Origin of the sequence: Helicobacter macacae MIT 99-5501, assembly GCF_000507845.1 — a bacterium.
Classification (GTDB): Bacteria; Campylobacterota; Campylobacteria; order Campylobacterales; family Helicobacteraceae; genus Helicobacter_B; species Helicobacter_B macacae.
On sequence record NZ_KI669454.1, the window covers coordinates 1,276,417 to 1,334,087 of the forward strand.

56 protein-coding genes (2 of these 56 only partly in view) are annotated in these 57,671 nt (G+C 39.5%); 44 read left to right on the plus strand and 12 right to left on the minus strand.

The window, feature by feature from the left end:
- The 16 genes from HMPREF2086_RS05570 to HMPREF2086_RS05645 all read left to right on the plus strand — a co-directional run.
- A protein-coding gene (locus tag HMPREF2086_RS05570) for a hypothetical protein (RefSeq protein ID WP_023927788.1) crosses the window boundary here: on the plus strand, window positions 1-549 show its 3' portion. The gene continues 48 nt to the left of window position 1, outside the view; the window shows 549 of its 597 coding nt (coding positions 49-597); its start codon lies beyond the left edge, outside the window; it ends in the stop codon at window positions 547-549.
- Window positions 470-1,117, plus strand: a complete 648-nt coding sequence (locus tag HMPREF2086_RS05575; protein ID WP_148374477.1) for a hypothetical protein — start codon at window positions 470-472, stop codon at window positions 1,115-1,117. The genes HMPREF2086_RS05570 and HMPREF2086_RS05575 overlap by 80 nt, the downstream gene beginning before the upstream one ends.
- 46 nt (window positions 1,118-1,163) lie before the next feature.
- Complete coding sequence (locus HMPREF2086_RS05580; RefSeq protein ID WP_023927790.1) at window positions 1,164-1,895, plus strand: ion transporter; 732 nt, start codon at window positions 1,164-1,166, stop codon at window positions 1,893-1,895.
- 293 nt (window positions 1,896-2,188) lie between these two features.
- Window positions 2,189-4,255: a transketolase gene (gene tkt, locus HMPREF2086_RS05585; RefSeq protein ID WP_023927791.1), complete on the plus strand. Its 2,067-nt coding sequence runs from the start codon at window positions 2,189-2,191 to the stop codon at window positions 4,253-4,255.
- Window positions 4,256-4,435: 180 nt separating this feature from the next.
- Complete coding sequence (gene folK, locus HMPREF2086_RS10800; protein ID WP_084330363.1) at window positions 4,436-4,957, plus strand: 2-amino-4-hydroxy-6-hydroxymethyldihydropteridine diphosphokinase; 522 nt, start codon at window positions 4,436-4,438, stop codon at window positions 4,955-4,957.
- On the plus strand, window positions 4,954-6,738 hold the full coding sequence (gene flhF / locus HMPREF2086_RS05595; RefSeq protein ID WP_023927793.1) for a flagellar biosynthesis GTPase FlhF: 1,785 nt from the start codon (window positions 4,954-4,956) through the stop codon (window positions 6,736-6,738). Before folK ends, flhF begins: the two co-directional genes overlap by 4 nt.
- Window positions 6,735-7,589, plus strand: coding sequence for a P-loop NTPase (locus HMPREF2086_RS05600; protein WP_023927794.1), 855 nt, complete (start codon window positions 6,735-6,737; stop codon window positions 7,587-7,589). The genes flhF and HMPREF2086_RS05600 overlap by 4 nt, the downstream gene beginning before the upstream one ends.
- A gap of 189 nt (window positions 7,590-7,778) precedes the next feature.
- Entirely contained in the window at window positions 7,779-8,168 is a 390-nt protein-coding gene (locus tag HMPREF2086_RS05605; RefSeq protein ID WP_023927795.1) for a hypothetical protein, read from the plus strand.
- An 18-nt stretch (window positions 8,169-8,186) separates the two neighbouring features.
- Entirely contained in the window at window positions 8,187-8,882 is a 696-nt protein-coding gene (locus HMPREF2086_RS05610) for an RNA polymerase sigma factor FliA (RefSeq protein ID WP_023927796.1), read from the plus strand.
- Window positions 8,875-9,945: a flagellar motor switch protein FliM gene (fliM, locus tag HMPREF2086_RS05615; protein WP_023927797.1), complete on the plus strand. Its 1,071-nt coding sequence runs from the start codon at window positions 8,875-8,877 to the stop codon at window positions 9,943-9,945. Before HMPREF2086_RS05610 ends, fliM begins: the two co-directional genes overlap by 8 nt.
- Before the next feature lie 129 nt (window positions 9,946-10,074).
- Window positions 10,075-10,905, plus strand: coding sequence for a flagellar motor switch protein FliY (gene fliY / locus HMPREF2086_RS05620; RefSeq protein ID WP_023927799.1), 831 nt, complete (start codon window positions 10,075-10,077; stop codon window positions 10,903-10,905).
- 24 nt (window positions 10,906-10,929) lie between these two features.
- Window positions 10,930-11,376, plus strand: a complete 447-nt coding sequence (locus tag HMPREF2086_RS05625; RefSeq protein WP_023927800.1) for a rhodanese-like domain-containing protein — start codon at window positions 10,930-10,932, stop codon at window positions 11,374-11,376.
- A gap of 46 nt (window positions 11,377-11,422) precedes the next feature.
- On the plus strand, window positions 11,423-12,241 hold the full coding sequence (locus tag HMPREF2086_RS05630) for a pyrroline-5-carboxylate reductase (protein WP_023927801.1): 819 nt from the start codon (window positions 11,423-11,425) through the stop codon (window positions 12,239-12,241).
- Window positions 12,242-12,328: 87 nt separating this feature from the next.
- Window positions 12,329-13,519 (plus strand): tryptophan synthase subunit beta, encoded by a 1,191-nt coding sequence (gene trpB, locus HMPREF2086_RS05635; RefSeq protein WP_023927802.1) that lies wholly within the window; start codon window positions 12,329-12,331, stop codon window positions 13,517-13,519.
- Window positions 13,512-14,318 carry a tryptophan synthase subunit alpha gene (trpA, locus tag HMPREF2086_RS05640; RefSeq protein ID WP_023927803.1) on the plus strand — a complete coding sequence of 269 codons (807 nt, stop codon included), beginning with the start codon at window positions 13,512-13,514 and terminating at the stop codon, window positions 14,316-14,318. Before trpB ends, trpA begins: the two co-directional genes overlap by 8 nt.
- Before the next feature lie 421 nt (window positions 14,319-14,739).
- On the plus strand, window positions 14,740-15,573 hold the full coding sequence (locus HMPREF2086_RS05645) for a hypothetical protein (RefSeq protein ID WP_023927804.1): 834 nt from the start codon (window positions 14,740-14,742) through the stop codon (window positions 15,571-15,573).
- Between the two features lie 12 nt (window positions 15,574-15,585).
- On the opposite strand, the gene hisD is transcribed toward HMPREF2086_RS05645, so the two are convergent.
- Window positions 15,586-16,908 (minus strand): histidinol dehydrogenase, encoded by a 1,323-nt coding sequence (gene hisD / locus HMPREF2086_RS05650; RefSeq protein ID WP_023927805.1) that lies wholly within the window; start codon window positions 16,906-16,908, stop codon window positions 15,586-15,588.
- Between the two features lie 176 nt (window positions 16,909-17,084).
- Here hisD and HMPREF2086_RS05655 point away from each other — a divergent pair, with 176 nt between their 5' ends.
- The 3 genes from HMPREF2086_RS05655 (at window position 17,085) to HMPREF2086_RS05665 (ending at window position 20,417) form a co-directional block, all read left to right on the plus strand.
- Window positions 17,085-18,296, plus strand: coding sequence for a phosphoglycerate kinase (locus HMPREF2086_RS05655; RefSeq protein WP_023927806.1), 1,212 nt, complete (start codon window positions 17,085-17,087; stop codon window positions 18,294-18,296).
- A gap of 245 nt (window positions 18,297-18,541) precedes the next feature.
- Window positions 18,542-19,501 carry a magnesium/cobalt transporter CorA gene (gene corA / locus HMPREF2086_RS05660; protein ID WP_034560409.1) on the plus strand — a complete coding sequence of 320 codons (960 nt, stop codon included), beginning with the start codon at window positions 18,542-18,544 and terminating at the stop codon, window positions 19,499-19,501.
- Window positions 19,502-19,652: 151 nt separating this feature from the next.
- Complete coding sequence (locus tag HMPREF2086_RS05665; protein WP_023927808.1) at window positions 19,653-20,417, plus strand: TerC family protein; 765 nt, start codon at window positions 19,653-19,655, stop codon at window positions 20,415-20,417.
- 396 nt (window positions 20,418-20,813) lie between these two features.
- Here HMPREF2086_RS05665 and HMPREF2086_RS05670 read toward each other — a convergent pair whose 3' ends face one another.
- The 5 genes from HMPREF2086_RS05670 to HMPREF2086_RS05685 form a co-directional block, all read right to left on the minus strand.
- Complete coding sequence (locus HMPREF2086_RS05670; protein WP_023927809.1) at window positions 20,814-21,701, minus strand: tRNA 2-thiocytidine biosynthesis TtcA family protein; 888 nt, start codon at window positions 21,699-21,701, stop codon at window positions 20,814-20,816.
- Window positions 21,702-21,734: 33 nt separating this feature from the next.
- Complete coding sequence (locus HMPREF2086_RS12465) at window positions 21,735-21,806, minus strand: hypothetical protein (protein ID WP_325063602.1); 72 nt, start codon at window positions 21,804-21,806, stop codon at window positions 21,735-21,737.
- A 25-nt stretch (window positions 21,807-21,831) separates the two neighbouring features.
- A complete protein-coding gene (locus tag HMPREF2086_RS12470) occupies window positions 21,832-21,999 on the minus strand; it encodes a type II toxin-antitoxin system RelE/ParE family toxin (protein WP_023927810.1) in 168 nt (55 codons plus the stop codon).
- Window positions 21,996-22,250, minus strand: coding sequence for a hypothetical protein (locus tag HMPREF2086_RS05680; RefSeq protein WP_023927811.1), 255 nt, complete (start codon window positions 22,248-22,250; stop codon window positions 21,996-21,998). The genes HMPREF2086_RS12470 and HMPREF2086_RS05680 overlap by 4 nt, the downstream gene beginning before the upstream one ends.
- Window positions 22,251-22,324: 74 nt before the next feature.
- Window positions 22,325-23,692, minus strand: coding sequence for an MFS transporter (locus HMPREF2086_RS05685; RefSeq protein WP_023927812.1), 1,368 nt, complete (start codon window positions 23,690-23,692; stop codon window positions 22,325-22,327).
- Window positions 23,693-23,902: 210 nt separating this feature from the next.
- Here HMPREF2086_RS05685 and rdgB point away from each other — a divergent pair, with 210 nt between their 5' ends.
- Window positions 23,903-24,571, plus strand: a complete 669-nt coding sequence (rdgB, locus tag HMPREF2086_RS05690) for an RdgB/HAM1 family non-canonical purine NTP pyrophosphatase (protein WP_084330314.1) — start codon at window positions 23,903-23,905, stop codon at window positions 24,569-24,571.
- 401 nt (window positions 24,572-24,972) lie between these two features.
- Here rdgB and lpoB read toward each other — a convergent pair whose 3' ends face one another.
- Window positions 24,973-25,605 carry a penicillin-binding protein activator LpoB gene (gene lpoB / locus HMPREF2086_RS05695; RefSeq protein WP_023927814.1) on the minus strand — a complete coding sequence of 211 codons (633 nt, stop codon included), beginning with the start codon at window positions 25,603-25,605 and terminating at the stop codon, window positions 24,973-24,975.
- Window positions 25,606-25,666: 61 nt separating this feature from the next.
- A complete protein-coding gene (gene ppsA, locus HMPREF2086_RS05700) occupies window positions 25,667-28,093 on the minus strand; it encodes a pyruvate, water dikinase (protein WP_023927815.1) in 2,427 nt (808 codons plus the stop codon).
- 455 nt (window positions 28,094-28,548) lie between these two features.
- Between ppsA and HMPREF2086_RS05705 the strand changes: the two genes are divergently transcribed.
- The 9 genes from HMPREF2086_RS05705 (at window position 28,549) to HMPREF2086_RS05745 (ending at window position 37,736) form a co-directional block, all read left to right on the plus strand.
- Entirely contained in the window at window positions 28,549-29,001 is a 453-nt protein-coding gene (locus tag HMPREF2086_RS05705; RefSeq protein WP_023927816.1) for a hypothetical protein, read from the plus strand.
- 6 nt (window positions 29,002-29,007) lie between these two features.
- Entirely contained in the window at window positions 29,008-29,940 is a 933-nt protein-coding gene (locus tag HMPREF2086_RS05710) for a hypothetical protein (RefSeq protein WP_023927817.1), read from the plus strand.
- Between the two features lie 81 nt (window positions 29,941-30,021).
- Window positions 30,022-30,408: a hypothetical protein gene (locus HMPREF2086_RS05715; RefSeq protein ID WP_023927818.1), complete on the plus strand. Its 387-nt coding sequence runs from the start codon at window positions 30,022-30,024 to the stop codon at window positions 30,406-30,408.
- Between the two features lie 19 nt (window positions 30,409-30,427).
- The gene (locus tag HMPREF2086_RS05720; protein WP_023927819.1) at window positions 30,428-30,745 is read left to right on the plus strand and encodes a magnetosome protein MamC family protein; all 318 of its coding nucleotides are present in this window, start codon (window positions 30,428-30,430) and stop codon (window positions 30,743-30,745) included.
- A 10-nt stretch (window positions 30,746-30,755) separates the two neighbouring features.
- The gene (locus tag HMPREF2086_RS12105; RefSeq protein WP_023927820.1) at window positions 30,756-31,220 is read left to right on the plus strand and encodes a hypothetical protein; all 465 of its coding nucleotides are present in this window, start codon (window positions 30,756-30,758) and stop codon (window positions 31,218-31,220) included.
- A gap of 10 nt (window positions 31,221-31,230) precedes the next feature.
- A complete protein-coding gene (locus HMPREF2086_RS05730) occupies window positions 31,231-33,366 on the plus strand; it encodes a heavy metal translocating P-type ATPase (protein ID WP_023927821.1) in 2,136 nt (711 codons plus the stop codon).
- 119 nt (window positions 33,367-33,485) lie between these two features.
- Window positions 33,486-33,836: a hypothetical protein gene (locus HMPREF2086_RS12110; protein ID WP_023927823.1), complete on the plus strand. Its 351-nt coding sequence runs from the start codon at window positions 33,486-33,488 to the stop codon at window positions 33,834-33,836.
- Between the two features lie 386 nt (window positions 33,837-34,222).
- On the plus strand, window positions 34,223-35,533 hold the full coding sequence (locus HMPREF2086_RS05740; protein ID WP_023927824.1) for a radical SAM/SPASM domain-containing protein: 1,311 nt from the start codon (window positions 34,223-34,225) through the stop codon (window positions 35,531-35,533).
- Window positions 35,517-37,736 (plus strand): DEAD/DEAH box helicase, encoded by a 2,220-nt coding sequence (locus tag HMPREF2086_RS05745; protein ID WP_023927825.1) that lies wholly within the window; start codon window positions 35,517-35,519, stop codon window positions 37,734-37,736. Before HMPREF2086_RS05740 ends, HMPREF2086_RS05745 begins: the two co-directional genes overlap by 17 nt.
- A gap of 155 nt (window positions 37,737-37,891) precedes the next feature.
- Here the strand turns inward: HMPREF2086_RS05745 and mqnF are convergent, their stop codons facing one another.
- Complete coding sequence (gene mqnF / locus HMPREF2086_RS05750) at window positions 37,892-39,358, minus strand: aminofutalosine deaminase family hydrolase (protein ID WP_023927826.1); 1,467 nt, start codon at window positions 39,356-39,358, stop codon at window positions 37,892-37,894.
- 527 nt (window positions 39,359-39,885) lie between these two features.
- Here mqnF and HMPREF2086_RS05755 point away from each other — a divergent pair.
- The 4 genes from HMPREF2086_RS05755 (at window position 39,886) to HMPREF2086_RS05770 (ending at window position 41,913) form a co-directional block, all read left to right on the plus strand.
- Entirely contained in the window at window positions 39,886-40,461 is a 576-nt protein-coding gene (locus HMPREF2086_RS05755) for a hypothetical protein (protein ID WP_023927827.1), read from the plus strand.
- A gap of 9 nt (window positions 40,462-40,470) precedes the next feature.
- The gene (locus tag HMPREF2086_RS05760; protein WP_023927828.1) at window positions 40,471-41,067 is read left to right on the plus strand and encodes a hypothetical protein; all 597 of its coding nucleotides are present in this window, start codon (window positions 40,471-40,473) and stop codon (window positions 41,065-41,067) included.
- Between the two features lie 34 nt (window positions 41,068-41,101).
- Window positions 41,102-41,449 (plus strand): hypothetical protein, encoded by a 348-nt coding sequence (locus HMPREF2086_RS05765; protein WP_023927829.1) that lies wholly within the window; start codon window positions 41,102-41,104, stop codon window positions 41,447-41,449.
- A 92-nt stretch (window positions 41,450-41,541) separates the two neighbouring features.
- On the plus strand, window positions 41,542-41,913 hold the full coding sequence (locus HMPREF2086_RS05770; RefSeq protein WP_023927830.1) for a hypothetical protein: 372 nt from the start codon (window positions 41,542-41,544) through the stop codon (window positions 41,911-41,913).
- A 128-nt stretch (window positions 41,914-42,041) separates the two neighbouring features.
- Here the strand turns inward: HMPREF2086_RS05770 and HMPREF2086_RS05775 are convergent, their stop codons facing one another.
- Window positions 42,042-43,247 (minus strand): hypothetical protein, encoded by a 1,206-nt coding sequence (locus tag HMPREF2086_RS05775; RefSeq protein ID WP_023927831.1) that lies wholly within the window; start codon window positions 43,245-43,247, stop codon window positions 42,042-42,044.
- 241 nt (window positions 43,248-43,488) lie between these two features.
- On the opposite strand from HMPREF2086_RS05775, the gene HMPREF2086_RS05780 reads away from it, so the two are divergent.
- The 10 genes from HMPREF2086_RS05780 (at window position 43,489) to HMPREF2086_RS05825 (ending at window position 54,404) form a co-directional block, all read left to right on the plus strand.
- On the plus strand, window positions 43,489-44,292 hold the full coding sequence (locus HMPREF2086_RS05780; RefSeq protein WP_023927832.1) for a threonine/serine exporter family protein: 804 nt from the start codon (window positions 43,489-43,491) through the stop codon (window positions 44,290-44,292).
- A 101-nt stretch (window positions 44,293-44,393) separates the two neighbouring features.
- Window positions 44,394-44,996, plus strand: coding sequence for a threonine/serine exporter family protein (locus HMPREF2086_RS05785; protein WP_023927833.1), 603 nt, complete (start codon window positions 44,394-44,396; stop codon window positions 44,994-44,996).
- A gap of 165 nt (window positions 44,997-45,161) precedes the next feature.
- Window positions 45,162-45,434, plus strand: a complete 273-nt coding sequence (locus tag HMPREF2086_RS05790; RefSeq protein ID WP_023927834.1) for a type II toxin-antitoxin system RelB/DinJ family antitoxin — start codon at window positions 45,162-45,164, stop codon at window positions 45,432-45,434.
- Window positions 45,427-45,693 carry a Txe/YoeB family addiction module toxin gene (locus tag HMPREF2086_RS05795; protein WP_023927835.1) on the plus strand — a complete coding sequence of 89 codons (267 nt, stop codon included), beginning with the start codon at window positions 45,427-45,429 and terminating at the stop codon, window positions 45,691-45,693. Before HMPREF2086_RS05790 ends, HMPREF2086_RS05795 begins: the two co-directional genes overlap by 8 nt.
- A gap of 338 nt (window positions 45,694-46,031) precedes the next feature.
- Complete coding sequence (locus tag HMPREF2086_RS05800; RefSeq protein WP_023927836.1) at window positions 46,032-46,259, plus strand: hypothetical protein; 228 nt, start codon at window positions 46,032-46,034, stop codon at window positions 46,257-46,259.
- Window positions 46,260-46,271: 12 nt separating this feature from the next.
- Window positions 46,272-50,003 (plus strand): type IIG restriction enzyme/methyltransferase, encoded by a 3,732-nt coding sequence (locus tag HMPREF2086_RS05805; RefSeq protein WP_023927837.1) that lies wholly within the window; start codon window positions 46,272-46,274, stop codon window positions 50,001-50,003.
- Window positions 49,996-51,588 (plus strand): RNA-directed DNA polymerase, encoded by a 1,593-nt coding sequence (locus tag HMPREF2086_RS05810; protein WP_023927838.1) that lies wholly within the window; start codon window positions 49,996-49,998, stop codon window positions 51,586-51,588. Before HMPREF2086_RS05805 ends, HMPREF2086_RS05810 begins: the two co-directional genes overlap by 8 nt.
- Before the next feature lie 113 nt (window positions 51,589-51,701).
- Window positions 51,702-52,826 carry an ImmA/IrrE family metallo-endopeptidase gene (locus tag HMPREF2086_RS05815; protein ID WP_023927839.1) on the plus strand — a complete coding sequence of 375 codons (1,125 nt, stop codon included), beginning with the start codon at window positions 51,702-51,704 and terminating at the stop codon, window positions 52,824-52,826.
- Window positions 52,823-53,359, plus strand: a complete 537-nt coding sequence (locus HMPREF2086_RS05820; protein WP_023927840.1) for a DUF4411 family protein — start codon at window positions 52,823-52,825, stop codon at window positions 53,357-53,359. Before HMPREF2086_RS05815 ends, HMPREF2086_RS05820 begins: the two co-directional genes overlap by 4 nt.
- Window positions 53,360-53,672: 313 nt before the next feature.
- On the plus strand, window positions 53,673-54,404 hold the full coding sequence (locus HMPREF2086_RS05825) for a hypothetical protein (protein ID WP_023927841.1): 732 nt from the start codon (window positions 53,673-53,675) through the stop codon (window positions 54,402-54,404).
- Window positions 54,405-54,677: 273 nt separating this feature from the next.
- Here HMPREF2086_RS05825 and HMPREF2086_RS05830 read toward each other — a convergent pair whose 3' ends face one another.
- Both HMPREF2086_RS05830 and HMPREF2086_RS05835 read right to left on the minus strand, forming a co-directional pair.
- Window positions 54,678-56,105 carry an SLC13 family permease gene (locus HMPREF2086_RS05830; protein WP_023927842.1) on the minus strand — a complete coding sequence of 476 codons (1,428 nt, stop codon included), beginning with the start codon at window positions 56,103-56,105 and terminating at the stop codon, window positions 54,678-54,680.
- 12 nt (window positions 56,106-56,117) lie between these two features.
- Window positions 56,118-57,332: a Bcr/CflA family efflux MFS transporter gene (locus HMPREF2086_RS05835; RefSeq protein ID WP_023927843.1), complete on the minus strand. Its 1,215-nt coding sequence runs from the start codon at window positions 57,330-57,332 to the stop codon at window positions 56,118-56,120.
- A gap of 334 nt (window positions 57,333-57,666) precedes the next feature.
- Here HMPREF2086_RS05835 and HMPREF2086_RS05840 point away from each other — a divergent pair, with 334 nt between their 5' ends.
- On the plus strand, window positions 57,667-57,671 hold the start of the coding sequence (locus HMPREF2086_RS05840; RefSeq protein WP_023927844.1) for a DEAD/DEAH box helicase. Its footprint extends 1,441 nt past the window's final position; 5 of the gene's 1,446 nt are visible here — the first part of the coding sequence; its start codon is at window positions 57,667-57,669; its stop codon lies off the right edge, out of view.

Genomic DNA, 57,671 nt, shown 5'->3' on the forward strand with positions numbered 1-57,671 from the left:
TTTGGCACACTACAAGCACAGCAAGAATTTAGTGCTACTAATGGCGTGGTATATAAGCTAAATAATGACGGAAGCCTAAAGAGTATCAAGGCACGCGAGGAAGCAGATATGCTGATAGGCGATAGGCGAGATGAGCAATCGTGCATCAAAAAAGCCACACTAAAGGCAAAAGCAGAAATAGCTAAGTTTCTAAAAGAGGGGATAAAGGCAGAGGAGACGCTCTCCAACATAGAAAAAACCCTTAGCGATACAAAAGCTGGAGCTAGTCGCAAAATCGCTGAAACACTTTCACAAAATATATCCTCTCAAGCAGAGGCGTTGCTTCGTGGTGTGATTGTGCTAGAATCCAAAGTATTTCGTGCGGAAAAATACTGCGAAGTAACGCTAGGAATGAGCGAAAAAAGTATGAATGCAGCCCAAAGCACACAAAACGCGCTTGATAAGTCATTTAGTGGAGGAAAAATAGGCAATGAAGCAAAGCCGCGCACGCAAGAAGCACAAAGCGATGATTCCACACATAGACGCTCGCCACACTACAATGATTTCTAAAATTTCTAAGTGCGCTTTTTTGTGGGTTTTGCCACTTTGCTTCGCGTGTGTAGCAAATGCGTTTGACATAGATACATTTGCCACAAATGCGCTAAAAAATGGGCAGATAAACCAAAATGCGCAATCTCAAATCATAGAGCAAGAAAACTTTATCATCGCATTTGTATCCCTCACAAATCCACTGCAAGATAGAGAAGCAAAGCTAGCACACAAAGGCGAGCTGTATGCCAAACTAGCGATTTTTGAGCACTATCAAGCAAGGGATAAAAAGCTAAAAAGTCTGCAGATTTCTAATGCTCTGCACTCTTCTATCATAAAGCACAACAACAAAATCTATCTAGCCCTAGCGATAAATCACGCAAATATCACAAAATCTTATGATGAATCTAGTGAGCAAAACACACGCGAAATCTACGCACAAAAAGCCAAAATGCTAGAATCTAGCTTGAAGCAAGATGATGATATATCCACGCTAAAAGAACTTGCGCGTATATATGAGAGGCTAGGAGAGATTGAAAAGTATGATGAGATACAAGAGAGAATCTTGCAAAAAGAGTTTGAGTTTTAGCTAAATCATCAGCAAATAGCGACACTACGGATAGAAGCACAAACAAATGTCAAATGTATTGCATAAGCCAAGAAAGAATCTTAGAAATTTTTTTGAAACAAAAATATATGCCTTTGGGATTAGTCTTATCATCGTTATAAACGCTATCACGCTTGGGTTAGAGACTTCTGCGTATTTTAGGATAAATGCAGAGCTTATCTTAAATGTCATTGATGAGATTTGTCTAGGTATTTTTGCGCTTGAATTGTTTTTGAGAATCTTTGCTTTTGGATTTGGATTTTTTATAGACAAAAATCAAAAAGGGTGGAATCTTTTTGATTTTATCATCATAGCACTTAGTATTTTTGGGATAAGTGAAATGAGTATTTTACGCTCACTAAGGATTTTTCGGGTTTTGCGACTTGTGTCCGTGCTTCCACAGATGCGACTAATCACAGAAGCAATGCTTCACACCCTGCCAAGTCTAGTGAGTATTTTGGCTTTGATTTTGGTGTTTTTTTATATGTATGGTGTGCTATGTGTAAATCTTTTTGGTGGGGCATTTCCACAATTTTTTGGGACTTTGGGCGTGAGCTTTTATACGCTTTTTCAGATAATGACACTAGATAGCTGGAGTTCAAACATAGCTTTGCCCATAATCAAAGTATATCCTTACGCTTGGATAGTGTTTATAAGCTTTATTTTAATCATAAGCTATGTGGTGCTAAATCTTATCGTAGGTGTAGTCGTAGAGGCTATCGCAGAAATCAAAGAACGCACAAGAAAAGCAAAATCCTAGATAAAAGCGATATAAAAGCAAAAACAAAAGCGCAGTGGGGGGCAAAATCTTATAAAAATCATATTTTTATCCACACTCCAAATAGATGATTTATCACAAAAAGTGCCGAAACCTAACCAAAATCCCAAAATACACAACAAAAACGCACAAACACTTCCTAAAACTTCAAAAACTTCTGCCTAGCTAAGAGATTTTATAAGATTTTTTTGGCACAATTACATACAAATTTTATTTGAAGCGACATTTTGCGTGATTTCTTAGCGCGAAAATTTACAAATATAAGGTAGCACCAAATGCAAAAATCCCCCAAATCCCAAAACACACCCGATACACTCTCACAAAATCTAACCAAACTATCCAAGCAAAACGAACCACTACTAAAGCAAATGGCAAAAGAGCTACGCTTTTTGTGTGCTGATATTGTCGAGGGGGCAAATAGCGGACACCCCGGCACTCCTATGGGACTAGCTGAAGTCGCCACCACGCTTAGCTATCATATCGCGCTAAATCCCAAAAATCCCAAATGGCTAAACCGAGATAGACTTGTATTTAGTGGTGGGCACGCTAGTGCGCTGCTATACTCACTACTGCATTTGTGGGGGTTTGATATTAGCTTAGATGATTTACGCAATTTTCGCAAGCTAGGCTCAAAAACTCCCGGACACCCCGAATACCCACTAACTCAAGGTGTAGAAATCACCACAGGACCGCTAGGGCAAGGCATAGCAAACGCACTAGGATTTGCCCTAAGTGCAAAATATGCTAACTATCTTTTTGACAAAAACTCCCCACAAGACAAAGCGCAAAAAGACGAAATCCTAAACCACAAAGTCTATTGCATTTGTGGCGATGGGGATTTGCAAGAGGGAATCAGCTATGAAGCAGCCTCTCTAGCAGGACATCATAAGCTAAATAACCTAATCATCATCTATGATAGCAACAATATCACTATCGAGGGCGAAGTAGGAGTGGCTTTTAGCGAAAATGTCAAAGCGCGATTTGAAGCGCAAGGCTTTAGCGTGTATGAGTGCGATGGGCACGACTTTTTTAGCATAGACTGTGCTTTGGCACAAGCTAGGGCAAACACCACTTCCCCCACGCTCATCATCGCCCACACCACTATCGGCAAAGGAGCTAGCACGCTAGAGGGTAGCCACAAAACTCACGGCGCACCACTTGGTGCAGAGATTTTGGCTGAATCCAAAAAAAAAGCGGGACTAGATTCTACTAAATCATTTTATATAAGCGATGAAGTGCGATTTGGCTTTGCCACCACGCAAGAAGTCGGTGCAAGCTTGCAGGCGCAATGGGAGCAAGATTTAAGCAAAAATGACAAAGAGATTTTAGAAGCATTACTCCACCCTGATTTTAGCGCGATAAAATATCCTAGATTTGAAGTGGGAGCAAGTGTAGCTACACGCTCAAGCAATGGCAAAATCTTAAATGCGATTAGCAAAGAGATTTTGGGATTTTTGGGCGGTAGCGCAGACTTAGCACCGAGCAATAACACCGCGCTAGAAAACGAGGGGGATTTCCCAAATGGCAAAATAGCGCACTTTGGGATACGAGAGCACTCTATGGGTGCGATATGCAATGGTATAGCAAACTATGGGCTGTTTTTGCCTTTTTGTGCGACATTTTTTGTATTTAGCGACTATATGGCGGCAAGTGTGCGTGTGGCGAGTATTATGCGCTCTAAGGTTTTTTATATCTGGACACACGATTCTATCGGTGTGGGCGAAGATGGAGCTACTCATCAGCCTGTTGAGCAGCTAAGCCATTTCCGTGCTATGCCAAATCTGCTTGTTTTTCGTCCCGCAGATGCAAACGAAAATATTGCTTGCTGGCAAGTGGCTCTGCATTCTAGCACACCTTGCGCGTTTGTGCTATCTAGGCAAAATCTACCCGTGCTAGAATCTAGTAGTGTAGAGTGTGTCTCAAAAGGTGCTTATATCATTAAAGACATTGGGCAAAAATCTCAAAATACACCCGCCCAAAATACGCCACCTCAAATAACCACTCCTCAAATAACTCTACTTGCAAGCGGTAGCGAGGTGCACACCTGCCTAAGTGCAGCCCAAATCCTAGAATCTAGCGGTATTCCTACTCGTGTGGTTAGTATGCCTTGCTTTGATTTGGCATTGCAAAATAGAGAATATGTGGATTCTTTGCTTGGTGGCAAAGTGCTAGCTGTGGAAGCTCTAAGAGGGCTAGAGCTATATGCTTTTGCTGATAGTGTGCTAGGAATGGATAGTTTTGGGCACTCTGGCAAGGGCGATGAGCTGTTTAAGCATTTTGGGTTTAGTGCCCAAAACATCGCAAATCGTGCTAAAGAAATGCTAGAATCCAAAAATAAATAAATAAAAAGCGTAGCAAAAATGACAAAAGCAAATAAAGATAAAAGCACGATGAGTGGGATTCATCAAATCATTTGCACAAAAGGATTCCCAAGTGCCTGCGCTCCAAAAAATCATACTTCAAAAAACCCTGCTTCAAAAAGCCACATTTCAAAAACATTGTCCTCAAAAATATTAGTTTCAATGCCTTCAAAATCTCTAGCTTCAAAGGCTTCAAAATCTGTCGTTTTAGGCATAGGTGCAAATATCGGCACGCAAGATAAAATCTTGGCTAGATTTTGGCATTTGCTTTGCTTTTTTGCTTCACATTCTAGGATTTTTGGCATTTCTACAAGCCCGATTTATCGCAATCCCCCCTTTGGCTACGCCAATCAAGCGCATTTTTATAATGCGCTTGTAACTCTTAGCACCTCGCTTAGCCTTTTGCAAATCTACGCGCTTGTGTTTTATGCCGAGCGAAAATTTGGACGAGTGCGCAAAAGGGAATTTAAAAACGCACCAAGAATGATTGATATTGATATTATTTTTTATAGCGATTGTATCTTTAGGGCGAAATATCTCACGCTTCCGCACCCTAGCTATCACAACCGCGCAAGCGTGCTGATACCTATGCTTTGCTTACTATATCAGCAAGGCAAAATGCAAAGATACGCTTGCAAAATTACAAAATCCAAAGATTTAAGGCAAAATAAGGGGCAAAAATGAAAACTTTTACTTTTAGTGGAGAAACTCCTGCAGAAGCACTAAAAAAAGCTAGAGACGCGCTAGGCGATGACGCGATGATAATCCAAACCAAAGAAGTTCGCAAAAAATCGCTAAACCAAGCAGGACTATACGAACTCGTGGTGGGGGTAAGTGATGAAATGGCTTTAGGCAATGGTATGGATTCTCTCCAAAATGTGCAAGCCCAAGATACAGAAAACATAGAATCCCTGCCCAAAAACAGCATAAAGCGCAGGCTTAGCGAAATACAAGAGCGAGAGTTTGCCGAGAAAAAACGACAAAAAAATCTAAGCAAAATGCTAGATGATGATGTAACCATACAGCTTTCAGACGCAGTGCGAGAAATCCGCGAAGTAATGGGCACACCAAGCCCTGTAAACACAGCCAACAAAAGGCGTGGTAAAAAAAGCGAAAAACTCATCTTGCCCCAAACCTCACAAATCGAGCTACGCGAGGAAGAGGAGGAAGTGCAAGACACGCAAACATATAGCCAACTAGAAGAGCAAAATCTGGCAAATGTGGAAAGCACAGATGATGAGTATGGATTTGACTTTGGCGGCGATTATGAAGCAAATGACTTTGGCAAGGCAAATGCCTACGCACAAGCAAGGGCGTATAACACCCTAGAATCTATCCAAAATATCAGCCAAAATCTAAACAATGAAAAGCAGATTGCACCAAAAAAGATAAGCCCCAAAATCATATCAAAAGACAACAAAGAAGCCCTAAAAAGTGCGCTAAAAAAAATCAAAAATGCACGCACGCAAGGCGAGCAGCAAGCTGGACAAGCCCTGCTAGACACCATAGAATCAAAGCAAGCAAACTCTCAAGCAAGCCTAGAATCTGGCGCGTTTAAAGACATTTATAGCGAGCTAAAATCCCTAAATGACAAAATCAAACTTATCCAAAACACGCTTTGGGAGGAGAAGCGTCCAAGTATGGGCATAGAAGTGCCAAAAGAGTTTGCCGAAATCTATCGCATAGCCAAAGCAAGCGGTATGAATAAAGACCATATCGAAGAGATTATGCGCTTAAGTTTAGAATTTATGCCACTGAAGATGCGCTCACAAAGTGCGACTATCAAGCGATATTTCCGCGAAGTGATGAGGAAAATGATATATTGCCGCAAAGAAAGTGGTGTAGGCAAAAAAATAATGATGTTTGTAGGACCCACAGGAGTTGGCAAAACCACCACTATCGCAAAGCTAGCGGCTAGATTTTCACAGATTTTGCCACAAAAAAAGAAAGTAGGTATCATCACGCTAGATGATTACCGCATAGGTGCTATGGAGCAGCTTGCTTGGTATGCTCGCAAAATGCGGCTAAGTATCGACTCTGTAAGCGAGCCAAGCGATTTTTTGAACAAAATCGAAGCGATAAGGTATTGTGATTATATACTTATCGACACTGCTGGGCATTCTCAATACGATAAGCAAAAGATAAACGCGCTTAAAAAGTTTGTCAAAAATGACGAATATAAGATAGATGTAACGCTCGTGCTATCAGCTAGCACCAAGTATGAGGACTTAAAAGACGCTTACTCCTCGTTTGGCGAGCTAGAGATAGATACGCTTATCTTTAGCAAACTTGATGAAGCACGCGGGCTTGGCAATATATTTTCCCTCGTCTATGAGACAAAAAAGCCCATAAGCTACCTATGCGTAGGGCAGGAAGTGCCAAGCGATGTGATTGTAGCAGACAATAATTATCTCGCCGATTGTTTGATGGGCGGGTTTTTTTACCCTGATAAGGAAACAAAATGAATCAAGCACACAACTTAGAATCTATGATGAAATCCCCTAGAAAAACTACGGCGAAGTTTATCGCCGTTACTTCAGGCAAGGGAGGTGTGGGGAAGTCAAATATCTCGGCAAACCTTGCATATTGCCTACACAAAATGGGCTATCGCGTGGGGGTGTTTGACGCGGATATTGGGCTAGCGAACTTGGACTTAATCTTTGGTGTAAAGACAGAAAAAAATATTTTGCACGCACTAAAAGGCGAAGTGGATTTTAGAGAAGTCATCTATGAAATAGAGAACGGACTTTACCTCATACCGGGGGATAGCGGGGAGGAGATTTTGCGATATTCTTCTACAAATATGATTGAGGATTTTGCGGGGGATACGGATATTTGGAATCTATTTGATTATGTAGTGGTAGATACAGGTGCGGGGATAAGCAATATGACACAAGCATTTTTGCGCGCAAGTGATTATATCATCGTAATCACAACTCCAGAGCCCTCATCAAAAACCGATGCCTACGCTATGCTAAAGGTAAATTCTAAATTCACAAATGAATGTATGATGCTTGTAAATATGGCAAACACGCAAACACAGATTACCCAAGTGTTTGACACGATTTACAAAGTCGCTCAAAAAAATATCCCGGGTTTGCGCTTGCAGCTTTTGGGTGGATTTACCGTAAATAACGCCCTTAAGCAAGCGATTTTGCGCAGAAAAATAATGTGTAAAGTTGAGCCAAATAATATTTTTTCTACCGCTATGCAGACAATCGCAAAAAGGCTTGTCGATAAAATGGAACATAATATGCTTGAAAAACCAACAGAAACCGTTGGGAGTTTCTTTAAGCGGATTTTGGGCTATTTGTAGGATTTTATTAAGTGTTTTCTTAAGGGTTTCAAAGAGCGTGCTTCAAGCACTTCTATAATCCCAAAGATAAGATTCTAAGCAGGAGTTTTTAGAGTAGTTTTTTATGCTAGTGCTTGTTTCTAGCAATCTTGCGATAAAATCTTTTCCAAACAAGTGAGAAAATCCAGTAAATACCATTAAAGGGCAAAAATGCGTCTCTCAAACTTTATCAATCTCTCTGTTGTCGCGGGATTTTTCATCGGACTAACGATAGGGTTGGTAAAATTTGATGAGCCTGAACTTATTTTGTTTCTTCTTATTATCGTTACGATATGTATGTATCTCATCTCTCTCACTATGGCAGCAGTTTATACTTATATCCAAGACCCCAAACCTAGCTCTATGCTTACAAATAAAGACTACATTGAGCAACAGCTTGATTATTTTGACGGCGAGTTTGACCATACGGAGAAAGAAGCTAGAGCGATTGCGCGATTTATCGCTAGCTTTGAGCTAAGCGAGGAGCAAGAGACTATTGCACAAACAGCACAAAATGCCCCAGCCAACGCCACAAACACCCTTGAGCTAAATCCTGCCTAAAAGCGCAAAAGGATTCCCGTGATACCACAAGCCTACAAAAACGCCAGCCAAAATAGCCAAGATGAGCTAGCCGTAGCCTACTTGCCCGCTGTCAAAGCTATGGCATATCGCATAAAAGAGCGACTACCTGCGCATCTCGAAGTGAGTGAGCTTATCTCTATCGGCACGGAGGAGCTACTAAAGCTAGCAAGGCGATATGATGAAAATCTAAATGATTCTTTTTGGGGCTATGCAAAATCTCGTGTGTATGGGGCTATGCTTGACTATCTGCGTGCGCTTGATGTCGTCTCGCGTTCTTCGCGCAAGCTTATCAAAGCCATTGATGCAGAAGTCAGCAAATATTTTAACGAACACGAGGAAGAGCCAAGTGATGAATACCTTGCAAAAGTGCTAAATGAAAGCGTAGACAAAATCAAAGAAGCAAAAATCGCTTCTGATATTTATGTGCTTGTGCCAATCGATGAACAATACAACATTATGGAGCCTACAAATATCATTGATAAACTCGAAAAAGAAGAGCTCGTAGCCAAAATCCAATCCGTGCTAAAAACTTTCCCACAACGAGAACAGCTCATAATCCAGCTTTATTTTTTAGAGGAGCTAAGCCTAAGTGAAATCAAAGATATTTTGCATATAACAGAATCTAGGATTTCACAAATTGCAAAAGAAGTGATAAAAAAGATTCGATTTTCATTAGGAGAACAAAATGGCTGATATACTAAGTCAAGAAGAGATAGACGCCCTCCTAGAAGCAGTCGATGATGGCAAAGATGATGATACGCTTAGTCGTAGCGACATACTTCCGCAGCGACAAGTAACGCTATATGACTTCAAGCGACCAAACCGCGTAAGCAAAGAGCAGCTTCGCGCTTTTCGCTCTATCCACGACAAAATGGCGCGTGCACTCTCTAGCCAGATTTCAGCGGTTATGCGCTCTATCGTGGAGATTCAGCTCCATAGCGTAGACCAGATGACTTATGGCGAGTTTTTGATGAGCTTGCCAAGCCCTACGAGTTTTAATGTTTTCTCGATGAAGCCACTTGATGGCACGGGCGTGCTAGAGATAAATCCTAGCATTGTGTTTCCTATGATTGATAGACTTTTGGGAGGCAAGGGCGACCCTTATGACAATTCACGCGAGTTTAGCGACATTGAGATAAACCTGCTTGATACGATTTTGCGACAAGTGATGCAGACACTAAAAGAAGCGTGGAGCTCTATAACAGATATGTATCCAAGCATTGATGCAAAAGAATCAAGCCCAAATGTCGTGCAGATTGTCGCGCAAAACGAAATCGTAATAATGGTGGTAATGGAGCTTATCATAGGGCATTCTAGCGGTATGATAAACTTTTGTTATCCCGTCATCTCACTAGAATCAATTTTGCCTAGACTTGGTAGCCGAGATGTAAATCTAGGCGAGACAAACTCCAAAAAATCACGCAACAAAGAGCTACAAGCCCTAATCGGTGGTGCAGATGTGGGCGTAGAAGCATTTATCGGTGGGACAAATCTCACGCTAAAAGAAGTGCTAGACTTGCAAGTAGGCGATGTGATACGACTAAACGAACCTGCGAGCGATGATGTCATCGTAAGCATTGATGGGCGTGAAAAATATCGCGCAAATATTGGCTTGCAAAGATTCCGCAAATCTATCAAAATCCAAGAAGAAATCCTAACCGAAAAAGACAAAGTCAAAGAGCTTCTTGAAATGCTTGAAACACAGCGCAAAAACAAAATCGAAGATGCCGAAAATGAGGAAGAAGAAGAGGATTAAAAAAGGAAAACCAAAATGAATCCAAAAAAGATTTTGATAAAATCAAAAAGCCATAACCGCACGCATAATCACAAGCATAGCACCACCCAAAAAGCCAAAATCAAAAAAGCCAAAAAGGAGGAAGCATAAATGGATAGCCCATTTTTTAAGCTACTCATACAAGAGACTATTTCTACGATTGAGGGCTTGACAGGCAATGCACCAAGCGTAGAATTCAAAAGAGGTGGCAGTGTCAATGATATTGTAAGCACATTTCCTTGTGCATTTACCACGATAAATGTCAGTGGCGATGTGAGCGCAAAAGCAGGGATTATAACGCCTATTGAGCTTGTAACAGCACTAAGTGATTTGATGCTAGGTGGCGAGGGGAATAGCCAAAGCGAGGCTACAAACGATGATTTGGACGCCACAAAAGAGATAAATTCTAATGTCTTTGGCGCGATAGCTACTTCACTAAAATCTCAAGGCGATTTGCCAAATCTAGATTTTGAAATAGTAGGAATTGAAGTGATAGATGACGCTTCAAAGCTAGCGGATTTTAGCAACGCCTATGAGCTATCTTTCTCGCTAAATAGAGCAAACTCTAGCTATGTGGGGCTTATCTCAAAAGAGCTAGTGCCTTACTTTGAGGGAGGGAGTGCTAGCCCTGCAGCTAGCGCAGGAGGGGCTCACCCTGCCCTAAGCCCAGAAGAAATCCGCAATATCGGTATGCTACTTGATGTAAACCTAACCGTCAAAGTCCGCATAGGGCAAAAGAAAATGCTACTAAAAGATGTCATCTCTATGGATATAGGCAGTGTCGTAGAGCTAAATCAGCTTGCAAATGACCCGCTAGAAGTGCTTATCGACAACAAAGTCATAGCCAAAGGCGAAGTAGTCATAGTCGATGGAAACTTCGGCATACAAATCACAGATATTGGCACAAAGCGCGAACGACTAGAACAGCTAAGGGGCGTGTGATAAGCAGCACAAAGGCAAACATATATGAGAAAAATACCAGCGCATTTTTCGCTAGCTATGGCTGTTTTTAGCGATGATTTAAGTGGAGATTTATCAAGTGATTTAGCCAAAATCCAAAAGTTTTATGAGGATTCTAGCCCAAATCCTAATCAAAATTTTAACAAAAACAGCTCGTTAGATTGCCCTACCACACAAGCCCAAATCATAGACATTCGCCAGCCACAAGACTACAAGCAAAAGCACATAAAAGGTGCAAAAAATATCAGTGATTTTGAAAGCCTATCACGCGAGATTTTATCTAATCCAAATATAAAGTTTCTGCTTCACTGCTACTCGGGCTACACTGTGGCAATGATAGGAAGCGAGATTGTAGAAATGGGTGCAAAAAATGTATTTTTCTTTGATGAGAGTTTTGAGGATTTGTATGCCGCACTAGAGCAAAATCCTAAAAATGAAGTAAAATCCAAATAAAAAAAACACCCCGAAAAAATCCCACAAAAAAAATGAGGAAAAAATAATGCCAAAAACTCCCCAAACTATCATTATCATAGGCTATGGAAATATGGCTAGTGCTATTGCAAGCGCACTAGATAAACAAGGCAAATACACGCTTGAAATCTGTGGCAGGGATTTTAAAAAAGCACAAGATTTTGTGAAAGAAAACGCACTTAAAAACGCTAAGGCAATAGATTTAATGCTATCAAAAGATTCCCAAAAAGACTCTGCCACCCAAACAATCAACTTGCAAGATAAAATCGCCCTGCTTTGCATAAAGCCCTATGGACTTTCTAGCTTTAGCTATGAGGGTGTTGCAAAGGGCGCATATAGCACACTTGCAGGGGTAAATATCGCTACATTGTGCTCTTTCATCAAGTCGCAATACTTTGTCAAACTTATGCCAAATGTGGGGGCGAAATATTGCCACTCCGCCACAGCAGTGTTTTTATCTAGTGATAATTGCGACTTCAAACAAGAGGCAAAAGAAATAATCCAAAGTTTTGGCAATGCAGTGTTTGTAAATAATGAAAGTCTAATTGATAGCGCGATTGCTACAAGTGGCTCTTCTCCCGCTTTTATCGCGCTTGTAGCGCAAAGCCTCATAGATGCGGGCGTGCAAGAGGGGCTATCTCGCCCTGATTCTCTAGCACTTGTGCGAGAGACTTTTAAGGGATTTGCTTTTCTTTTAGATAGTGCATTGCCCCAAGAGATTATCGAGTCGGTTACCACACCAGCAGGCACGACAGCGCAAGGACTAGCAGTGCTAGAATCAAAAGCTGTGCGTGGAGCGTTTCTAAAAGCCTGCAAAGCGAGTGTAAAAAAAGCTCGCAAAAAATAAAACCACAAAAAAAACTACACACAAATAAATGCACAAAACAACCAAAATCTACAACAATATCCCTACAAAACAAAGGAGTGTGCCACAATGAAAGCCATAAATGGATACTTTGGCGAATATGGAGGGCGATTTATCCCAGAAACACTTATGAATGCAGTATTGGAGCTAGAATCTGCCTATGAAACATACAAAAACGACAAGGAGTTTAGCACTACACTAAATAGAATGCTAAAAGAATATGTAGGACGCCCTTCATTGCTGTATTTTGCACAAGCTATGAGCAACGACTTGGGTGGGGCAAAAATCTACCTAAAAAGAGAGGACTTAAACCACACAGGCTCGCACAAAATCAACAATGTGCTAGGGCAGATTTTGCTTGCGCAAAAAATGGGCAAATCTCGTATAATCGCTGAAACGGGAGCAGGACAGCACGGAGTAGCCACCGCCACAGGTGCTGCACTAATGAAAATGGAGTGCGAAATATTTATGGGCGAAGAAGACGCCAAAAGACAAACACTAAATGTCTATCGTATGCGACTTTTGGGTGCGAAAGTAAATGTCGTTACAAGCGGGACTTCCACACTAAAAGACGCAGTAAGCGAAACGATGAGGGAGTGGACCTCACGCATAGATGACACACACTATGTGCTAGGTTCTGTTATGGGACCGCACCCTTTTCCAACGATTGTGCGGGATTTTCAGAGTGTGATTTCGCGTGAGATAAAATCCCAAATACTCCAAAAAGAGGGTAGATTGCCCGATATTGTGTTAGCTTGTGTGGGTGGTGGGAGCAATGCTATTGGCGCGTTTTATCACTTTTTGGAGGACTTAGATGTCAATCTTATCGGCATAGAAGCCGCAGGTAAAGGCATAGACACACCAGAAACCGCTGCAACTATCAGCACGGGCAAAGTAGGCATTTTTCACGGAATGAAATCGTATTTCTGCCAAGATGATTTTGGGCAAATCGCACCTGTGTATAGCATAAGCGCGGGACTTGACTACCCGGGCATAGGACCAGAGCACGCTTACTTACACGATAGTGGGAGAGTGGATTTTGTGCCTATCGGCGATGATGAAGCGGTAGAAGCGTTTGAATACCTCTCAAAAATGGAGGGGATAATCCCCGCCATAGAGAGCGCACACGCCCTAGCACACGCCCTAAAAATAGCCCCCAAAATGTCAAAAGACAAAATAATCGTAGTAAACCTATCAGGTAGAGGGGACAAAGACTGCGCCGCACTAGCAAGATATAGAGGAGAGAAAATCTATGACTAAGGGAAATAAGCTAGATTCCAAATACGCGCTTTGCGAAGCGTTTGACAAAAAAGGTAAAAAAGCCTTTATACCATTTATCACTTGCGGGTATCCTAGCCTAGATTTAAGCGAGCAAATCATCTACGCGCTAGAGCAAAACGGAGCAGATATTATTGAAATAGGGATTGCTTTTTCTGACCCTGTGGCAGAGGGAGAAACTATCCAAAAAGCAAGCGCGCAAGCATTGCAAAACGGCGTGCATTGTGAAGAAGTGTTTGCTCTAGTCAAAAAAGTGCGAGACAAAATCCACGCACGACTCGCCTTTATGACTTATGCAAATATCGTGTGTGCTTATGGCGTAGATAGGTTTATCACGCAAATGGCGTCTTTGGGCGTGGGCGGGCTGATTTTGGCTGATGTGCCCTATGAGGAAAAGAGCGTTTTTGCAAAGGTGTGTCAAAAGTATGGAGTGGATTTTATATCACTCATCGCGCCTAGCTCCAAAAGCCGAGTGGATATGATAGCAAAAGAAGCAAGCGGGTTTATTTATTGTGTAAGCTCGCTAGGCGTTACAGGTATGCGAAGTGAGTTTGACAAAGGGCTAGAATCTATGGTTGGCGAGATACGCAAATCCTCTAGCGTGCCTGTAGCTGTGGGGTTTGGAATCTCAAATGCCACCCAAGCAAAAGAAGTAGCCAAGTATGCAGATGGCGTAATCATCGGTAGCGCAATAATGAAAATCTGCGAACAACACAAAGAACAATGCGTAAGCCATATCGTTACATTTGCACGCGAAGTGCGAGAAGCATTAGATAGTTAGGATTTTTAGATTTTGTAAAATCTAGCTTGTTTTGACTTTTTTAACTTTCTCTTTTAACTTTTTTTTGATTCTAAAAATTTTCCACCAAAAAATTACCAAAAACCTACCAAAATCACAGAATCATAAAAAATATAATCATTTCATATTTTTTATGATATTGCGTATTTTTAATTATTTTTACACATTTTTGTATAAAATAGTAACATATTTGTATTTTTTACAAAGATTAAAATATATTTTAATTGACAAATTATTTTTTATTCACTTATAATTTGCTTGCCACCCCAAAAAGAATTGATAAAATCTTTTTCTTTAAGTTCTTTATAAAATTCTCTTAATTTTAGTTAATGTTGCTTTGTTTTTACAAAATCATATTAAACAAAAATGCAAAAATCAAATCACATAAACAAGGTGCGCAAAAATGAATATAGCACTTAAAAAATCACTTTTTATGCCCATTATTTGTGGACTACCACTATCGCTTTTATCTGCGAAATATATCTGCGCAGAGGGTGCAAAAGGATTTTGGTGTAGCACATCAAAAATGGGAGTAGGCACATATTACGCGCATTATAAACACCCAAAAATCAATCATTTTGGCGGACATCTTAGCGTGTCCTCTCTGTATTGGAAAGAAAGATTTAGTATAGGAGCGGATATAAGCGGAGGGCTAGGAGAGCAAAAAATATCAAGTGATTTTTTTGATTCTGCTCCCAAAAACTCATTTGGTGGCTTTTTGGGATTTGGGCTGTATTCGGGGGTAAATCTTGGCGATTTTCTAAAAAATGAGATACAAAATCCATTTATTTTGCATTTTTCCACTTCATTTCACTTCGATAACTATGGCTTAAGAAACAATATACCTGATACGCTGTTTTTTACACTTGGTGCTGGACTAAGTAGCATAAAGACAATAGACAAATTTAGCCTAGAATACTCCCTAAACTACGGCTATGTCGTGTATGGCTCATATCGATTTATTGAGCGCAAAAATCCAAATAGTCTTGCAATCTCACGCAGAAGCGAATCTACAATAGGACACAATAGCCACGAAGCAAAGGCTAGCCTTGCAATAACCTATAATAGTTTTTATGCAAAGTTTAGCTGCATTTATCGCTTTTTAGATGATTCCAAAGAAGTGTGGGTAAAGAAATTTAGCACCGATTCTGCAACTTACCGCTTGGGCTATCCCCACACGCACAATCTCATCACTATGCTTGAAGTGGGATATAGCTTTGGGGAGTTTGGCAAATAGTCAAATTCTAATTTAGATTTTGGTTATTTGCATTCTAGCTAGCACGGCTTGTGCGTGAGCGTCTAAATCCTCCAAATGTGCCAAATGCGCACAAGGCTTGCCAAGAGTGCTTATAGCGTCTTTGGAAAAATAAATCACAGAGCTTTTTTTCATAAAATGCTCCACCCCCAAAGGCGAGAAAAACCTCGCACTTCCGCCTGTGGGAAGCGTGTGATTTGGTCCTGCGAGATAGTCGCCTATGGGTTCTGGCGTGTGTGTGCCTAGAAATATCGCGCCTGCATTTTTCACACTAGGCAATAGCTCAAAAGGACTTGCCACCATTAGCTCCAAATGCTCTGGCGCAAGCGCATTGCAATAATGAGTGCATTGGGCTATGTCTTTGCAGATAATAATCGCGCCTCTGTTGTCAATACTTGATTTTGCTATGTGCTTTTTAGGCAAAGTATCCAAAATCGCTTCTACTTTCTCGGCTACGATTTTGGCTAGATTTTCATCATCTACAAACAAAAATGAGCTTGCCATCTCATCGTGCTCTGCTTGAGATAGCAAATCGTGCGCTAGATATGTCGCATTTGCACTACTATCAGCGATGATAGCAATCTCACTAGGTCCAGCTATCATATCAATCCCCACTTCGCCAAAGACAAGTTTTTTTGCACTAGCTACATAAATATTGCCCGGTCCTGTGATGACATCTGCTTTTTTTATGTGCGGATTTGCTTGGCTTTTTGACACTCCAAATGCCATTAGTCCCACTGCGCTTGCCCCACCGACTTTATAAATTTCTTTTATGCCACAGATATGCAGTGCCGCTAGCAAAAGCGCGTTTGTCTGCATATCTGGCGTAGGTGTGCATACAAATATTGATTCTACGCCCGCTACGATTGCAGGGATAGCATTCATAAGCAGTGAGCTAGGATAGCTTGCCTTGCCCCCCGGTATATATAGCCCTGCCCTCTCCACAGGCGTATATTTCGCACCTAGCACGCTACCATTTGATTCAAAGTCAAGCCACGATTGGCGTTTTTCTTTTGAGTGAAAAGCATAGATTCTATCATAAGCTATGTGCAAAGCCTCTTTTGTGTCTTTATCTAGCGCGTCATAAGCCTCCTTACACTCACTAGGAGAAATGCTTAAATCCTCCAAACTTTTGGGACTCCACCTATCAAATCTCTCTACTTGAGATAGTAGCGCACTAAGTCCATTTTCACGCACTTCGCGCAAGATAGATTCTACTTTTGGTATTACTTCGCTTATATCCTCGCTTCCACGCAAAAGGATTTTTTCAAACTCGTTTTCAAAGCCTTTTTGTGAGCTATTTAGAATCTTTATCATTGTTTTCTCCTTAAATTTATGTCATTATCTTATGGCGTTGTGCCAAGCATTTTATAGCCAAAAAGCATTATAGCATTTAATTGCCAAAAAAGCCTTAAGGGATTTTAGCTTAATAGTTTTATGGTATCATTTCGCCCGATTATTTACTATAAATAAACCAAACAAAAGGAGCGCAAATGGAGCAAGTCGCGGGCATTTCCTTTATGCAAAAAGTAAAGACGGTTAAAGATATTGAGCTAAAAAATAAGCGGATTTTGATTCGTGTTGATTTTAATGTTCCAATGGACGAAGAATTTGACATTAGCGATGATACGCGCATACGAGAAGCACTGCCCACTATCAATTATTGCGTAGATAATGAGCCAAAGTGCATAGTGCTTGTAAGTCATCTAGGACGCCCCAAAGGCAAGCAAGCAGAATTCTCACTAAAGCATATTTTAAAGCGACTGGAGAGATTGCTTGATAGAAATGTGCTTTTTGCTGATTCTATTGATTCACTTGGCTCTTTGCAGAGTGAAGCAGAAGAGGGAAGTATCATTTTGCTAGAAAATATTAGATTTTATGAGGGAGAAGAAAAAAACAGCGATGAGCTAAGCAAAAATCTAGCAAACCATTGCGATGTGTTTGTCAATGACGCATTTGGGACAAGCCACAGAGCGCACTCGAGCACTTATGGCGTAAGCAAATTTGTCAAAGAAAAAGTAGCAGGACTTTTGCTAAAAAAAGAAATAGATTCTTTTGCCAAAGCCCTAGCAAATCCGCTAAAACCCGTGCTTCTAATCGTAGGGGGTAGCAAAGTGAGCTCAAAACTCGCCCTGCTAGAAAATATCCTTTCTGTGGTGGATAAAATCATCATAGGCGGTGCTATGAGCAATACATTTCTTGCTTCTTTGGGCTATGATATGGCAGACTCTATGGTAGAAAACGACTTGATAGATGAAGCAAAAAAAATCCTGCAAAAAGCAAAAGAAAAAAATGTCAAAATCTATTTGCCTGTCGATGTGGTAAGCACTGATGACATAAAAGAACACCAAAATATCAAAATCACTCCCGCCCAAGATGTCCCTCAAGGCTACAAAGCAGTAGATATGGGACCTGCTAGCACGAGGCTATTTAACGAAGTCATACAAGCAAGCCAAACAATAATATGGAATGGACCACTTGGAATTTATGAGATTTCACAATTCTCGCGCGGAACATTCAACCTAGCCCACGCTATCGCAGATACTTATGCCTTTTCACTAATCGGTGGTGGCGACACAGCAGACGCGGTAGAAAAAGCAGGGGAGCGCGATAATATGAGCTTCATATCCACAGGTGGTGGAGCAAGCCTAGAGTTGCTAGAGGGTAAGATTTTGCCCGCATTTGAAGTGCTAGACAAAAAATAATCTACTTTAGATTTTGCTTGTATATTTTAGCCCAAAAGCCAAACTTTAAGATTTTTTAGCAATATTTTTTTTAGATTTTGCCTTTTTAGATTTTTGCAATATTTGCAATATTTGCTGATTTGGCAAATGGCACTTTTTGGCGCGGAATCAGTGCTTAGATTTTTGGCTAGATTTTGGCTAGATTTTGCTAAAATACATTAGCTTCAAATCATTTCAAAATCATAAAAAATACAAGGAGGCTTCCTATGATGAATGTGTTTTTTAAGCAAGGCTCAATGGTCGTGCAAAAAAAAATCCAAGACAATTTCACACTCCCAGAGGGTGCGATATTGTGGATAGATTTGCTTCACCCATCTGCTGCGGAAGTCTCCTATATTGCAAAAACTTACGCTCTAGACATTCCTACCAAAGAGGAGCGCGAAGAGATTGAGGAAAGTGCGCGATATGCCGAGGATGCCGACACTATAACGATAAATACATACTTCCTCACACGCGATGCCGAGCTAGAGCTACACAACGAAACCGTAACCTTTCTTTTGCTAAAGGGAATCTTATTTACCATTCGCTATGAGGATTTTAAGGTGTTTAATGAGATTCATCAAAGTGTGCTAATTAGCCCACGAAAATTTGAAGATGGATTTGACATCGTAAGCAGAATCTTTGAAGTGCGTGTCGAGCAAGATGCTGATATGCTAGAGGGTGCGGCAAAGCTTACCAAAATTTTGCGTAAAGCCGCGCTAGAAGAGACTTCAAGCGAGCACGACCATATCGCTAGGCTATCTCGCCTATCAAGCCTCCAAGAGCTAAATTTAAGCGTGAGGGATTCTCTATTTGATAAGCGGCGCGCTATTATGGCTTTATTGCGAAGTGGTAAAGTCGAGCAAGACATAAAAAAAGAGCTGACTATCGTGCTAAAAGACTTAAACTCTCTCGTAGAATTTACCAATGTCAATCTTAGTATGCTTGACAACACACAAAGCATTTTCACTAGCCAAATCAATATCGAGCAAAACAAAATCATCAAACTTTTTACCGTAGCGACAATGGCGATGATGCCACCCACGCTTATTGGCACGATTTATGGTATGAATTTTACCAATATGCCCGAGCTTGATTTACCTTATGCCTATCCTGTGGTGCTAATTGCAATGGTTGTATCCACTGCGATTCCTATCGTCATCTTTAAGAAAAAAGGCTGGCTATAAATGGTTGATTTCGCGCTTGCAAGGCTTTGTAGGGATAAAATGCTATTTGCAAGGCTTTTTGCAGAGATTAAAAAATGCTTTATGTGGGCTTTTTGCTACAAAATCCAAATTTAGACTTGCAATGTCAAAGATAATGCCAAAAGAATGAATAATGCTAGATATTATCGCCTCGCCACAATCGTGGTTCGCACTCATTAGCCTAGTGTTATTAGAAATCGCGTTAGGCGTGGATAATCTAATCTTTTTAGCTATTTTGGTTTCTCGCTTGCCAAAGGCAGAGCAAAAAAAAGCAAGGATTTTAGGGCTTAGCTTTGCAGGGCTTACTCGTATCGCCCTGCTTGGCTTTCTTTTTTGGCTTACCAAACTTACAAAACCTCTTTTTTACGCATTTGGGCTAGGGATTTCAGGGAGGGATATTATCCTTATTTTGGGTGGTGTCTTTTTGTTATACAAAAGCACCAAAGAAATCCACGAGCTAGCCTTTGGGCAAAATCTAGCGCAATCAAATCTACCCAAAAAGCCTAGCTTTTGGCTTATCATCGCTCAAATTGGATTTTTAGACATTATTTTTTCGCTAGATTCTGTGTTTGCTGCAGTGGGTATGGCACAGCATTTAGAAGTAATGATATGCGCGATTTTGGTAGCTGTGGGTGTGATGATGTTTGCAAGTGAGTGGATTTGTCGCGTAATAGAGGCATATCCTAGCCTAAAAATTTTAGCACTAGGATTTTTGCTTATCATAGGAGTGGTGCTTATCGCAGATGGCTTGCACTATGAAATCCCAAAGGGATATGTGTATTTTGCTATGGCATTTTCGCTTCTTGTGGAATGTATAAATATTTTTTCTCGCCACAATTCTGCCAAAAACACAAAATCTACAAGCACAGATTCTAGCGATTCTACAAAATCTCCTTAAAACGCACTTTTAAAGTAACTTTTAAAAATACTTCCTAGAAATATTCACAACGATTCAAAAATACTCCAAGACAAAATTCACACTTTATTCACAATTTCTATTTTATTTTTACCAAAAATATATATTTCATTTACAAATAATATACTTTTGTTTTTTACAATCACGCTTCAAGGCTCATCACAAGGTTGGCAACTTACCTTAAAATGTTGCTTTGGTGCTAAACCAACACAAACCCGACAGAAATGTTTTTCAAACTCCTTGTAAAAAATCGCGTGGTGAGTCCTTGCCTTTCTTTGATTATTCTTTTACACTTCTTATGAATTTTTTACATTTTTTTTACTTCTCCCTTGTAGCTACCCCATTCATCGCTTGCAGATTTTCCTCCCCTTGTCAAATCTATATCAAGTCTTGTTTGTCAAGATAATTTTCATCACAGAAACTATTTGCGTGCAGATTTTTAAACGCATTTTGGAGGGATTTAAAAAGCAATGGATTTGCGCCCTCCAAAGTAGAGAGTAGCTCTTTGGTATTTGCGCGTGCTTTTGGTCGCTTATCCTCTGGTAGCCAATTTATCGGACAATTACAATCTGGAGCGATATAGATTTGATTGCTAGCGATGAAATCGCGTATCTGCCTCTCTCGCACAAAAATCATCGGGCGAATCACAAAAAGCCCATTTTGCGCTTTGTATATCGGCGGCATCGAGCGCAAAGCACCATTATAAGTGAGATTCATCAAAAAGCTCTCTGCTGCGTCATCTAGGTGATGTCCTAGCGCGATTTTGTTAAACCCTCCTTGCAACGCTTGTGTATATAGGCTACCCCTACGCATACGAGAGCAAAAACTACAATAAATCGTCCCCTCTCTTTTGTGCTCTTCTAAAATCTTATAAATATCCGTGCGGATAAGCTCATAAGGAATCTCATTTGCCTCACAATACTCCGCTATGCACTCATACTCGCCACCACGCCCATAATCAATAGTAATAGCCTTGAACTCAAACTTAAAAGGCGCGTGCTTTTGCATATATGCTAGTATCGTAGCCAAAAGCGTAGAATCCTTGCCTCCACTAAGTCCTAGCAAAATCCTATCGCCCTCCTTTATAAGCCCGTATTTTGCATTTGTCCGCCCTACTATGTTTAGGATTTTTTTGCTTATGGTTGGCAGGGTGGTTTTTTTTGAGGTAGTGTTTGTGGCAGTTTTTTGAGCGGATTTTGTGTCTGTTTTTGTGGTGGATTTGGATTTTGTAGAGTGCGATTCTTTAGCATTATCGTGTGTTTGCATAGTTTGTATCCTAGTTTTTACTTTAGGCAGTGGCTAAAATAGCTCACTATGTGAGCCGACATTTAAAGCTATAAGTTCTAAAAACTTTTTAGCATATATAAGCACCAAATCTGGTTTTATATGACAATCTCTACACCCCCTTTAGATTTCCACTCAATGCGTGGTCATTATATTTTGCTTCTAGCACTTCATCATTGGCAAGCCTTGTTAAAATCTCACTTACACTTTCCCTATCTGTATGGCTAAGTCTTTTGAAACTCTTTTTGAATGCCTTTGCATATATGAGTTCAAACTTCACGACTCTAGTGCCTTTCGCAATTCATTTATATCGCTATATGTCTTTAGTGTGCCTTTTTGTAGCTCTCGCTCCATCTCTGCGATAGATTCTAAAATCTCTCTTTCTACTTCAGGCTTTAGTGTATAGTCGTGTGCTTTGCATATCGGGCATTCATCTACCTCTTGGGTGATGACTAAATCCTTATTTAGCCCCTTTAGGCTTTCTATCACTCGCAAAGTTTCAGCATCTACATTCTCTAGTATGATAGTCATTTTACGCTCCTTATATTTTTTCCTAAAACTAGATTTTGCAAAAAAGATTTTGGCATTATATCGTATTTTAGATTTTATGGATTTTGCTTTATGGATTGCGAGTATAAAATACTATCGGCAAGCCCTTGTGCTTGGGCTTCATCTAGCACTTGCGTGTCATATTTCACAATGATTGTCCCCTCGCTTTTGTTAGCATAGCACTCGATTATCCCTGCTTGCTGGGACAATCGAGCTAGACTTTGTGTAGGGTATTTGCTTAATGGCAAGTAGATATTTTTTTGCTTTGCGGGATTATCTAGGGCAAGGAGTGTGAGTAGCCACGCAGCGCACACCACAGCTATGCTGACACCTAGCTCGATGATTCCAAGCGTATGGTAGAGAATCCCCCCTAGCATTCCGCCTGCAAATGAGCCTATGTAGTTAAATGTAGTGAAAACCCCTAGTGCCACTCCACGATTGTGTGCTTTGGCATATTTGCTCGTGAGAGATTGCATTATCGGCTCTAGTGTGGCAAATCCCAAAAAAAACAGCACGATTCCACCGACAAACAGCCAAAGCATATTGCTATGCGCCCCATAAGCTATGGCAAGATATGCCACCATAAATAGCGCGATACCATAGCCCATCACTAGCTTTGCTTTGCCGTATTTTTCTGCGAGTATGCTAGCAGGTGCGAGAGCTAGTATGGCTAAAATCGCAGCTGGCGTATACACTTTCCACAAATCCTCTTTGCCCATCTCTACGATAGGAGCTAGCTCTTCGACAAACACAAGCGGTATCACCACAAAAATCAGCGTCATAAACGCCTTTTCTAAAAACGAGCTAAGATTCATAATAGCTAGATTTTTGTTTGTGAGAATCCGCTTGCTTGGTGCTTCCTCATAGGAGTAGTGGATTTTGGGTGTCTCTGGCACGCAAAATCCCAAAAGTAGCATAGACACAAGGCTAAGCAACGCCGTGATAGCAAATAGCCACTCACAGCCAAAATGCCCGCCGATAAGCGGTCCTAAAAGCATAGCCAAAATAAAGCTAGCAAAGATTCCCCCGCCCATTATCGCCATAGCCTGTGTGCGCTTCTCTTCACGCGTCAAATCCGTAATCTGCGCACTTACCACGCCGCCTATCGCACCTGCCCCTTGCACAAGTCGCCCGATGATAAGCATCTCTATGCTATGAGCTAGAGCGCATATCACGCTACCCACTAGAAATATAAAAAGCCCTGCCATAACGACTTTTTTTCTATCGATTTTATCGCTTAAGATTCCAAAAGGAGTTTGGAACAGAATTTGCGTAAGGTAAGCGCCGCCGACTGCTAGCCCAAGTAGCAAAGGCGAAGTATCGCCAAACTCCCCTACATATAGTGCAATCACGGGCAACACAATAAAAAGCCCAAAAAATCGCAAGCACACAACAAGGCTTAGGGGCAAAATCGCTTTTAGCATTTGATGTCCTTATAAGGAGAAAATCAAGTGGCGCATACGCCACAAAAACGCGCTAATTGTAGCAAAATTCGCCAAACATTTATCGCTAAAACACAAAATCAAAATAGCGATAAAAGTAGGTAAACACAATTCAGAGTAAAGCGAGAGCACAAACAAAAGTGAAAAAAGTGTTAGGAAAAGTTTGAAAAGCTAAAAAAGTGCATTAGAAAAATGCAAAAGACAAATGGGAGCAAAGTAATGTTTAAGTTTATCATCGCAAGCAACAATGAAGGGAAAATCCGTGAGCTAGGCACTATGTTAAGCAATTTTGGCGAGGTAATGAGCCAAAGGCAAGCCCATATCACACTAGAGCCGAACGAAAATGGCAACTCTTTTAAGCAAAATGCGCTCATCAAAGCAAAGACGATTTATAACACCCTGCCACAAGAGAAAAAAAATACATTCATCATCGCTGATGATAGCGGAATCTGTGTAGATGCGCTTGAGGGTAAGCCCGGTGTCCTAAGCGCACGATATGCAAGCCCAAACAACAAAAAAAATGCAAGCGATGAAGAAAATCGCTACAAACTCATAAACGAGCTAAAAAAACACAAACTAGCAGAATCTAGCGCGAGATTTGTCGCTTGTGTCGCGCTAGTGGGAGAGGGAGCGCACGGAGAAAGAGTGGAGTTTTGTGCTGTGGGAGAGTGCGAGGGAAAAGTAATCGCACAAGAGAGAGGCAAAAACGGCTTTGGCTATGATAGTGTGTTTGTCCCCAAAGGCTTTGATACCACACTAGCAGAAGTCGCCCCCGAAGTCAAAAACACCCTCTCTCATAGACGCAAAGCACTAGAGCAAATCAAAGAATTTCTAGAGCTTTTTGAGCCGATGATAAGCTAAGTCGATACAAGCTAAATAATCTTTGTAATATTCTTAAAATGTCAATCTCATAATTGATTGAATTCTTGCGCGAAGTGGATTTTGTAGTTTTTTGTAAGAGGGATTTTTGTATCTACTTAAAAACTAGAGGTAGATTTTGAAATAAGTCTTATCACACTTGCTAGCCTTTTGCAAGCTAATTTGAGTGGATTTGAAGCGCAAAGTGTATGCAAATATACAGATGATTTAGTCTCACAATGTGCATAAGAGCGCAGGACATAAATGCACACAAACACACAAAAACAAAATAGATTTTCGCGCCAAAAAATCAAGTGCAAAATCTAAAACACGCAAAAAGCAAAATCTAATTCCCCCCCCCCCCCCCACCTACCACAAGATTTACAACAAGACTTACCAAAGATTTACCACGCGCTAGATTTGTTTGAACCTACTTTGATGATATTTACTTCATTATCCCACACGACAAGCCCGCTTTTTATGTCTGTAAGCGTAAGTAAGAAAAAATAATCCACTCTTTGTTTGGATTTTACCTTGACATTGCGCTGGATAATCTTGCCCGATAGCGATAGCTCTGGTGGCAAAATCTCTCCCTTTTCGGGCAGTGCATATTGATTTACTTCCTCATTCTTGCGAGAATCCCTCACTGATTGTATCATTTTATCCTCGCTCCCCCCACTCCCTGCAAACGCCATAGTAAGGATAAATTTCCCGCTATTTCGCATATCACGAGTGATTTTGCGCGTAAGTTCCTCTGTGGAAAAATGCTGCATAGTGTCATTTATCACATCAGAGATGGCTAGGATTTTGGGTTTATCTAGCCCTGCTAGATTTTTGACATATCCACTCTCTAGCAAGCTAGCGACATTTTTGCTCGCTGCCTCTTCCAAATCGTGATAATCAATGCCAAGCGAAGTATAAGATTTGGATTCTGCGGTATTTACATACTTTATGTCAGAGCAGCTACTTAGCACCACAGCCCCCACTAGCACACTTGCCAATGCCCTACTCAAAAGCCACATATCTATTTTTTGCATTTTGTATCCTTTGTAAAAATTTTGCCTAAAAAACAAAAGAAAGACGCAACTAAAATCGCGCTTATTTTTTGAGCGATTTTTCTAGCTCTACTACCCTACTCCAAGTCCCCACCACAGAATCAGGGTTTAGCGAAATAGAGGTTATCCCCTCACGCACCAAAAATTCTGCCACTTCTATATAGTCGCTTGGTGCTTGTCCGCAGATTCCACAGTATTTGTTGTGCTTCTTGCACGCCTCAATAGCTTTTTTAAACATTATTGACATTACAGGATTGCGCTCATCAAATATATGACTTACTAGCTGTCCATCCCTATCCACGCCCAAAGTCAGCTGCGTGAGGTCATTTGAGCCGATTGAAAATCCATCAAACATTCCCAAAAACTCATCAGCCAAAATTACATTCACAGGCAATTCACACATTACATACACTTCTAGTCCATTTTTACCTGACTCTAGCCCTTTGCGGCGCATTATCTCAAGCACTTTTTTGCCTTCTTCAGGCGTGCGCAAAAACGGAATCATAACTTTCATATTTGTAAGTCCCATCTCTTCGCGCACCTTACACAGTGCCTCACATTCCCACTCAAACGCTACTTTATACAGCTCGGAATAATATCTGCTCGCCCCACGATAGCCTAGCATAGGATTTTCCTCTAGTGGCTCATATCCTAGCCCTGCTATCATTCCGCGATATTCGTTTGTTTTGAAATCACTTAGTCGCACAATCACAGGCTTTGGATAAAAAGCCGCGCAAATCATTCCCATTCCCTCTGCGATTTTTTCGATGAAGAAATCTTTTGGACTTTCATAGCCTGCCATTAGTTTTTCGATTTCGCCCCGCTCTTTTATGTCTTTTTTGCCATTTTGCAAATCAAGCAACGCTAGAGGGTGGGCTTTGATTTGGTTTAGGATAATATGCTCCATTCGCGCTAGTCCTACGCCATCATTTGGTAGCTGAGCAAAGCCAAATGCTTTTTCTGGATTACCTATGTTCATATAGATTTTGGTTTTGGGTCGTCCCAAATCTTTTAACATTACAGATTCTACTTCGTATTCGTGGATACCTGCGTATATGTAGCCCTCCTCGCCCTCTGCGCAAGATACCGTTACTTCCATACCTGTGTATAGCCTATCAGTCGCACCTAATGCGCCAACTATCGCAGGCACGCCAATTTCGCGTGCGACAATCGCAGCGTGGCAAGTGCGCCCACCACGATTGGTGATGACAGCAGAAGCCTTTTTCATCACAGGCTCCCAATCTGGGTCGGTATTATCCGTTACCAAAATCTCGCCCTCTTTAAAGGTATTCATATGCTCCAAATCATTTATGATTCTCACCTTACCCGCACCGATTTTGCCACCTATGGCACGGCCACTTAGCAAAATCTCTCTATCAGCACTTCGATTTTTAAAATGGAATTTTTCTAGCTTTTGCCCATCATCTTTTTTGTGCTTTTGGCTTTGCACTGTCTCTGGGCGAGCCTGCACGATAAAGATTTCGCCCGTTTCGCCATCTTTTGACCACTCCATATCCATAGGGCGATACTCGCCTGCTTCTTTTGTGTAGTGCTCCTCAATTTTTATCGCATATCGAGCAAGGGTTAGCACATCTGCATCACTTATAGAGAAGCTATTAAATTCTTTTTTGGTGGTTTTTACATTCACGGTGGTGTGCTCACTGCCTTTTGGAGCATACACCATTTTTTTGTCTTTTGTGCCTAGATGACGCTTGATTATGGGGCGTTTACCCTCTTTTAGCGTAGGCTTAAACACATAGAATTCATCAGGATTTACAAGCCCTCCTACGACATTCTCGCCAAGTCCCCAAGCCGAAGTAATAAACACAGCGTCTTTAAACCCTGTCTCTGTGTCTATACTAAACATAACCCCAGCACTTCCTTTATCTGCGCGAACCATTTTTTGCACACCCACAGATAGCGCGACTTTGAAGTGGTCAAACTTCCTTGAAGCGCGGTAGCTCACAGCCCTATCGGTAAAGAGAGAAGCAAAGCAAGATTTTATATAGTGAATAAGCTCGGTTTGTCCCTTGACGCTCAAATAAGTATCTTGCTGTCCAGCGAAGCTCGCATCGGGCAAATCCTCTGCTGTCGCACTACTACGCACAGCGACATCGGCTTCTTTTTTGCCATACTCGGCACTCAAAATCTTATACGCTTTAAATATTTCCTCACGCAAATCATCAGGGAAAGGCGTGCCAAATATAAGCTCTCTGATTTGCTTAGAGCGTGTTTTTAGCACATCGATTTCAGTTACATCTACGCCATCTAGCAAATCCACAATCTTTTGGCGGATTCCGCCGCTATCTAGCAGATACCAATACGCCTCGCTAGTGATTGCAAAGCCATTTGGCACTTTTATGCCAGCAGGGACTAGCTCTTGGAACATTTCGCCAATGCTTGCGTTTTTGCCTCCTACGAGAGGGACATCTTTGTTGTTAAGTTCTTTAAAAAACTTAATGTATTTCATTTGCTTTCTCCTAAGTGTGTTTGTGGTTGGAATGGGAAGTGTGGCAACTTGCTTGGCAAGTAAATCTTGCTTAAACCAAAACATTATAGCCAATACAAAAAAACATTTATTGTAATTTATCAAACTTTATGCAAAACTTAAGTGCGCAAAAATAACCCACTTTTATCACTAGCAGTGCGTAGATATTACACATATTTTTGTAGATTTTGCTAAAGAAAGCTATAAAACAGCTATAAAACAAACCAAAAGCTAGCGTTTCATAAGCATTCTTACAAAATTTATATGTGATAAAACATTTTTATCTGTGTCTTTTTATGTAGCGTATTTTTGCGTTTTTCTTGCCACTTGATTTTTGTGCCATTTGATTTTGTGAGAATATCTGTGCTAGTTTGCAATGCTTGTAGAATTTGTAGAATGCGTAAAGATAAAAATAAGAAAGAATTGTAACACAACTTATGCTACAATCTCGCCAAAATTTTGGGACACATTTTTTAGATTATACTTCATCATTTAAGGGCTTAAGCGTGAAAATACCAAAAATACCAATGGAAGACATTACCCAAGTTGCGGAGTTTTTTAGCATTGTCCATCATATCCCGGGGCGCATTAGAATCCGCGTGAATGTCTCCAAGCTCCCTGCTATCAAAAAATGGGCGAAAGAAACAACTTTAAGAGAGGTTTTGCCTGCAAATGAGGAGGGAGAGAGCTTCATCATCACGCTTTTGCAATCACTACCTGCGGTAAAAAATATCAAGGTAAATGCGATTGTGGGGAGTGCGACTATCGAGTATGATAAAAACCTCTTTGAGCCGAATTTGTGGGAAAGCTGGGTGAAAAAGAAAAATTTAGCACAGATTGAAGCAAAACTCAATGAATTCTCACAAAATCTAGGCAAAGGCATAGGATAGGCTACAATGCAAGAGGCGATAGCACCCACAATGGAGCAAGCAAAAATAAGCGAGGCAAAAATCCTCTATCTAGCGATAAATGAGCGAAAAAAGTCCGCTAAATTCTATAAAGGCGTGCAACAAAATGTGCTAGGGAAAAAGTGGGAAAATACGCAAGAAAAAGCACAAGAACAAGAAAAAATGTGGGAAAACGCGCAGGATATAAATTCTCAAAATTATACAAATAATGCGAGCAATGGAAGTGATGAATCTGCAAGAAAACTTCACAAAATATTTGCCACAATCGCCAAAAAAGAGCAGGTTGCAATAGCGCAAGCTAAAGTGGTATTTGAGGACTTTAGCGAGTGTGAAGAAGCTATGCTAGCAGATGAGAGTATCCTTTTACCAAGTGCTTTGCCCGATGATATTTTACAAGAGCTATTAAATGAAATGGGGGAGCTAGATTCTCAATATTTAAATATTTTGGCACTTGGTATCGAATCTCATCATCTAAAAAGTAGCGATTTTTTGATAAAGCAAGCGCAAAACTTGCAAGCACAAAATCTATCACACCAAAATCCACAAGTCCTTGATACACTCTATCAGCTCCAAGCATTAAGCTACAATCATCATATACCGCTTTTGCAAGGACAAAGCCCAAAATCTAGCACAGAGCAAAACAAACAAAGCACAAATATGCAAAATGACTTGCTTAGAGCATTTTTGCAAGCCTTTGGGGTAAATAATCCAAGTGGCAATTTTAATCCCACTTTAAATCCAACCAATTTTGCTTCACTAAGTGATTTGGCACGACAAAGCCCTATTTTAAGCGAGATACAAAGCTCTATTGGGCAAATTCAAAATTTTTATAATCAAACAAAAACCGTTGTGAAAAAACTTGAGAAGGGGGAATTAAGCCAAGATGAATTAGTAAATTTTTTGCAAAAATTGCATTTTTAGCATAAGTTTTCTCAAAATGTATGCCTTTTTGAGAAAACTTATGCTATGATTCGCTCAAATTTTCTCAAAAAGGAGTCAAAAATGGCAATACCATTTGTTTTAGGATTGGTCATCGGTGGCGGAGCAGTATATGCCTACAACAACAGAGAAGAGCTCTCTAAGCAGGTCAAAGCAAAGAGCAAAGAACTCAAAGCTGGGCTAAAAAAGGGACAAGAAACTCTCGATAAAGTTTCCACTTCCATAAAAAGCGGAGCAAAAAGCCTAACAAAAAGCATAAAAAGCGGTGTAAGTAGCCTGCAGCAAGGTAGCACTCAAAAATCCACGCCAACTAGCGCAAGCAAAGCCACACACGCAAAAACGACAAAAAGCACAAAACCAAAAAGTGCTAAAACGGCTACAAAGCCTACCAAAAAAGTAGCACAAACAACGACACAGCCGACACTCATCACAAACTCATCTACCATATAAACACAAGAAAGGATAAACAATGTTGCTAGACACAGGAGCTCAAAGGTCAATCACAGGACACATAGTAAGCGGTGGCGTAGCAGGACTCTTGCTCGCTTCATACACAAACTATCAGCAATACAAAGAGGGCACAATCTCACAAGATAAAGCTATCAAAAACACTCTTGTAGCTGGTGCGCAAGGTGCTATCGTAACGGCTTGTGCTATCGGTGTGTCAAACGCACTTGGTAGCAACAACAAAGGCGGATTCCAAGCGGTGCTAGAATCTAGTGCATACTTACTCGCAGGTGCGGCTGGTGTATATGTCATCAGCAACCTTAACGAGGACAAAAAATAAAGGAATAAAAATGGCAAATACAAATCAAAACGGAACAAATCAGACAAACACTGACAATAGCGGAACACAAAATCTTGATTCATTGCAAAGCAATCCATACATAAATGGCACTTCACAAAGCAATGCAAATCAAAGTGGCTTTTCAAACGCCCCTCAAAGCACGGCATTTGGCACGCAAAATCAGCAAACCCAAAACGGCTTTGGCAATGCCTTTGGTGGCACTCAAAGCAGTCAAAATAACGCGCAAGGCAATACCACAAGTGCGCTAAGCTCGTTTTTTAATTCTGGAAATTCACAACAAGATTTCCTAAAAGGCGCGTTTATCGGTGCGGTAGCGACTTTTATCCTTACCAACAAAGACGCGCAAAAGGCGATTTTCAAAGGATTTGCAAAAATCTCAAGTCTTTTTGAAATGGGAATTGAGGAGCTAAAAGAGCGATATGAAGACGCCAAAGCAGAAGTAGATTCTAACTAAGGACGCGCTAATGGCTTCAAAAACTGCTCCTGTGCGCTTAAAGCTCATTCACAGCACTGCTAATAGGGCGCGATTTTCCTACGCGCTCAAAAAAGGCGGTGCGATTCAAGCAATTCCGCTTCGTTTGGAGATTGAGTGCATAGAGGGCGTGAAATCTGTGCGTGTAAATGATATTTTGCACAATGTCATCATCACTTATGTGGGCGATGAGCGCGATTTAGAGCGCATTACGGAGTCTATCTTTACCACACTGCAAAATCTGCTAACCACTTCAAAAAGGCAAGTCTCAAGCGCGAGTATTTTTACCCTACGCGATGAGATTCCAAGCAGTGCAGAAGTGGTGCGTTCAGCCACCGCGCTTATTAGCGAGCCTTTTATTAAGCCCCTAGCACCAAAGGCGGCTTTTAGCACGATTGCAGCATATCCATTGCTAAAAAGTGGCGTGCAAGAGGCATTAAGCGATGGCGTTACTTCGCGCGTGCTAGAGGCTATGGCTGTGGCGATTTCGCTTTATCGTGCGGATTTTCGCACGGCAAATTCCACGAACTTTATGCTTACTTTGGGCGAATACATCGAAGAAATGACAATGTATAAAAGCGATGATTTGCTCCAAGAGCTTAGCAAGCCACAAGGTGGCGAAGCGTGGGTAGAAAAGCACATAAATGGCAAAGAAGAGTTGGTGCTAACGCAAACGCAAGATTTGCAAATCGGCGATATTGTCGTGGTGGGTGCGGGCGATAGTATCCTAATCGATGGGCATATTGTCTCTGGCGAAGCAATGGTAAATCAAATCTCAATGACGGGTGAAGCCACGCCTGTGAAGCGCGCAAGAGGCGATAGGGTGCTCTCTGGCACAATCGTGCAAGAAGGGCGAATCAAAGTGTGGGCAGAGAGCGTAGGTAGCCAAACAGCCACCGCGCGAATAAAAAGCTATATCCAAGAAACGCTTACGCAAAAATCCTCCATTCAGCTAAGTGCGTCAAAAATGGCAGATAAACTCGTGCCAATCACGCTAGGGCTTGCCATCCTCTCTTATGTCTTTAATCGCGATTTGACACGCGTGGCAAGTGTGCTTCAGGCGGATTATTCTTGTGCTTTGAAGCTCGCTACGCCTGTGGCGTTTAAGTCTGCAATCTCAAGTGCGGGGAAAAATGGAATCATCATCAAAGGTGCAAAAAGCCTAGAATCGCTTAATGAAGCCGAAATCTTTGTCTTTGATAAGACAGGCACGCTTACCAAAGGCGAGCTAGAAGTCGTGCAGGTGCATAGCTTCTCGCCAAGTTGGGATAAAGAGCAGATTTTGAATCTCTCTGCTAGCATTGAGGAGCACTACTTCCACCCTGTGGCTGAAGCGGTGGTAAAGGCGGCAAGGGAGCAGAAGTTTAACCATATCCACCACGATGAAGTAACTTTCATAGTCGCGCACGGCGTAAAAAGCCAAATCAATGGCAAAGAAGTGCTTATCGGCAATCGGCATTTCTTAGAGGACGATGAGGGCGTGGATATGACGCCTCATAATTCTAAGATAAAAGAGCTTCTAGATTCTGGACATACGCCGCTTTTTATCGGCTATGATGGCAAACTACTTGGGCTAATCTTGCTAAAAGATTCCCTGCGAGCTAATGCCAAAGAAGCCATTGCGCGACTTCGCAAAAGTGGTGTGAAACAAGTCATAATGCTTACAGGCGATGAGGAGAGCAAGGCAAAGGAAATCGCTAGCGAGCTAGGAATCGATAGATTTTATGCCAAACTTTTGCCCACCCAAAAAGCTGAAATTCTAGAATCTATAATGAATGAGGGGCATAAAGTCGCCTTTGTGGGGGACGGCATAAATGACGCACCCGCACTTATCAAAGCACATAGCGGAATCGGAATGTGCAAGGGCGCAGACATCGCCAAAGCAAGCGCGGACATTGTGCTACTAAAAGATGATATAGAGTCGGTGGCAGACGCGCGAGAGTTTGCGCTTGCGTGCCTAAACAAAGTCAATAAAAACTTCAAAATCACGGTGGTGGTAAATAGCGCGATTTTGGCTCTTGCCACCTTTGGCAAACTCTCCCCAATTCAGACGGCGTTTTTGCACAATGGCACGACTATCGGGTTATTGCTAAACGCCCTGCGTGGCATAACTGTGAGAAAAAGATAGGGAGGGAAAATGCCACTAATGCCCCTAGCTCTCATCGGTTGCGTGGTGCTGCTTTGCAAAGTGGCAAATGGAAGTGCTAAGAAGTTTAGAAAAATACTCAAAGACAAAAAGGAGAGAAAATGAACACAACAACAAAAACACTAAACACAAAAAGCGCAAAAACATTGGGCGCAAAAACGCTAAAAAGTCAAAACACAACAACAAGCGCGACAAAGAGCGTAAAAATCAGCGAGGCTAAAAAAGACAAAGGCTTTAATCTAAGCCTAAAAACCTTGCAAGTCGCAGAACTCTTTACCTCAATCGAATCAAAAAGAGAATTTGCCAAGCTAGGAATGAGTGTTTCACTGCTTACTTGTGTGGGAAGCGCGTTTTTTAAGGGCAATTTTGCACGAAATCTACATATCGCTTCAGGTGTTGCGTTAGTTGGCTTTAGCATTTGGCATCATAGCTTGTATGATAAAAATAAGTAGGGCGATTTGCGAAAGGGACTTGGCATTTCTAATTGCGATGAACCAAAGCCCTAGTATTCATTAGATATGTTGCATTAGCAATGCTTGTGGCAATTTAATAGAATACAGACGATAAAAACATTTTAAACCTAATAGCACCACTCCATTATATTCATATTAACGCTTGACATTTTTTTTTTGTGGTATCGTTCCGCTTCGTTATTTAAACAAAAGGAGCGAAAATGAAGCAATTTACCATTGTAAAACGAGTCATTAAAGACAAGGCTGTTAGTCGTTATTGTTTTAAAAATTGCCAAGTTAATGGCAACTAGCAAAACCATACAGCTTTGCAATATATGCAACTTTTAAAATTATTTAATTTTAAAAGTTGTGCTTTTAGGATTTTTATGACAACCTCCACAAATCAAATCAATGAAAATGATATATTGCCTCTGCCTAAAACGCTAGAATTTTGCAAAATCAATAATGAAATGTTAGTCATTGCACCTGGTTGCGGGAATATCATAGGATTGTTCAATGAAAATCAAGTAGAGATATTTGAAAATCTACGACAACATTCCATTATTGATACTGAAAAAATGGCAAAAAATGAAGCGGATTTTAATTTTGTAGTGGCACAAATTTTAGATAGAGAATTTTTTGATAGTCCGCTTGATATGTATGATGAGTATGATACTGTGCAAATATATTTAACAAATGCTTGTAATTTATCTTGTCCGCATTGCTATGTCAATGCTGGAGTGGCAAATAAAAATGAATTAGAAGCAAATCAATGGTTTGCTGTGCTTGATGAATTAGCAAAAAATGGCACAAAAGAAGTTATTTTTAGTGGTGGGGAAATATTGCTGTATAAAAAGTGCATAGAAGTCATAAAATATGCTAAAAGTCTTGGTTTTATAGTAAGCCTTAAAAGCAATGGGACGCTATGGAGTAAAGAGCAAATTAGTGATGTTGCGCCTTTTATAGATGATATACAAATTAGCATTGATGGCATAAATGAAGAGATGAATGCAAAGGTGCGCGGGGCTAATAGCTTTCAAAAGGCATTATTTTGCGTGGAGCAATTTTTAAAATGTGGCACAAAAGTTATTATCGCTACAACACCGACTTATGCTAATATCAATGAAATAGAAGCTGGTTTTGTGGCATTTGCGACAGATTTGCTGAAAAAATATGGGAAAAATTTGAGTTTTATTGTATCGCAAAAAATGCTTGGTGGGCGTGGCATTGCAATGAAATTTGATGATGAATCTAAGCACTATGCAAAAACGACAGATTCGCTAATGGAGCAAATCTATCCTAATTATAAATTAAAAAATTTAGCAATCAGCATTGAGAAAAAACAGCGCGTTAGAAATTGTGGCTATGGAAATTTGACTTTTGCAAGTAACGGCAATATTTATCTTTGTAATCGTATTGATGAGTTGCGTCCATTTGCAAATATCAATGATGATTTAAAAGAAGTCTTACATAAAGCAAAAGAATTTAATGCAAAAAGTAGTGTAGATTTTGTAAATCCGTGTAAAAATTGTAGTGTTAGATACATTTGTGGTGGTGGGTGTAGAATCGATGAATATAACTTTAAAGGTAGGCAAGAATTATTAGGCAAAGAGCTAGTAAAGGAATGTAGTGAGAATTTTAGAATAAAATTTAAACAATCATTACTTAATGGACTAAAATATGTCTATGCGATATGATTTACGACTTCGATTTAATTGCATTGACGATAAGATTTGCGTAGAGTTTCAAAAAAATGTAGATAAATTAGCACCAGCCGTTAGGACAAAAAGTGCCATTGCCAATGCAAAATTAAGTGATGGTGAAAAAGAATTGCTAATATTTTTACAACAAATTGATGGCAAATATCCGCCTTTTACCATACAAAAAGAATTATTTTGTGAATTATTGTTTGAAAAAATTGCGAATCTTAATTTTTTATTTACGCAAACTAGAAGTAGAAGTTTAAGGCGAATATACAATATGCCTTTTAAAGCAAATTCTTATAGCTTTGATAAACTTAAACCGACAAATATTAAGATTTACATTGCAAGTATTTTTGCCAATAAATGTCGTGTGGAATCTTATTTTGATTTTAGTGGCAATGAAATTCCGTTAGGATATGATTTTTTAATAGTCAAAGAAAAAATGCTTTTTAAAATGGATACAGCTGATATTATCAACAAAGCAAATGAGATTGTCCCAAATATCTTTGAAACTCATTTTTCTTTTGATGAGTTAAATGCACTTAAAAAAGAATTTATTGTATTAGTAAAATCACAAGACAATAAGCATAAAAGTGTTAGTTTTGGCAAAGATTCTAGTGGATTTTTATCGTTTGATAAAAATGTAGAAGTAGATACAAATTTGTATAATAATTTATTACAAGCATATTTGAAAGGTAAAAATTATGTAGAATTTGATGATAAAGTGCTATTTGTTAAAGATTCAGATTTCAATGAAAAAACCATATTACAGGTTATACAACAATCTAATATTGAGCCAAGTAATATTGTAGAGTTTTTAGAAAAGATTAAGAATATTAAACAATATCCTTGCGATTATGCCTTAAAAAATCTAACAAAAAGTATTAAAGTTCCGCTAAAACCTTATCAAATTGATGGTGTTTTATGGCTGTGTAATCTATATAAAAATAACGCGTGTGGAGGGTTATTGGCTGATGATATGGGATTAGGAAAAACGCTACAAACGATTTGCTTTTTTGTGCTTAATGATATTAGTAATATTCTTATTATATCACCAGCTTCACTTGTGCAAAATTGGAAAAATGAAATTTTAAAATTTTCACATATTAACGAAAATGATATTTCCATAAATTTGCAGGATTCTAAAATCCAAATTCTCTCTTATGAAAGTGCAAGAATTAACCTTTCAAAACTTAGTAAATATCAACTTTTAATCTTAGATGAATCGCAAAAGATTAAAAATGACAAAACACAAATTTTTAATGCAATAAATCAAATAGAGCGCGATTTTACTATTATCATAAGTGGCACACCCATTGAAAATTCTTTGTTAGACTTATGGAATATGATGAGCGCAGTTAATGTGAATTTTAAGTGGCTTTATGAGAACAAAATTGCTCCTTTTATAAACGATTCACAAAATGCTATTCATTTAAGTATAAAATTATTAAGTTCATTTATCAAAAGACGCAAAAAAGATGAAGTGCTAAATCTACCCGATAGATATGATGAAACTATTTTTATTGATTTTAGCAGTGCTGAAAAAGACGCCTATAATGAAATCTATAAAATCTTTTATTCTGCTTTAAAATCTGGTTTGTCTGCTAGGGCAAATTTTGTTATATTAGAAGGACTTTTAAGGCTTAGGCAATTTTGCAGTTTGCATAGCATTATTCCTACCATTCTTTATGATTGCCAAAATCTACACGATTCAAAGTTAAATGTGTTGCTTGAATTGGTTCATAATATAATTGACAAAAACGAGAAAGTGATTATTTTTTCACAATTTACAAAGAGTTTGGAAAAACTTAAAATCGCACTAAACACAATAAATTTTCTATACTTAGATGGCAGTATATCTAAACAAAATAGAGCAAAATTGATAGAAAAATTCCAAGCACCCAATAGTCCATTTAGCGTGTTTTTGGTAAGCCTAAAAGCTGGTGGTATCGGGCTAAATCTTACAAATGCGCAAAATGCTATTATATTAGAGCCTTGGTTTAATCCAGCCATTGAGGAACAGGCATTTAGCAGAATCCACCGAATCGGACAAGATAAAAAAGTGCGTATTTATAGATTGCTTTATTCAAATAGCATAGAAGCACAAATTGACAATCTAATCAACTATAAACTTAGCCTTTCGCAAAATCTTAATAGCGAATTATTAAAAATTGCTAAAAACATATTTTCAGATTGAGCTAATTGATTGCATAAATTAAATAACCGTATAAAGCTAACAGAGTGTTTTTTTAAGGGCAATTTTGCGCGAAATCTGCATATCGCTTCAGGTGTCGCGTTAGTTGGCTTTAGCATTTGGCATCATAGCTTGTATGACAAAAATAAGTAGAGAATTTACCTTTTTATTACCACTTCGCCATTGATATATAGCATATCTACTTTTTTGGCATTTGTGAGAAAATGCAAAATAGGCGTAGCAGAATCAGCGATTTTGGGAATCCCAAATAGCGCGAAATCAGCGTATTTCCCGCGCTTTAGCTCGCCATTTTCTAGCCCTAAAGCCTGCGCCCCATAGCGTGTAGCACTAAGCAAAAGCAGCTTTGCAGCCTCTCCTAGCCCAAACCCCTCGCAAAGCCCTAGCCCAAATAGTGCAGAGCGCATCTCATCTAGCAGATTTGTATCGACATTGCTACTTGCGCCATCTGTGCCAATGGCAAGCGAGTGTGCAAACCTAGAATCCACCCGCCTAAAGTGTGCAATATCAAGCATTTTGCCACCTAGCAGGCGATTTGAGCGAGGACAAGTAGTGATGAAATGCCCCGCGTCCAAAATCCGCCCTAGCTCCACCTCACTCATTGCTACACAATGCGTAAGCACTGCTTGCACGCCACTAAAAAGCTCCAAAAACTCGCTTATCTCATATAGTGGCTTTGGGTTTGGTATTTTTAGCGTATCGGCATAAAAGCCCTTAAACCACCCGCTTTTGGACTCTAGCCATTCCCGCTCACTTGCAGACTCTAGGAAATGCGCGCTTATGATAGGCTTTGTGCTACTTTTTTGCGTAGCAAAATCTATCACCTTTTTTGCTAGCTCACTATGCACCGAGTAGGGCGAGTGTATCGCTACGCGCGGGATAAATCGCTCACTTTTTACCTCAAACGCACTCTCAAACCGCTCCCTAAACCTTACAAAACTATTTTCCACTTCACTAGCCCCCAAAACCTCGCAAAAATACGACACACGCAAAGGTGAGTGTGCCAACGCTAGCATATCCCCTCCATAGCTAGAAATCGCACCCACACTCCCTACCCCACATTCCAGCTGTGTGTTTATCTGCTTTTTAAGCACTGATTCTAGCTTCTCTAGCACGCCTCCACGATAGCTCATCACAGAGGCTAGCCACGCCTCAAAGCTCCCATAGGCAAAGCTAGTCGTATTTGCCCCAAACTCAAAGTGAATATGAGCATTTACAAACGCAGGTAGTAGTATGCAGTCGCTAAAAAACTGCTTTTTTATAGGCTTTTTAGCCTTTTTTTTATTTTTTTCCCTTTTGGCAAAATCTAGCGCAAAATCCCTATCAAAACTAGAATCCAAACTACGCCCGCTAAGCTTGCCAAAGCCTTTGGCAAAATCCACACTAGATTTTATGCTAGATTTTGCGTCAAACCCTGCCCCAAAATCCGCACCAAAATCCGCACTAGATTCTATGCTAAAATCTGTATTTGATTCTATCTTGGATTCTAGCTCTTTATACTCTCCCACAGCGAGAATCCGCCCATTTTCAAACACCACACCACCATTCTTTATGATAGTGAAATCCTCATCACATACAAAAACCAAACTCGCACCGATTAGCCGCATTGCTTTCCTTTGTGTAAAATCTCTAATAATCTAAATATATGTGCCTAAATATATGTTTGGCAAATTTTGCCACAAGATTTTTATATTTTGCCTACAAAACAAAACTAGATTTACTTTTTTTGATATTTTATATGCTAGTATCTGCACTTGTTTTTGCCCTGCTTTGAAAACAAACAAACAGCAAGGGCAATGATAAATCACACCTAAAAGGAACTTTCAAATGGATTTGCCTAAAAATATCAAGAACCTCTCTCTCTCTCTCTCTCGTAACTAGCATTTCTTTACTTTTCTTTAGCTTAGCCCAAGCAAACACAAATGATAATACTTTAGATTTTAGCTCCTCTGAGTCTACTCCAAACACACAACATACACCACGCGGTGCGACCAATCAAAATCTTGTAAAATTTCATCGAGCTTATGATAGCTTCACTTGGGAGCTTGGCATAGGATATGTTGCAAGCTGGTTTAATGCTAGACAAAGGTTTGAACCTGAGCTAAATACGCAAAATGGAACTCAAATCAGCGAATTGACCAAAGATAATTCCCTAGCGCACGGCGCGGATTTGTTTTTCAATGGAAACTACTATATCCGCGACAGATTTGGCTGGACATTTGGAGTGGGAATGGAATTTATCGATATGAAGTGGAAAGACGGACTAGCACAAATCAATACTTATGCAGACATAGTAGAAACAGAAAAAATCAAAAATGAATTTTTATATGATGTGTATTTGCATACAGGGTTTTTTGGCGATGTGTGGCGCAAGAAAAATCAATCATTGCGACTTTTTGCCACTATCGGTGTGTCGATAGATTTTCTATTTGGTGGGTGGTATGAAAAAGAAGTAGATGAATGTAGCGGATATGTATTTTGTGTCCCTACATACAATCCTTACGATACAAAAAACAAAACTATTTCAGCCACACTGCCTATACAGCTTGGAGCACGATACTACTTCGCACAAAATCACGGAATCGAAGTTTTTGCCAAATATCACGCACTTAGCTGGAATTTCACACAATCCCACATAAACCCAAATCTAAAAACAAATATTTCGCGTGGCGCAAGTGTGGGAGCGCGATATGTATTTGAGTATAAATAAGGAGTAAAAATGAAATCTAGCAAACTTGTGATTTTGGTATGTATAGGAATGTTGGTGTGCGATTTTGCTTTTGGCAAAAAATATGACCCAAATAAAGATTATGGTTTTGTGCTAAAGCAAAAACAAAATGGCATAGAAAACCCACCACCAAACAAAGCTAGAATCTATGGCTTTATGCCAAATGAGATAACAAACTATACCACCACGCGCTACAATGCCACGATACACACCCTAGCACAAGCAAATGAGGATTTCAAGGAGGGCTATTTTTTTGGATTTGGGCGACCGGGCGAGGTATTTTATATAGACATTGTCCCAAGTGGAGAGCCAATTTTTATCGCTACAAAAATAATAGCTAGGAAACATATTTACTTCACTCCACAAGCTGGGAAAATCTATTGTGTAAAAATGGCGACAAAAGTAGGGTTATTTGGAGGTGCAAAAATTACCCTTGTCGATGAGGAGGATTGCACGACTTATGTATCACAACATATAAGAAGTGATTTTATGCGACAATGGCTTGAGGATAAAGAAAGGTTTGAAAAAGAACAACAAAAAGAAAAAGAAATAAAATCCAAACCGCAAGATAGCGAGTGGGATTGGTAACAGACATAACACTAAAAATAAAGGAGCTTAAAATATGAAAAGTTTAGGATTTTTATATGTCGCAATCTTGGGGATATTTTTTAGTGGCTGTGCCACACTTATTGACGGTAGCAATCAAAAAGTGCTACTTATGGCTTCAGATAGACAAAATGTAGTCGCAACCATAGGAAAAGAAAAAGTGCAACTGCCCGCAGAGGTAGAGCTACCACGAAAAGGTGTGCTTATAACCGTGCTAGCAAAAGATAATCAAGGCTACAAAGATAGCAAAGTGCACTCAAGCACTATCGGTGCTATGATAAAACAATCCAAAATTCTCGTTCAACACAATGTTTTGTGCTCTTATCGTCCCTTGTCCCATTGGAATAGTGTTTTCAAGTATTGACATTGCTTCTGGTGCTGCATACAAATACAGCAATGAGCAACTTATAATCCCAGTATATCCGCAAACTTGCAGGATAAAATAAGGAGGCAATAATGAAAATATGGCTACAAATAATATCACTTAGTACACTTGCATTTGTGTGCAGTGGCTGTGGGAAATTCGTAACAATGGTAAGTTCTGATGGAGAGAATCCTATCATTACAATCTGTGGGCAAAAAGCCAAACTCCCCGCAAAAGTATGCTTTAATTGCACGAAAAAGCAAGCACAAATACACGCAAAATGCAAACGAATTGTGGGGGCAGAAGTGCAGATTTTGAACGAAGATAATCCAAACTATGAAAATAGCTCTACAAATTCAAAGTTTTTGATTCTTGGTGCAAAAAAGGGCAAAAAACTAGAAATCCAAAATGCAGACAAAAAAGCAAAATATGTCATCGTCCCTGCCTATCCTAAGTGTAAATAAGATTTTGTTGTAGTGATTTTATGATTTTAGGCATTTTTTGATTTTTCGCATTTTGGATTTGATTTATTTTGGCTTTAGGCTTGATTTTGGATTTTTTATCCCCTATTTTTCTTTTGATTTTTTGGGGCTTAATGCTTATCATAAAATCCTTTTTCTATTAACGCCTCCTCAATTAGCGAAGTGCGTAGATTCAAGCTAGAATTTGTGCCTAAAAAGCTAACCTTTACCCAATCAATGGATTTCAAAGCATCTCTTACGCGCTCTCTATCTTGTAAAATCACAATGCCATAGCCCCGCCTATGTGGCAGTGATTCAAAATCATCATAGATTTTCATCTGTGGTTTTCCACTAGAGTGAAAGCAAGTGCTTGGCAGGTATAAGTCGCATTTATACAGCATTGCTTTGTTTCTCGTGCTTGAGCTTGTCCCGCCATCGCTTAGTGAGTAGATTTTGATATAGTCTTTGCAGGTTTTTGGCGCACTTGGGGCGATATTTAGGGTTTTACTTTCTATTAGCCTTTTGTGTGCCCAGATTTGAAAGAGCGTGGCTACTTCTACACTTTTGCCATTTGGATACACAAAGCTATCTAAAGGGAGTTTTTCGCTATGCACGAGGGTAAAATCTTTTACGCGCTTTTTGGGGCTACCTTTGCCATCGCTATCAAACAAAGGTGGCAAGATAAACGCCACAAAATCCGCATAGCTTCCGTTGCCAAAATCGCTAGAATGATTGATAAATCGCAAGGCTAGATTACCTCGCAATCCAAAGGGAGGATTGCCTAGCACGATATATTTTTTGGATTTTTCACTAGATTCGCCCATTTTTGATTCTCTAGATTCGCGCTCTTTTGATTCACTATATTCGCCCACATTTGGTGCAAATCCCAAAAAATTCTCACACAAAATCTCATCATTTTTGTATTCCAAATCAATCCCGATTCGCTGCCCTTTTGGCATTAGCTCATAAAAGCTCAAATCCCCGCAACTAGGCTCAATAAAAGTGTATTGCACTAAATCGATTTTATGAATCTCTAAGAATTTGACAAAGCAATCATAGCAATATTTTGCCACTTCTTTTTTGGTAAAAAACTCATTATGTGAGCGAAAATCTATCTTTTGTAAGTCGTATTTATTGCCTAGCAAAAAGTTTAAATCATAGAGATATTCATTGGGGATTTTGTTCGTGGCTTCCCACCGCTTCAAAGTGCCTGTGTGGAGGAAAAGTTTTTGTGCGATAATTTCTAGGGAATGCTCTAAGCGTAGCTCGTTATAGACGGCGGTAGCGTTGATTTTGCCAGCTTTTGTGGTTAGATTTTTTTGAGCAGATTCTATCACTTCTATGCCTTATTTTTTGCTTTTTTGCAAAAACAAATTTTGTCCGCAAAATCTCATTGATTTGTTTTGATTTTGAAGTAATTTTACATTTTTTTACACAAATTGATACTTTCTTTTTTTATACTTCTGTCTTAGATTTTAAGCTTGCTTAGATTTTAGGCTTGGATTTTAGCCAAAAAATTAACTGCAAAATTTTTGGCTTACCTTGCAGAAATTTGCAAAAAATATTTAAGGAGTGCAAATGCCACACAAAGACACTACCAAAAAGCTCGCTCAAAAGCCCACCATAGAGCAAGCGTGTGATTTTTTGGCGCATTACTCAAGCGCGCTTCTTAGCAATGGCGCATACACTTCGCGTATCATCAAATGCACCGAGCGAATCGCTAGAGCGTGGGGCTATGAGGTGCATTTGACCGTGTTTTTAAAATACATTACCATAAATATCACTGACACCCAAAACTACGACAAAAGGCGCACACAAGTCATAAAAAACGCTCCCTTAAGCCTAAATCTCGCGCTTATCTCAAACCTAAGCGCACTAAGCTGGCAAATCCACGATGAGAAGCTTACCCTCCCCCAAGCACAGCAGTCTTATGACTACAATATCGCCCAAAAGCGACTATCCCCGATTTTGGGCGTGTTTATCATAAGTGTGGGCAACGCGGCGTTTTGTCGGCTTTTTGGTGGGGATTTGGGTGCATTGCTTTGCATATTTGCAGGGACTTTTGTGGGGATTTGGACGCGCATTTTTTGCCACAAAATCAAGCTAGATTCTCGAGCGCAATACCTGCTATGCTCTTTTATCGTGTCTTTTGTAGCTTATATCGGCGTGTGGCTAGGCATCACAGCCACACCTGATATAGCTATCGCAGGGAGTATCCTCTATCTTATCCCGGGTGCTCTTATCATCAACGCCTTTGTGGATATTATCCACGAAAACACGCTAATGGGGGTTTCGCGCACCATAAATATGGCAGTAGTGATGATTTGCCTTGCCGCAGGCGTGTTTATCACGCTTGGGATTGCTAAAATCAATATTTTATAAGGGGTTTGGTGGTGTTTTTGTGGGCTTTTAAAACGAGCGGATTTTATGTGTTTTTTAAACAAAACACACGCAAAAAGCACAAAAATGTTTAAGGAGTAAAAATGTTTGATTTCAATTTGCATAGCGACATAGCGAGCTTTTGGGCACAGCATACGGGGGTTTTGGCAATTTTACACACAGAGATTTTGCAAGGCTCATTTATGCAATCAATCATCGGGCATTTTATCTGCGCGTTTTTGGCGGGCTTTGGCTTTACTTATGGGCTAAACCCACCGCTTAAGACACTTGTGTGGAGCGGGATTTTTGCTTCTATCGGGCATATTTCGCGCTCCTCACTTATGGAGAGTGGAGCTCTTAGTTTTTCGGGAGCTAGCTTTGTGGCGAGCCTTTTTATCGGGCTGCTTGGCACATTTGTGGCTAAGCGTCTAAAAGCCCCTATCGAAGTGGTGATTTTCCCCGCACTTTTGCCTATGTTTCCGGGCAAATACGGCTACCAAAGCATCATCTCGCTCCTTGATTTTATCGAGCATAGAGATGATGCCACGCGCTTAGAGTATCTGCTAAGTTTTTTTGATAATTTTATGATTATGTTTTCTGTCTCGCTCTCGCTCGTAGCGGGCGTGCTAGTGGTGCTCTCAATTTTTTATGAACAAAGCTTTATGATGACGCGCGGAATCAAGCGACTAAAGATTAGAGAGCATTAAAGATTTTTAAAATTTAAAAGGTAACTTGCTCCTTGAGTGCAAAATTATCACAAAATCCAAATGCAAAATAAATGGGCACTTAAAGGAGTGGGTATTGTGAAGTGTAATATCATCACAATAAAATTATGTTACAATACAAATTCAATTCTAAATTAAAGGATAACTATGGCAACGACATTACTACAAGTGCGCATTGACGCACAGACAAAAAAAGAAGCAGACGCGCTTTTTAATGAGCTTGGGCTAGATACCAGCACCGCGATTCGCGTGTTTATCAAACAAGCCCTTAAAAAACGCGCGATTCCTTTTAGCATAAAGGCAAAGAGTAAAGAGGAGGAAGAAGCGTTTTATAGCCCCGAAAATGTGGCACAGCTAAAGCAAGGCTACAAAGAGCTAAAAGCAGGGCGTGGCATTGAAAGAGAACTAATCAATGCGTAAAGTCTTTTGGGATAATGCTTGGGAGCAGTATTTATATTGGCAAAGTATTGATAAAAAGATTTTAGACAAAATCAACACGATTATAAAAGACATTGAGCGAAATGGTGTGCTAAAGGGACTTGGTAAGCCCGGAGCGTTAAAGGGAGATTTAAGCGGTATGTATTCGCGGCGTATCAATGACAAACACCGCCTTGTGTATTTCACTGACAAAGAGTATATTTTTATCGTGGCGTGCAAAACGCACTATAAGGATAAATAAACTTGCTATTTTTGCAACTTTAAGTGTAATAACTTTGCAAAAAGCACAAAAATGATAAAGCCTTATTTCTCGCGTTAGTTGGTTTTGCTGCGGTGTAGTTTTAAATTTTAAAATGACAAAAATCCCAGAAGTGCTATTTTTGTCAAAATTTATTCAGGTTTGATAAAATATCGCTTGGTATCTGTTTTTGCTTTTATTGCCAAGCGCAGAAGCCAAATGAAGCCAAATGCAAAAGCCCCACAAAAACCAAGAAAGAGGCGCAAAAAGAAGCGCGGGGTGTAAAAAGAGCAATAAAGAAAACACGATAAAACACAACCCACAAAATAAGGAGTAAGGCGATGAAAAAGAATAAAGACGCGGGACTGCGAGATTTGCGAGATATTGTGCTTATCATAGCAGCTATATTGCTGATTGCTACGATGATTCACTATGACAAGGACAGGGGCTTGCACTTGGGGCTGCCTATCATCATCGAGCATAGCACTTGTGAAGCAAGCGCGGACGCAAGCCAAGCGAGCACGACAAATGCAAATGCAACCCCAAGCGCGACAACCCCTAAGCGATAAGGACTTAAAAGAATGCTAGCATTTCGCGCACTCAAACTAGAGGAGATAAACTCTATCTACGCACAAGAGGGCTTAGAGAAAAACGAGTTAAACACCTTTGCCAAAGTCTTTGGCGAGTATCACACAAATGCCCAAGCTAAGCTCGCCCAAATCAGCGCAAGCACCACCAAATACAGCGAGCGCAACATTGCAGGCAACGAGCTAGCGCGCTTTTTTGACGCGCTAGGATTTCAAACCCAAATCGACCAAGAAAGTGGCGCACAAAGCGTAAATAGCGCGATTGACTTAGCCCTTTTGCAAAATGACAGCGTAAAAGTCATAATCGAGGCAAAACTTCCAGAATCTATATCCAAAAGCAAGCAAATGTTTTCTCCCCAAAATCCCAACTGCAAGGCACTGCACGAGGCGATTTTATACTATTTGCGCGAAGTGGTGGATAAGCAAAATTTCAGCGTAGAAACTATCATCATCACGGATTTTACGCGCTTTTTTATCTTTGGCTACAAGGAGTTTGAGCGGCTCTTTGCCAAAAACGCCAAAATCAAAGATATTTTTGCCAAATACAAAAACGACACGAGCAATTTTTATGCAAAGGCACAGGGCATTTTGGATTTGCTTGATGATGAGATTTGCGGTGTGTGCGTGGATTTATCAAACCTAGCAGGGCTTACCAAAGCAACCTCCACGCAAAGCACAACCCCCGCACAAAGCACAAAAAACAAAAATCCAAGCCAAAACGCCACCGAAAACACCGCCCAAAGCCCCACACAAAACCTAGCCACAAGCACTATGCAAGCCCTCACCCCAAAGGGCAAAAAGTCCCTAGAAACCCTTTGCAAAATCTTTCACAAAGACTTCCTCTTTGGCGAGTTTAAGCAGAGCAATCCTTTAAGCCCGCGATTTTATAACGAGCTCTTATACATTTTGGGCTTAAGCGAGTATAAGCGCAGTGGCAAAATCCTAATCCTGCCTAGCAAAGAAAGCCTTGAGGGCGCAAACACCCTCTATCATCTCATCATCACTCAACTACAAGCCACCCACCCAAGCGAGGCGCAAAATCTAGACTTTGTGATGCAATACATTATCCTGTGGCTAAACCGCATACTTTTCTTAAAGCTCATCGAGGCAAACCTTGTGCGATTTAACGATGACAAAGCCCTAGCATTCCTAAACAAATCTAAGCTAAAGGACTATCAAGCACTCTCCCACCTTTTCTTTGAGATTTTGGCAAAGGAGCATAGCAAGCGACCAAAGGACTCTCCCCTAGCCTACCTCCCGCACCTAAATTCCAGTCTTTTTGAGCGACAGCCTTGCGAGGAGGTGCTAGAGATTTCTATGCTTGATAATAGCGCGGAGTTTTCCTACTATGCCACCACGCAAGTGCGCAAAGAGGGCAAAAGGCAAGCGGGAAAAGTAAATCTGCTAAGCTATATTTTTGAGTTTTTAGACGCCTTTGACTTTGGCAGTGGCGAAAGCGACACGAGCGGTTACAACGAGGGCGAAGATTCTAGAATTATCGAGCAAAAAGAGCTTATCAAAACAAATGTCTTAGGGCTAGTGTTTGAGAAGCTAAATGGCTATAAAGAGGGGAGTTTCTACACGCCAAACTTCATCACAAGCTATATGTGTCGCATTAGCCTAGAGCAAGTCATCTTAGAGCGATTTAACGAAGCAAATCCCAAGTGGAACGCTACAAGCCTAGCACAGCTAGCCGAGCTTATCCGCGATGAGAGAGAGCGCAAAGATGAGTTCAAAGCGATTTTGCGCGGGGTGCGTATCTGCGACCCAAGCGTGGGCAGCGGGCACTTCCTTGTCTCCGCACTATGCGAAATGATACGCATCTATCATTCCTTGCGACTAAGCGATGAACTCAACGAATACGAACTCAAAATCGATGATGATGAAATCATCATCGATGTGGCAAAAGACAAAGTATTTGACTACAAAAAGCCAACCAAGCCAAATGACAATAATCAAGCCGTGCAAAAATGCCTTTTTACCCTTAAAAAATCCATAATCCAAAACAACCTCTTTGGTGTGGATATAAATCCCAATTCTGTGGAAATCTGCAAACTACGCCTTTGGATAGAACTACTCAAAAATAGCTACTATCTCACTCAGGCAAGCGAGGGCTTTGATGAACACTTGCCAGAGAACTACCACCAAATGCAAACCCTGCCAAATATCGACATAAACATAAAATGTGGCAATAGCCTTATAAGTCGCTTTAGCCTGCAAGATAGCCTGCGACATATCCCAAATATCAATAAACAAATAAAAGACTACCAAAAGCTAGTGCTAGACTACAAGCACTCTAACCAAAGCGAACTCAAAGCAAGCAAAAAAGACATAGAATCTAAAATCGCAAACCTCAAAGAGACATTCAAACTCACACTAAAAGACCCCAAAACAAAGGCGAGCCTAGAAAAAGCTATCAAAAATCATATCCGCGATTTTGGTATGTTTATGCTTGATGATGAGAGTTTGCTAGATGGCATAGGTGGCTACACGGGCAATCTTTTTGATGATAAAAACCTAAGCGATGAGGAGCAAAAGCAAGCCGCAGCAAGCTATGCAAATATCAAATATCTGCGACACAAACTCGACTCCGCCCTAAGTGGCGAGGAGTATAAAAACGCGTTTGAATGGCGATTTGAATTCCCTGAAGTGCTAGATAGCAATGGCGACTTTATGGGGTTTGATTTAATCATTGGCAATCCACCGTATGGCAATCTAAACAAACTCATACAAAAACAAATCATAGAATCCGCGTTTCCACATTCTTATTTTGGCGAGATTAGCTCAAACTTCGCCGAGCTAGCGCACACACTCATTAAACAAAGAGCGCGTTTTAGTTTTGTTACAAGCTACGCGCTTTTGTTTTCGCTAGCACAAAGTGGGCTAAGAAATCTTTTGCACTCAAACTACAAATACATACAAATATCATCTTATGATAGAGACGGCTCTCCGCAGTTTGACAAAATGTCGCAAAGTGTGTGCATTCTCTTTGCGGATTCTAAAGCCCACAAGCAAAAAGCGGTTTTTAGGACAAGTAATTTTGTGCGTCAAAAAATCCCACACGAGGAATTAGAATTTAGCAATGTAGATGATTTATTGCTTATTGGTGATGAACTTGGCAAGGATTTTTCACAAAGGCATAGAGTGCCAAAAATCGGTTCTTTGAAGAATCTAGAGCTACTAAAATATCTTAAAAAATTGCCAAACAAACTTGGAAACTTCTTTGGTGGCGATGAGTGCCTATACATACGCACAAGCGGTAATTATTGGTATAACGCGTTTTTGGAGATTCCATATCAAAGCACGGAAATAAAGTCTTTTAGCGTGAGTAATAAATATTTTGTGTTTTGTCTTATCAATTCAAATGTGTATTATTGGTGGCTACGAATCTATGGGGACGGCAGGCATAATAACAAAGACATTATGGATAGTTTCAGGCTACCAAAAATGGAGCTAATAAACAAATATGATGATTTGTGGAAAGAGCTAGCATTAAGTCATTGGAATAAAATGAAAAGTGTATTTAACACGCAACACAACTTTTTTGCCACTTCGCAAATCAAAGATAGCGTGGATATTTTGGATTATCACATTTGCCTAAAAGTGCTTGGATTTGATATGAAAACCCTAACATATATTTGCGATTATGACAGCAATATAAGAGGCGGACTGAAGTGTGATTTTAAGAAATTGGAAAGAAAAATAAAGGACAAAAGGCGTGGCTAACCAAAGAAAAAATATTTTGCAACTTAATTGTAAAGAAGCTAAAAACTTTTTCTTGGAGGAAAAAAGCTATTGCAACTTTGATTTACCACCATACATAAATTTTGAACCCTTACTTAAAGCCATAGATGATAAAATTGAAAATAAACAAGATATTACTTTTAAAGCAATAGGTGGCACTAAGTCAAAAAATTTTGACAATGTTAATTATAAATTGTTTAATAATAAAAATGGGCGATACGATTGGCGTCCATTTGAACTAATAAATCCATTCATATATGTGTATCTTGTGCGAGAAATCACAAAGCAAAAAAATTGGGATTTTATACAAAATAATTTCAAAAAACTAAACAAAAATAATTTTATAAAATCTCATAGTATTCCTATTAAGTCACAAACTAACAGACCAAATAAAGCAGAACAAATTTTGGAATGGTGGGAAAAAATAGAGCAAGAATCTATAAAATATAGCCTAGAATTTGACTATTTATTTGATACCGATATAACAAATTTTTACCCCTCAATCTATACGCACTCCATTGCTTGGGCTTTGCATACAAAGAAAGTAGCAAAAGAAAATAGAGGACATAATGATGATTTGTTGGGCAATAAAATAGATGAGTATATTAGAAATATGTGCTACGGACAAACAAACGGCATTCCGCAAGGTTCTAATCTAATGGATTTTATTGCTGAAATAGTTTTAGTTTATATTGATAGTCTTTTGAGTAAAATTTTGCAAAAAAATAAAATTGACAAGAAAGATTTTAGAATAATTCGTTATAGAGATGACTATAAAATATTTGTCAATAATCCACAAATTGCGGACTTTATACTTAAAAACCTATCTAAAATTCTTGCAAAAACAGGGCTTAAATTAAATCCAAACAAAACAACAGCTTCACAAAATGTTATTCAAGGCTCTATTAAAAAAGATAAGATTGAATGGCTCTTTCTAGAATCAAACCTAAGAGGACAGACCACACTACAAAAACAACTTATTATGTTTCATAGATTTGCATTAGAGCACCAAAATAGTGGCACACTAAATAAAGTTTTACAAATACTTTTAAGTGATTTGCATAAATCTAAACAAAAAGATAAAAAGGTAGCTACAAACAAACTTTTTAAAACACGATTAGGCAAAGACACCTATGTTCTAATCGCCATTTTAGTGGATATTGCTTCACTTAATCCAAAAATATACCCTATTACTATGTCAATTTTAGGTTTTTTATTTGACAAAATTAAAAACAAGAAATTTATTGATAACACAATCCAAAGACTTAAAAGAATCAACAATAACGCTTATATGCAAATTTGGCTTCAAAGAGCCGTTATTAAATTGAACATTTCTAGCGAAAATTTTTTTGATGAACAAATATGTAAAGAGGTTGATTACATAAATTCACTCCCTAAAAATAAAAAACATCAAGTAGAATTATGGAATGTTAATTGGCTAAGTTGTAATGAGTTAAAAAATTTAATTAAAAAATATCCAATAATAGACAAATCAAAAATTGATAACCTAGAAAAATATACAAAACCAGACGAGATTAACCTATTTGGATACAATAAAATATCTTAAAAACATATCAAACAAAACCAACAAAAAAAGCCCAAAAATGTATTACAACCCGCCACATTACCCTAGAATTTTGGTAAAATCCTAACAAACCAACAGAAATGGAGTAGTTGAGTATGACACCAAGCGCAAGCGTCATTACCCAAGCACTAGAAAGAAACAATCTTTCACTAGAACATATAGCTAATTCTGTTTTTGGCAGTGGGGCAAGGGATTTTATCGCCTTTGTAAAAAATCCTAATAACTCAACACTTAATATCAAATATAGAGATTTGTCTAAAATAGCAAGCAAATTACAAATTCCTTTTGGCTATCTTTTTTTGGAAAAACTACCGCAAGAGAATATCAAAATACCTGAATTGCGCAGAAAAAACTTAAATTTGCCTATATCAAATACCTTAAAAGAAAGTGTAAAAAATAGTGAATATAAACAACTATGGTATAGAGATTACCTTATTTCAGTGGGTGAGAAAGAAAACTTTACGCAAAAATACAATAACAAAAACGATATTGTTGAATCCATAAAAAGGCTCGTTTCGTTTGAATCCTTGCCAAAAGACCCCTATAAGGCTATGCAAAAACTTATAGACAGGCTACAAAATAATAATTTTTTGATTTTTATTGCAAGTAGCATAGATAGAAAAAAGGGCACAAAAATAGAAATAGAGGATTGTAGGGGATATTGTTTGTATGACAGCTACACACCTGTAATATTTCTAAACAACGCTGACTCATATCGTGGTAAAATTTTCACTATTCTGCACGAACTAGCCCACATTTTATGTGGGGAGAATGGAATTACAACCAATGATAACCAACATTCAAAAATAGAAAAATTTTGCAATGAAATTGCTAGCGAAATTTTGATTCCAAAGAAGTTTATCTTAGAAAAATGGGATAAAAATTTGAAAATAAATGAAAATGCAGAATTTATAGAAAAAGAGTGCTTAGCAAGCAAGGAGGCAATCGCTACAAAAGCGATAAATTTAAAAATTATTTCTAAGAAAGATTACGATAAATACAGAGAATATCTAACAAATCTACCTAAGAAAAAGTTTTTTGCCCGCAACGATAAGCATAAAACCCCTAGAAGAATTATCAAGGAAAATAGTGCAAATTTTACAAGGGCGATTGTAACTCAAACATTAAACAACAATTTAGACTTTAATACTGCTATGGACTATCTGGGGATAAAAGAAATGAAACATTTTGACAACATAAGAAAAGAGCTAAAAATATGAAAAAATATTTATTTGATACAAATTTCTTTTTAGATTCAGACTTGCGGTATTATAATCATACATTTTTTGCTGAATTTTGGAACTTGATGCAATATTTAAGCAAAAAAGATTCTTTTAGAAGCATTAGAAAAGTAAAGAAAGAACTAATGGCGAAAGAGGATTGGGTTAGCAAGTTTATAAAAAACTTACCACAAAAATTCTTTATTGATGAAACAAAATATATGGAATCCTATATAGAAGTTATCAAGCATTCACAAAATCTTAGTGTTAATAATTTAGCAAAAGAAAAATTTGCTGATGAGAATAAGGCAGATGCTTGGCTTGTGGCTGTTGCTTTGAAAAATAAATACACGATAATAAGCAATGAAAAATTTATAGATAACAAGGAAAGAAAACATATAAAAATCCCTAGAATCTGCAAAGAATTAAAAATAGAATGTATGGATATTTTTAATTTTATAGCCGAAAACAAGTTTGAATTTAGCGTTAAAAAACCTAAAATACTACAAGAAGTTTTATTTGATACTGATTGATACTCTGCGCTTTGTCATACCAACTCACACGCCCTTACACCTTTTATCATATTGACTGACACGCTTTTACCCCACATAGAAAGCGTTGTAAGCAAGCCTTTTTGTCATACTTAAGCGCAAGCGAAGTATCTCATCAAATCATCGCAGAGATTTTTCGCATTCTTACAAATATTCAAAATGACAAGATAGGGAAATCTATAACAAAAGTGCGGAATACAAAAATAACGAAACACACAATACAATAGAGAAATTTCACTCCGCTCAACATAGCAAAAACTCCCACCAAACAAACCCCCAATCGTGGAATAAAATTATGCTACAATACGCGAAGTTTAATGGCAAGATAACTACACAAATCACGCAAAAATATACAAATATAAGGATTTTTTTGCAGGCACAAAAATTTATCAAACTTTTTTCACAAGCAAGGCTAAATGGTTATACTAGCCCACAAGAACACGAGGAAAATCTCGCTCTAATTGGCACAATATCACGCAAAATAGGTATTTTAGAAATCATATTGCGCAATAGCATTGATGAGATTATGCAAGCACAAAATCCAAAATGGCTACAATCTCTGCCACAAGATTTTGAGCTAAAAAAGGATAAAAACGAGCAAAATCCAACGCGCGATAAAATCATTTCTATGCAAAGTTTGGGTTTTTGGGTGCGAGTGGTAGAGCACTATAAAATCCACAATCAAGTATTTGGCAAGGATTTTTTGGATAATTTAGATTTGAAAAAATATTGTGCGAAAAATCCGCACCATTTTTACAGCACAAGCATAATGCGTCATCACAAAGTAAGTGCGATTATCCAACTTTTTAGACTTATTAGAAACCGCGCTTTTCACTTTGAAAATCTCTACAAAATTACGCAAAATGGTTATCCTAGACTAAATGTAAAAATACAAAACAAACACAAAGAAAAGGCATACATAGCCATAAAACCAAGTAAAATCACGGTGTTTCTTGATGATTTAATCACAAATTTTGATAAAGATTTGATAACTTACGCACGCTATAACGAGAATATAAAAAACTAAGAAGCTAAATAGGATTGAATAGAAGTGGGGACAAGTGCCCCCTAGAAAACAAGCGGATTATAACACAAAAAACACTTGGTAAAAAGAAAAAGTCCATATTTTTGTTAAAAATATTCAATATTTTTACTCGCATAGTGAGTTATTCTAGCCACTAAACAAACGCCTTTTTTAAAATTTAAATTCTAGAAAAACCAAAAATCCGCAAACATAAATCCGCGCCAAAAACTTGCGCTAAGTCTAAAACCACCAAACAAAAATCCGCACAAAACCCCCTTACAAAAACCACCGCCAATACAGCATTGCAAAGGCAATCAGTAGCACGATACCCACCCCGCTTAGCACGATACCGAAGCGAAACATATCCCAGATTTTTATCCCACCCTTGCTAAAAACAATCGCATTTGGCGGTGTAGAGATAGGAAACATAAAGCTAAAGCCCACGCAAATCGTGGCGATAAGCATCACAAGGCTTTGCATTTGCGCGTCCAAAAACCCCTTCGTGCTCGCAAAAATGATAGAGAGCAAAATCGCAATGAGTGCCGTAGAGCTAATAAACATACTTAGCACGAGCACGAGCAAGCACAAAAGCAGGATAAACACGAGGATTGGCAGGCTTGAGAGATAGCTAAAAATCGGTGCAAACGCGCTGCCTAAGTGCATTTCAGAAATCGCCATAGCCACGCAAAACCCCGCACCAAACAAAAAGTTAATCTCATAGGGAATCTGTTTAGAATCTTCCCACTGCAAAAATCCAACCTTTGGCACAAACATAAGCAAGCCAAAAAAGAGCAACACGACATTTTCATTTAGCCCTAGCCCGTCATAAAAAGGCTTTATAGGGGAATTTAGCAACAGCAAAATAAGCAAAAACGCAAGCATAACAAGCAACCGCTTATGCGCGAAACTTACCCCGATTTCTTTAAACACCTCGATTTGAAGTGTCTCATTTGGCAAGCCAAAAGAGAGGACTTTCACCATTGCATAAAGCATACAAATCGTAAGCGGGAGCATCATCATAATCCAAGTCATAAAGCCAATCCCCTCAAATCCCACAGTCTCCAAAAACCCGATAAATATGAGGTTTGGCGGTGTGCCAATAGGCGTGGTAATCCCGCTAATGCTCGCTCCAAACGCCACACTAAGCAAAAATCGCGTCTTTAGCACGACATCTTTTGACACAGATAACGCCACAGGGATAAGCAGCAGGGCGACTGTGGAGTTTGAGAGCGCACTACCAAGTGCGACACTTGCCACGCCAAGCGCGGTTATTACGCCTTTTGGTGTGGGTGGGAAGTGGCTTAAGAATGCTTTTGCGATTATGCGGTGAAGCCCGATTTTTTCCACCGCAGTGGCGAGCATAAACCCGCCCAAAAACAAAAAAATGATAGGATTTGCGTAATTGCTCGTAGCGGATTTTACATCGAGGATTCCAAAAGCGGGGAAAAGCACGATAGGCAGGAGCGAGACAATGCCAAGTGGCAGGGCTTGGTTTGTCCAAAGAATGATAAGCAAGCAAAGAATCCCCATAAACGCGCCCACCTGCGCACTCGCATCAAAATAATAAATGCTAATAAGCGCACTTATAATCGCACAAAGCAGGGCAAAAATAAGCCCAAGCGAGATAGCAAACGCACCTTTGAGGGCGAACTTCGCGCTATGCTCCAAATGCGTGTGTCTTTTTGAGTGCCACCTAAAGTGCATACTACTCCTTTCTTAAGGACGAGATTTTATAAATTTTGTGAGAATTCCACAAATTGCCAAAAGGATTGCAGAGCCTGCCATTACCGCGCTTGTGCATATAAAAATATCTCCAAGCCCTGTAAGTGGCGATACAATCCCACCAAAAGCAAAAAGTGAAAATCCAAGAACCGCAGAGGCGTTGCCCGCGTTTTTGCGCTCCATTTCCATTGCTAGCGCGGTGGCTGAAGGCAAAATCATACCTAGAAAAATAAGCGTGAGCACGACACTTGATTCTAAAATCCACATATTGCCGTGCCAAAGCACGATTGCGCTTGTGGTAAGTCCTAGCACAAAAAACCCCATAATGCCGACTTTTAATGCCTTGCGCTCGCTTTTAAATAATGGCGTAACACTCGCGCCAATGGTAATCCCTAACGCCGCAGCACCAAAGCAAAATCCATATTGCAATTCGCTTAGCCCAAAATGCCCCTCAAAAATAAAAGAACTCGAGGAAATAAAACTAAACATAAACCCCATAGCAACGGCATTTATCGCCGTATAGAGCATAAAAGCGCGATTTTTTGCTATAGATAAAAATGAGAAGCTCTCATAGATTTTGCCCTTTAGGCGGTTTTGTGATGGCAGGCTTTCGCGGAAGAAAAATACAGCGATTAAAAGTGCCAAACCAATGCCAAATAACGCCACAAAAATTCCGCGCCAATCGGTGAATTCAAGCATTATCCCACCAAGCACAGGGGCGCAAATAGGCGCAAGCCCGTGTATTGCACCAAGCATTGCGTAAAACTTCGCTAATTCCTCCCCAGCGAATAAATCCGCCACCACAGAGCGCGAAATCACTACACCACCGCTTGCAGAGATTCCCTGTAACAAGCGAAACCCGACAAAAGAGCCAATATCCCAACTAAAAATACACGCAACCGTGCTTAGCACAAACAAAACGAGTGAGATAACAAGCACGCGTTTGCGCCCATACATATCACTTAGCGGACCCATAACAAGCTGCCCTAGCCCTAGCCCCAAAAGCGAGCAAGTGATAGAGAGCTGGACATAGGTTTTGCTTGAGTGAAAAAGCTCTTGAATCTTTGGCAAAGCGGGCAGGTAAAAATCCGTAATAAAAGGACCAAAGGCACTTAAACACGCAAGCACGATGAGTAAATAGGCTTTAGAATTGCGTGCAAGTGTGGCTTGGCTAGAATCTGCATTCATATTTGGAGGTGTGTTTGGCATTGTGTTTCCTTTATTACTTTTAATCTTTTTGTGGTTTTTTTTGAATCGTTTGAAGTTTTTGTATTTTTTGCCACATTTTTTTTTAACCAAAATAAAAGCCTATAAAGTGGAATTATACCAATTTTTTGGATTCTTGCCAAAATCTAGCAAAATCTCCAACTATATGTAGCACTTGTAGTGCTGTGGTGCTAAAAAAATATAAAATCTAGCATTTTTAACCAAAATGTAAGGCTTAAGCGATATAATTATGCGAAATTTTATACAAGCAACAAAATTCACACAAATACATTTTTGAGACAAAAAATAGTTAAAGATGAGATAAAAAAGGAAATAAGTGGA

Bases quoted from the DNA above. Each gene is read 5' to 3' on its own strand.
- HMPREF2086_RS05575 (WP_148374477.1), top strand. From the start codon at position 470: ATGAAGCAAAGCCGCGCACGCAAGAAGCACAAAGCGATGATTCCACAC.
- HMPREF2086_RS05580 (WP_023927790.1), top strand. From the start codon at position 1,164: ATGTCAAATGTATTGCATAAGCCAAGAAAGAATCTTAGAAATTTTTTT.
- tkt (WP_023927791.1), top strand. From the start codon at position 2,189: ATGCAAAAATCCCCCAAATCCCAAAACACACCCGATACACTCTCACAA.
- folK (WP_084330363.1), top strand. From the start codon at position 4,436: ATGCCTTCAAAATCTCTAGCTTCAAAGGCTTCAAAATCTGTCGTTTTA.
- flhF (WP_023927793.1), top strand. From the start codon at position 4,954: ATGAAAACTTTTACTTTTAGTGGAGAAACTCCTGCAGAAGCACTAAAA.
- HMPREF2086_RS05600 (WP_023927794.1), top strand. From the start codon at position 6,735: ATGAATCAAGCACACAACTTAGAATCTATGATGAAATCCCCTAGAAAA.
- HMPREF2086_RS05605 (WP_023927795.1), top strand. From the start codon at position 7,779: ATGCGTCTCTCAAACTTTATCAATCTCTCTGTTGTCGCGGGATTTTTC.
- fliM (WP_023927797.1), top strand. From the start codon at position 8,875: ATGGCTGATATACTAAGTCAAGAAGAGATAGACGCCCTCCTAGAAGCA.
- fliY (WP_023927799.1), top strand. From the start codon at position 10,075: ATGGATAGCCCATTTTTTAAGCTACTCATACAAGAGACTATTTCTACG.
- HMPREF2086_RS05625 (WP_023927800.1), top strand. From the start codon at position 10,930: ATGAGAAAAATACCAGCGCATTTTTCGCTAGCTATGGCTGTTTTTAGC.
- HMPREF2086_RS05630 (WP_023927801.1), top strand. From the start codon at position 11,423: ATGCCAAAAACTCCCCAAACTATCATTATCATAGGCTATGGAAATATG.
- trpB (WP_023927802.1), top strand. From the start codon at position 12,329: ATGAAAGCCATAAATGGATACTTTGGCGAATATGGAGGGCGATTTATC.
- trpA (WP_023927803.1), top strand. From the start codon at position 13,512: ATGACTAAGGGAAATAAGCTAGATTCCAAATACGCGCTTTGCGAAGCG.
- HMPREF2086_RS05645 (WP_023927804.1), top strand. From the start codon at position 14,740: ATGAATATAGCACTTAAAAAATCACTTTTTATGCCCATTATTTGTGGA.
- hisD (WP_023927805.1), bottom strand. From the start codon at position 16,908: ATGATAAAGATTCTAAATAGCTCACAAAAAGGCTTTGAAAACGAGTTT.
- HMPREF2086_RS05655 (WP_023927806.1), top strand. From the start codon at position 17,085: ATGGAGCAAGTCGCGGGCATTTCCTTTATGCAAAAAGTAAAGACGGTT.
- corA (WP_034560409.1), top strand. From the start codon at position 18,542: ATGATGAATGTGTTTTTTAAGCAAGGCTCAATGGTCGTGCAAAAAAAA.
- HMPREF2086_RS05665 (WP_023927808.1), top strand. From the start codon at position 19,653: ATGCTAGATATTATCGCCTCGCCACAATCGTGGTTCGCACTCATTAGC.
- HMPREF2086_RS05670 (WP_023927809.1), bottom strand. From the start codon at position 21,701: ATGCAAACACACGATAATGCTAAAGAATCGCACTCTACAAAATCCAAA.
- HMPREF2086_RS05680 (WP_023927811.1), bottom strand. From the start codon at position 22,250: ATGACTATCATACTAGAGAATGTAGATGCTGAAACTTTGCGAGTGATA.
- HMPREF2086_RS05685 (WP_023927812.1), bottom strand. From the start codon at position 23,692: ATGCTAAAAGCGATTTTGCCCCTAAGCCTTGTTGTGTGCTTGCGATTT.
- rdgB (WP_084330314.1), top strand. From the start codon at position 23,903: ATGCAAAAGACAAATGGGAGCAAAGTAATGTTTAAGTTTATCATCGCA.
- lpoB (WP_023927814.1), bottom strand. From the start codon at position 25,605: ATGCAAAAAATAGATATGTGGCTTTTGAGTAGGGCATTGGCAAGTGTG.
- ppsA (WP_023927815.1), bottom strand. From the start codon at position 28,093: ATGAAATACATTAAGTTTTTTAAAGAACTTAACAACAAAGATGTCCCT.
- HMPREF2086_RS05705 (WP_023927816.1), top strand. From the start codon at position 28,549: ATGCTACAATCTCGCCAAAATTTTGGGACACATTTTTTAGATTATACT.
- HMPREF2086_RS05710 (WP_023927817.1), top strand. From the start codon at position 29,008: ATGCAAGAGGCGATAGCACCCACAATGGAGCAAGCAAAAATAAGCGAG.
- HMPREF2086_RS05715 (WP_023927818.1), top strand. From the start codon at position 30,022: ATGGCAATACCATTTGTTTTAGGATTGGTCATCGGTGGCGGAGCAGTA.
- HMPREF2086_RS05720 (WP_023927819.1), top strand. From the start codon at position 30,428: ATGTTGCTAGACACAGGAGCTCAAAGGTCAATCACAGGACACATAGTA.
- HMPREF2086_RS12105 (WP_023927820.1), top strand. From the start codon at position 30,756: ATGGCAAATACAAATCAAAACGGAACAAATCAGACAAACACTGACAAT.
- HMPREF2086_RS05730 (WP_023927821.1), top strand. From the start codon at position 31,231: ATGGCTTCAAAAACTGCTCCTGTGCGCTTAAAGCTCATTCACAGCACT.
- HMPREF2086_RS12110 (WP_023927823.1), top strand. From the start codon at position 33,486: ATGAACACAACAACAAAAACACTAAACACAAAAAGCGCAAAAACATTG.
- HMPREF2086_RS05740 (WP_023927824.1), top strand. From the start codon at position 34,223: ATGACAACCTCCACAAATCAAATCAATGAAAATGATATATTGCCTCTG.
- HMPREF2086_RS05745 (WP_023927825.1), top strand. From the start codon at position 35,517: ATGTCTATGCGATATGATTTACGACTTCGATTTAATTGCATTGACGAT.
- mqnF (WP_023927826.1), bottom strand. From the start codon at position 39,358: ATGCGGCTAATCGGTGCGAGTTTGGTTTTTGTATGTGATGAGGATTTC.
- HMPREF2086_RS05760 (WP_023927828.1), top strand. From the start codon at position 40,471: ATGAAATCTAGCAAACTTGTGATTTTGGTATGTATAGGAATGTTGGTG.
- HMPREF2086_RS05765 (WP_023927829.1), top strand. From the start codon at position 41,102: ATGAAAAGTTTAGGATTTTTATATGTCGCAATCTTGGGGATATTTTTT.
- HMPREF2086_RS05770 (WP_023927830.1), top strand. From the start codon at position 41,542: ATGAAAATATGGCTACAAATAATATCACTTAGTACACTTGCATTTGTG.
- HMPREF2086_RS05780 (WP_023927832.1), top strand. From the start codon at position 43,489: ATGCCACACAAAGACACTACCAAAAAGCTCGCTCAAAAGCCCACCATA.
- HMPREF2086_RS05785 (WP_023927833.1), top strand. From the start codon at position 44,394: ATGTTTGATTTCAATTTGCATAGCGACATAGCGAGCTTTTGGGCACAG.
- HMPREF2086_RS05790 (WP_023927834.1), top strand. From the start codon at position 45,162: ATGGCAACGACATTACTACAAGTGCGCATTGACGCACAGACAAAAAAA.
- HMPREF2086_RS05795 (WP_023927835.1), top strand. From the start codon at position 45,427: ATGCGTAAAGTCTTTTGGGATAATGCTTGGGAGCAGTATTTATATTGG.
- HMPREF2086_RS05800 (WP_023927836.1), top strand. From the start codon at position 46,032: ATGAAAAAGAATAAAGACGCGGGACTGCGAGATTTGCGAGATATTGTG.
- HMPREF2086_RS05805 (WP_023927837.1), top strand. From the start codon at position 46,272: ATGCTAGCATTTCGCGCACTCAAACTAGAGGAGATAAACTCTATCTAC.
- HMPREF2086_RS05815 (WP_023927839.1), top strand. From the start codon at position 51,702: ATGACACCAAGCGCAAGCGTCATTACCCAAGCACTAGAAAGAAACAAT.
- HMPREF2086_RS05820 (WP_023927840.1), top strand. From the start codon at position 52,823: ATGAAAAAATATTTATTTGATACAAATTTCTTTTTAGATTCAGACTTG.
- HMPREF2086_RS05825 (WP_023927841.1), top strand. From the start codon at position 53,673: ATGCTACAATACGCGAAGTTTAATGGCAAGATAACTACACAAATCACG.
- HMPREF2086_RS05830 (WP_023927842.1), bottom strand. From the start codon at position 56,105: ATGCACTTTAGGTGGCACTCAAAAAGACACACGCATTTGGAGCATAGC.
- HMPREF2086_RS05835 (WP_023927843.1), bottom strand. From the start codon at position 57,332: ATGCCAAACACACCTCCAAATATGAATGCAGATTCTAGCCAAGCCACA.